This is a genomic window from Streptomyces sp. NPDC029152 (genome assembly GCF_055564355.1).
On sequence record NZ_JBVHWR010000001.1, the window covers coordinates 807851 to 864729 of the forward strand.

A 56879-nucleotide genomic window follows, 5' to 3' on the forward strand; every position below is an offset into this window, starting at 1 on the left:
GATGGGCGTGACCTTCTTCTCCGTCTTCTACACCCAGAGCGTGCTCGGCTACTCCCCGCTGGAGACCGGCCTGCTCATGCTGCCGCTGGCCGTCTCGCAGCTGGTCTTCGCTCCCCGGGCCCGACTCCTCGTCGACCGTTTCGGCAACCGGGTCACGACCACGGCCGGGATGGCGCTCATCGCCGCGATGCTGGCCGCGTTCGCCACGCTGGAGGCGGACACGCCGGTCTGGCTGCTGGAGGTCTACTTCTTCCTCATGGGCACCGGCATGGCGCACATCATGACGCCGACCAGCGTCGTCATCATGCAGGCCCTGCCCCGCGAGAAGGCCGGCTCGGCCTCCGCGCTCAGCAACACCTTCCGCCAGGTCGGCGGCGCCCTCGGCATCGCCGTCCTCGGCTCCGTGCTGTCCACCGCCTACCGCAACGGCATCGAGGGCGACCTCGGCCGCGTCCCGGCCGGCCTGCGCCACACGGCCGGGGAGTCCATCGAGGCCACGCTCGGCGTCGCCGCGAAGCTCGGCCCCGGGGGCGAGGCCCTGGTCGGCCCGGCCAACGACGCCTTCCTGCACGCCATGCACGTCACCGCCCTGTGGGGCGCGGGCGTCGCCGTGCTCGGCGCGGTCGTGGTGGCCCTGTTCCTGCCGGGCCGGACCCCGCGGCCCGGGGCGTCCGAGCGGGAACGGGAGCCGGCGGCCACGATGGAGTAGTACCGCCGCACCAGGGACGATCGGACCCGGCCCAGGGAAAGGACCCGGCACGTGAGCCTCGACAGCCGCCCGCCGCACCACTGGCCCGCGCGGGGGCGCCCCCGCAGCGAGGCCGTCGAGCGCGCCATCATCGAAGGCGTGCTGGAACTCCTGGAACAGGGCGTCCCGCTCGCCGAGCTCTCCGTCGAGCGCATCGCGCGCACGGCCGGCGTCGGCAAGGCCACCATCTACCGCCGCTGGAGGGGCAAGGAGGAACTCTTCGTCGACGTGGTGCGGGCCGCCGAGCCCGAGGACCCGGTCCTGCCCGGCACCTCGATGCGCGACGACCTGATCGTCGTCCTCGAGTCGCTGCGGCAGCGGGGCCTGACCAGCCGGTCGGCGATCCTGCACAGCGTGTACGCCCAGATGAAGTCCAGTCCCAGGGTCTGGGCGGCCTACCACGACACCGTCGTCCTCCCGCGGCGCAGGCTCGGCATCGAGGTGCTGCGCCGCGGCCGCGACAACGGCGAACTGCGCGACGACGTCGACCTGGACCTGCTCCACGACATCGTCGTCGGCCCCATGCTGGTCCGCGCGGTCCTGCGTCCGGAGGGCGACCTCCCCGAGGACCTCGCCGCACAGATCGTCGACACCCTGCTCGCCGGACTGCGCCCCGCCCCACCCGGCTCCTAGGGCCCGTCCGGCGACTCCCGTCCGGGGCGCGAATGTGAGCGTTCCGTCACAGAGGCCCTTGGGCCCAAGCGTGTTCGGAACTCCGGACACCGGCCCGTGCGTCCTCGTGCCCGTACGGTCGTCATGGGACGACAGGAACGGAACCGATCATCCCCTAGGGTGCTGTGACACGGGGGGGCGACGGTGTGCACGGCAGGCAGTGAGGCGGCGGTATGGCGCAGCAGGCGTACATGACGGAGACGGACAACGGCGGCTCGGGGCCCGAGCGTCGGGGCCCCCGGCTCCGGCGCCTGTTCGACCGGATGGCCACCGGCTGGCGCGGGGACCGGCGGATCTGGCGCCGGGGTCTGGTCACGGCGGCGGTGGCCGTGGTCCTGGCCGTCGTCATGGCGGCGCACTCGCACATCCCCAACGCCGTCGGCAACCTCGGCAGCCTCACCGAGACCTTCCTGCCGTGGTTCGGCCTGCTGGTCCCGGTCCTGCTCGTGATCGCCCTCGTCCGCAGGTCGGCGACGGCGCTGATCGCGCTCGTCCTGCCGGTGACGGTGTGGCTGAACCTCTTCGGCGGCCTGCTCTTCGACAAGACCGGCGCCGGCGGCGACCTCACGGTGGCCACGCACAACGTCAACGCCGACAACGCCGACCCGGCCGGCACCGCCCGTGCCGTGGCCGCCGCGGGCGCCGACGTGCTGGCCCTCGAGGAGCTGAAGGCGTCCGCCGTGCCGACGTACGAGAAGACGCTGGAGTCGACGTACCCGCATCACGCGGTCGTCGGCACCGTCGGACTGTGGAGCAGGTATCCGATGAGCGACGTGAAGGCGGTCGACATCCAGCTGGGCTGGAAGCGCGCGATGCGCGCCACCGTGGCCACCCCCTCCGGGCCGGTCGCCGTGTACGTCGCCCACCTTCCCTCCGTCCGGGTGAAGCTGGAGGCCGGTTTCACCGCCCGGCAGCGGGACAAGAGCGCGGGCGCCCTCGGCGAGGCCATCTCCGACGAGAAGCTGCCCCGCAAGATCCTGCTCGGCGACCTCAACGGCACCATGAACGACCGCGCGCTCACCGCGATCACCTCGCAGATGCGCTCCCCGCAGGGTGCCGTGGGCGACGGCTTCGGCTTCAGCTGGCCGGCGTCCTTCCCGATGGCCCGCATCGACCAGATCCTGGTCACCGGTGTCGAGCCGGAGACCAGCTGGACGCTGCCGGAGACCGGCAGCGACCACCTGCCGATCGCCGCGCGTGTGAAGGTCGACACAACGGCTTCCTGAGATTCGCCGCCGGAATACCCGCCCTGAGAGGCTTTGTTCCGTACGGGAACATAAAAACGTCCCCTCCCCGTACGCACACTCCGCTCTCGAAAGGCGAGACCCTTCATGCCCCTGGCCCTGCTAGCCCTCGCCGTGGGCGCCTTCGGCATCGGCACGACCGAGTTCGTGATGATGGGCCTGCTGCCCGATGTCGCCGAGGACCTGCACCTCTCGATCCCCACCGCCGGACACCTCGTCTCGGCGTACGCGCTCGGCGTCGTCGTCGGCGCCCCGCTGCTCGCGGCGGCGACCGCGCGGATGTCCCGCCGCACGGTCCTGATCGCCCTGATGGTCCTCTTCGTCGCGGGCAACGCGCTGTCGGCCGTCGCCCCCGGCGAACTCTCCCTGCTCGCCGCCCGCTTCGTCAGCGGCCTGCCGCACGGCGCCTTCTTCGGCGTCGGCGCGGTGGTCGCCACCGGCATGGTGGCACCGGAACGCAAGGCCCGCTCCGTCTCCCTGATGTTCCTGGGGCTGACGGTCGCCAACATCGTCGGCGTCCCCGCGGCCACCGCCGTGGGCCAGCACCTGGGGTGGCGGGCCACGTTCCTCGGCGTGAGCGCGATCGGCGTCGCGGCGACGGCGGCCCTCGTCGTCCTGATCCCGCGCGACCACGCCCCCGCCCCCACGACGGGCCTGCGCGGCGAACTGGCCGCCCTGCGCTCCCTGCCCGTCTGGCTGGCACTCGGCACCACGGTCGCCGGCTTCGGCGCGCTCTTCGCCGCCTACAGCTACATCACGCCGATGCTCACGGACGCGGCGGGCTTCGCCGACGCGAGCGTGACCCTGCTGCTGGCCCTCTTCGGCGTCGGCGCCACCGCGGGCAACCTGCTGGGCGGACGCCTGGCGGACCACTCCCTGCGCGGCACGCTCTTCGGCGGCCTCGCCTCCCTGGTCGTGGTCCTCGCGCTCTTCCCCCTCCTGATGCGCACGGAGGTCACGGCGGCCGCCGCCGTGGCGCTGCTCGGCATGGCCGCCTTCATCACCGGCTCGCCCCTGCAGCTGATGGTCATGGAGAAGGCCTCGGCGGCCCCCTCCCTCGCCTCCTCGGCCAACCAGGCCGCCTTCAACCTCGCCAACGCCGGCGGCGCCTGGATCGGCGGCCTCGCCCTCGCGGCGGGCTTCGGCGCCACCTCTCCGGCCCTGGCGGGCGCGGCCCTCGCGGTCCTCGGCCTGGCGGTCGCGGGCGCGGCGTGGGCGGTGGACCGGCGCCGCGCCGACGGCGCACGGGCGCACGGCCACGAGCGGGTGGTCGCGGGACACGTGCCGGAGGCGTCGCAGACGGTACGGCGCTGACACCGGGCCGCGCGGCCTCCCCGCCGCGCGGCCGGTCAGAGGCCGTCGGGAAGGACCCGGAAGCAGGTGCACCGCCCGCCCCACGGCCGCGGCCCCGCTCTCGTCCCCGCCCACGGGACCGCCGGGGCCGAAGGTCTCCTCGCCGGACACGAACGGTCCGTCCCGGACGCGGTGCGCCGGGGCGATGCGGTGGACGCCCTCGCGGACGATCTCCGCCTCCGCGGCACCGGGACGTGCGGCGGCCTCCTCGACGAGCGCGAGGCCGCTGTCCTCGGCCTGGACGTCGGTGCGTATCAGAGCCACGCCCTCGGTGGTACGGCTCCTGTACCACCGAGGGCGTGGCGTCGGCGGACGCCGGACGGCGAAAAGGCCGTGCGGACCTGCTCGGCGGCGCTGCATGATGCGGACCATGTCTGTCCGTATCACCGAACCGACCCGCCTCGGCGAGACGCGCCTGCCGGACGGCCGCCTGCTCGGCTGGGCCGAGTGGGGGCCGCCGGACGGTGTGCCCGTCCTGCTGTGCCCCGGGGCGGCCACCAGCAGCCGGCTCGGCTTCGGCGCCGGCGTCGTCGACGCGCTCGGCGTCCGCCTGGTCTCCGTCGACCGCCCCGGACTGGGCGCCTCCACGCCCGCTCCCGGCCGCACCTTCGCCGATTTCGCCGCCGACGTGCACCGGTTGTGCGTCCTGCGGGACCTAGGGCGTCCGGCCGTGGTCGGCAACTCCCAGGGCGCGCCGTTCGCGCTCGCCTGCGCCGAGGCCGGCCTCGTCTCGGCACTGGCCCTCGTCTCGGCCGCCGACGAGGTCGCCGCACCCGAGTTCGCCCCCGCCCTGCCCGCGGACCTGCGCGCCCTGACCGAACTGGCCGTGCGGGACCCGGCCGCCGCCGAGGAGTTCTTCGCGGGCTTCGACGCGGACGCGATGTGGGGCCTGGTGACGGGAGGCGGCCCCGACTGCGACCTCGCCGTCTACCGGGACCCCGGGTTCTCGACCGCGTACCGCCGGGCCCTGACCGAGGGGTTCGCCCGGGGCGCCGCCGCCGGATACGCCCGGGACACCGTCCTCGCCATGGGGCGGTGGGACATCGGGTTCGACCGGATCACCGTCCCGGTCGACATCTGGTACGGCGAACACGACACCACGCACTCGCCCGACCACGGGGCCCTGCTCGCCACCCGCCTGCCCGGAGCCCGCCGCAGGATCGTCCCCGGCATCGGCGGCGCCGTCCTGTGGACCCACGCCGAGGCGATCCTGACGTCGCTGCTGGAGAACGTCCGCCCCTGAGAAGCCCGCCGGTCACCCGTTCGCGTGCTGGAGCCCCGACCACCCCGTCCGCGCGGACCCGCCCGCCTACCGTGAGCGGCGTCGCGATACGACGCGTACGGCGGAGGGGTGCGGATGCCGGTGGACGGCGGGACGGACGAGCCGGGCTGGGAGGTCGACCCGGACGACGAGTGGGGCGTGGCCGTCCTCGCCACCGTCGGGCGGCAGCTGAAGCTGCGGCGCGAGGCGGTGGGGATGCGGGCGGGCGACTTCGGTACGGCGGTGGGGTACGGGGAGGACCTCGTCTACAAGATCGAGGGCGGGAAGCGGATTCCCCGGCGGGAGTACCTGGAACGGGCCGACGAGGTGCTGGAGGCGGGCGGGCTCATCGCCGCGGCCTGGGAAGACGTGAAGAAGGTCCGGTATCCGAAGCATGTGCGGGACCTGGCGAAGATGGAGTCGAGGGCCGTCGAGTTGCTGTCGTACGGTATCCACAACCTGCACGGCCTCGTACAGACCGAGGAGTACGCCCGCGCTCTGCTGGGCACGCGCCGACCGGCGCTTTCGGAGGACGAGTTGGAGCGGGCGGTCGCCGCACGGATGGCACGCAGGGGGATCTTCGATCGAGCCCCCGCCCCGGAACTCAGCTTCGTACAGGAAGAGGTGACCCTGAGGCGTCCGGTCGGAGGCAGGATGGTGTTGCGCAGGCAGCTCGAACACCTGCTGGAGGTGGCGCGGTTGAGGCATGTCGAGGTCCAGGTGATGCCGACGTCTCGCGGCGACCACCCTGGAACGGGAGGACGGATCCAGGTGCTCAAGTTCGCCGACGGAACGGCGGTCGGCCGGGCCGACGACGAGTTCGACAACCGGCCGGTGACCGACCCCCGACACCTGCGGATCCTCGAACTCCGCTATGGCATCATCCGCGCTGAAGCGCTGACCGCCCGAGAATCAGTGGCATTCATCGAACAACTGCTGGGGGAGACATGAGCCGCACGGACGCGTCCGAAGACGTCACCGGCCTGGCCTGGTTCAAGAGCAGCTACAGCGACAGCAGTAATCCCAACGACTGCGTCGAGGTCGCCATAGCCACCGCGACCGCCACCGTCCACATCCGTGATTCCAAGCGCCCCGACGGCCCCCGCCTCGCCGTCGACCGGGCCGCGTGGGAAGGGTTCCTGGCCGGCACCGGCGCGCACTGAGCGGGCCCCGGACCAGGTGGTCCGGGGCCCGGCGTGCTTCGAGGCCGTGGGTCAGACGCTCGTGGTGTGGGCCTGGCCGTACTCCGCGGCGCCGCCGAGTGCCACCGAGGCGCCGAGACCGGCGCAGACGGAGAGCGGGCCGGCCTCGGCGTAGAGACCCGCGCCGGCGAAACCGCCGGACGTGCTGACGGCGGTGCTGACGGCGAGGCCGCCGGACACCTGGTCGAGGTCGGTGTCGGAGAGTTCGGCCGTGTCGACCCGGGGGACGAGGTTCATGGCAGGTCTTCCCTTCGCGCGAAAGAAGTCGGAGCGGTGGAGCGCGCACGCCGGAGCTCCGGATCGGGGGGTCCGGAACCGCTTGCCGGGATGCCGCGCGCTGATCAAAGCACGCTCATGAACGACCCACCATCCGCGCGTTGTCGGGCGTTCACCGGTGTGTGCGTGCGGTCGGGGGAAGAGCCCCCGTCTTCACGTAATCCCCCGGTGGGGGAGCCTTTCCGGAGTCACGATGCCCGCGGCTGCCCCGGCCCGCCACCGCCCCGCCCGCTCCACGTGACCGTGCGATGAACGCTGTGCAGGTCCGCGGCATTTTCGGAGAACGGGCGCCGGACCGAATCCTTTCCGGCCCTTCCCGCCTCTAGTGCGTGTGCCGGCCGAACGGGCCGGCGGAACCGGAAGGAGACACCGATGCTCGTCACTGGCCTCGTAGTGGTCGGAGCCCTGCTCGTGGGCGCGTGCGCGTGGCACCTGACGCGGCGCTACCGGAACGGGAACTGACCGGCGCCCGCGCGTCCGACGACTTCCTGTACGAGGAGCAGATGAACCCACGCTTCCCGTGGCCGGACGAGCGGCTGATCAGGGCCGCTCAGGACGGCGACGTCACGTCGCTCACCACCGTCGTCATGGAATCGCAGCCCCACGTGCGCAGGTTCGCCCTGTCGCTGTGCGCCTCGCCGCAGGACGCGGAGGACGCGGCGCAGGAGGCGCTGATCATCCTCTACCGGAAGATCGGCACCTTGCGGGCCACGGGCGCGCTCGCCTCGTGGATGTTCCGGATCGTGCGCAACGAGTGCCTGCGGCAGGTACGCCTGCTCGTCGCGCGGAGGGAGGACGCGTCCGACGGGCCGGAGGCGCCCGCGGAACCGTCCGCCGAGGACGCGGTGCTGCACCGACTGGAGGCGGAACGGATCGCGGCTGCCGTGAGCGCCCTTCCCCGCGACCAGCGACAGGTCCTGATCATGCGGGACGTCCAGGGCCTGCCCGGCAGGACCGTCGCCCACGCGCTGGGCCTGAGCAACGCCGCGATGAAGTCGCGACTGCACAGGGCACGCGCGGCACTGCGTCACTCACTGGCCATGACCGATGAGACAGTCGGCCGGACCGTCGACCGGCCGGTCGGAGGAGAACCATGACCGTAGAATCCGCCCAGGACACGGGGGCCCCGCCCACCGCACCGTCCGCGGCCCCCGGGAAGAACTTCGCCGGCACGTCCGTCCCGCGCCACCTGGCGCGCGGCGCCGTCGGCTTCGGGCTGATCATCGGCTCGATCGCCCTGGTCCCCGTCGCCGGCCCGGCCGCCCTGCTGGCGGCCCCGCTGGCCCTGATCGCCTTCCGGGGCTGCCCCACCTGCTGGATGGTCGGCCTGGCGCAGACCGTCTCCCGCGGCCGTCTGGAGCGCCGGTGCGCGGACGGCGTCTGCACCCTCACCAAGGCGCGAGGACCCGACGGTCCCTGACCGCCGGACCCGCCCGACCTGCCCCTACAGCACCGGCAACGACTTCCGCAGCTCGAACGCGGTGACCTGGGAGCGGTACTCCTCCCACTCCTGGCGCTTGTTGCGCAGGAAGTGACGCAGCTGAGGAACAGCCTCCACTCTTTGGGGTCTGTCCAGCGCTGACCGATGACTGAACGGTCATCGCTGGTCTTCGTTGGTTGCCGTGGGCCGTCGTCCGACGGCCCACGGACGGCCCAGCCATCCGCCTGGAAGTCCTCGAACGACCCCGACTACGCCGCGAAGAAGGCCCGAATCGAGCACCTCTACGCGATCGCCGACGGCGAGGTCGTCCCCGAGGAAGGCGAGCCCGAAGTCATCCTCTGCATGGACGAGTTCGGCCCGCTCAACCTCCAGCCCCTCCCCGGACGTCAGTGGGCCGAGCGCGGCGGCAAGCACAAGACCCCCGACCGCGAGCCACGGCCCCGGCGCCGTGCGACCTACACCCGCCCGCACGGCGTCCGGCATCTATTCGCCGCCTACGACCTGGGCAAGGACCAGCTCTACGGCCACATCAAGAAGGCGAAGGATCGCTCCGAGTTCCTGGAGTTTTGCCGCTACCCGCGCGGTCTGCACCCTGTCGGGAAGCACATCACGATCGTGTGTGACAACTACTCGCCGCACCTGGCCACGAAGCGGTGCCGCCGGGGGGCGGACTGGGCCGAGGCCAACCATGTCGAGATCGCCTACGCGAGGTCGTGGACAGGGCGAACGTCGCCTGAGGAAGCCGCACCCCGACGGAACAGCGCGGTCCACAGGAAGGTCACGCCGAACAGTGCTGACTCGGGCGGCTCCTCCCGCATGCGGCGCAGTCCGACCTCTGCCAGGTCGGAGAAGATCCAGCGCAGCGATTCGGGCGTGTAGGCGAGGCCGCCCTGCGACCGGCCTTCACGGTAGAGGTCCGCGTCGGTGAGTTCCGACCCCGTTCCCGTCTCTCCGGCGGCGAAGCTGGTGAGCGCGAGATGGCCGCCTGGCGCGAGGACGCGGTCGAGGAGGGCCAGGTAGCTGACGCGTCGGTGCGGCGGCAGATGATGGAAGCACCCTGAGCCGACGACCAGGTCGTACGGTCCGCTCAACTCGGTGGCGGGGAGCGTGAAAGCGTCACCGCACAGGAAACGGACATCGACTCCAGCCTCGTGAGCCCGGTCCTCGCCCCAGGCGACGGCAACGGGAGAGAGGTCGACGGCGTCCACCTCGAAGCCGTGCGCTGAGAGGTGCAGGGCGTTGCGGCCGGGTCCGCATCCCAGGTCCAGGGCCCGGCCGGGAGCGATCAGGCCCTGGTCGAGGTAGGCGGCCAGATTCTCGTCCGGCTTCGCCGCGAGGAACGGGACCGGCCTTGACCGGTCGGCGTAGAAGCGGTCCCAGAAGTCCTTGCCGTCGCCGGTCGCCACGCGGCCGGCCTCGGGTTCAGAGGCGAAGAGCCCGTCCAGGAGCGCGAGAAGGTCCTCGACGGTGCGTACGGTCCGGTCCATCCGGCCCCCCTTTCGACCGAGCTCGACGATAGGAACGACGAGGACGAAAGACCAGATCAGGCGGCGTATGGCGATGGCTGGAGTGGGCTGCTGCGGCCCTCGGAGCAGGCGGTGAAGGGAAACCCCCTCCAGGCCCCGAACCGACATCCGCCCAAGCACCCATCAGGGGCCAGGTAGGGGCCATCCTCGGACACAGGGCGGAGACTGTTTTGACGAGTTTTCCAGCGGTGCTACGGAGCGAGCGTTGTCTGGTGCGGCACTGGTACTCCGAAAGTGAAAAGGTCCACCGATTCTCTCGGCGGACCTTCATGAAGTAGCGGGATCAGCCGCAGTGTCCCCAGTTCGAGTCCGTGCCGACCACCCCTACCTGGCCACCGAACCGCACACAATTTCCAGCAGCGTAAAGTTTCACAGGGCCTGCGTACTGGGTGTAGTAGCCCCAGTCGGACACCTTGGTCCCTCCATTCACCTCAAGCCATGCCCCCATGTACAACTTGACGCCAGGCGTCCGAGATGTAGTGATAACACAGTTGTAACCGTTGGAATAATAAAGATCAATCCATCCGGTGTCGATGCTCATTCTCTCAATTCGAGTGCCGGCGCACGAAGAAGCTGCAGAGGCGGCTTGAGCCGTCCCCCCTCCCGAAATGAGCATCGAACCGGTAAGTGCTGCCATCGCGGCGCCTATTCCGAACCTACGGAGCCCTTTAGGAAATTTCACGATATCCGCCTTCTTGTGACGTTGACCAGAAATAGTCAAATGCAACCAGGGTGATTTTAGGGTTGGGGTTGCCTGCATGTCCACGACACCTGAATATTCGGAGAAGTGATCTTCGGCACTCGCGCACGCCTGCAAGGCCTTTGAGGGGTCGCGAGGCGGGCGGTTCGTCCGCCAGGCCACGGATGTGGCGATATGCCGGCTCACGGTGGCGGGCAGCCCTGAAAGCGGTGCAGGCATGGCCGCCTGGCGAGCATGCGGGTGTCGAATCCGTATGAGGGCCGAGCGAGTTCATGCCTGCCCGCGCATCCTCCCGCATGCCGTCCCGCCTGGAACAACTGAGGGGCGCCTCCGGTCCCGTCCGACCGGAAAGCATCGATGACTTGCGGACGTGCCTGAGCGATGTACCCGATCCGCGCGCCCGTCGCGGGGTCCGCCACCCGTGGACGGCTCTGCCGGCCGCGGCAGCCGCAGCTGTGAAGACCCTGGCCATCGCATGGCGGGCCACATCCAAGACCGCTGGTGCAGGACCGAGGCCGATTCCGGCGGGAAGTCCCGCCGCGTGAGGGCGGAGCGGGCACGGATCGGGCCTGCGCTATCGCGCCCGATGCATCGGCCCGGACGGAACCGGGAAGAGCAAGTCCTTCCGCGACGGACAGAAACGGCTGGCCAATCAGTGGCTCGCCCGCATCGAGGCGGACATGCCGCGGGGCAGTACCTGGACCCTTCTGTCGGCCGCGTGACGTTTCGGCAGTGCGCCGAGAAGCGGCTGACCGCGCAGACCACCGCAATGGCGACGCGCGAGTCGGTCGAGTCTGCTATTCGCGGCCACGCGATCCCTTGTCTCGGACCGCGTCCGCTTGGGTCCTTCAAGCCGGAGCACATCCGGGATTGGCTGAGTCAACTGGAGAGGGCCGTCCCGGCGTCGTCCTACCGGTGCGTGATCTATAACTCGGAGGCGGGTGCGGACTGCGGCAAGGGGAAATCTTCGGGCTGCCAGTCGACGGCATCCGTTTCGATTCCGGCTGGCAGCACGTTGCGAATCAGGTGAAGGTGACAAAGGAGGGGCTCGTGGACGGCCCAGGGCCGGTGAGACGCCATGGGGCCGACGGTCCGCGACCGTCGGCCCCATCCGCTGGATCGGTGGAGAATCTGCTCTGACCAGCCCCTACAGCACCGGCAGCGACTTGCGCAGCTCGAACGCGGTGACCTGCGACCGGTACTCCTCCCACTCCTGCCGCTTGTTGCGCAGGAAGAAGTCGAAGACGTGCTCGCCGAGGGTCTCGGCGACCAGGTCGCTGTGTTCCATCAGGGCCAGGGCCTCGCCCAGGTTCTGGGGGAGCGGCTCGATGCCCAGGGCGCGGCGTTCGGCGTTGGACAGGGCCCACACGTCGTCCTCGGCGCCCGGCGGGAGCTCGTAGCCCTCCTCGATGCCCTTGAGGCCGGCGGCCAGCAGGACCGCGTAGGTCAGGTACGGGTTGGCGCCGGAGTCGATCGAGCGGACCTCGACGCGGGCCGAGCCGGTCTTGCCGGGCTTGTACATCGGGACGCGGACCAGCGCCGAGCGGTTGTTGTGGCCCCAGCAGATGTAGGACGGGGCCTCGCCGCCGGCGCCGGCCGTGCGCTCGCTGCCGCCCCAGATGCGCTTGTACGAGTTCACCCACTGGTTGGTGACCGCCGAGATCTCCGCCGCGTGCCGCAGCAGGCCCGCGATGAAGGAACGGCCGACCTTGGAGAGCTGGTACTCGGCGCCCGACTCGTAGAAGGCGTTGCGGTCGCCCTCGAAGAGCGAGAGGTGCGAGTGCATGCCCGAGCCCGGGTACTCCGAGAACGGCTTCGGCATGAAGGTGGCCTGGAGGCCCTGCTCCAGCGCCACCTGCTTCATGACCAGGCGGAACGTCATGATGTTGTCGGCCGTGGACAGCGCGTCGGCGTAGCGCAGGTCGATCTCCTGCTGGCCGGGGGCGCCCTCGTGGTGGGAGAACTCCACCGAGATGCCCATCGACTCCAGCATCGTGATCGCCTGGCGGCGGAAGTCCATGCCGATGTTCTGCGGGGTGTGGTCGAAGTAGCCGGAGTTGTCGGCGGGGGTGGGGACCGTGCCGTCGACCGGCTTGTCCTTCAGCAGGAAGAACTCGATCTCGGGGTGGGTGTAGAAGGTGAAGCCCTGGTCCGAGGCGCGGGCGAGGGCGCGCTTGAGGACGTAGCGCGGGTCCGCGAAGGACGGGGAGCCGTCCGGCATGAGGATGTCGCAGAACATGCGCGCCGTGCCGGGCGCCTCCGCGCGCCAGGGCAGGATCTGGAAGGTCGACGGGTCCGGCTTGGCGATCATGTCGGACTCGTAGACCCGGGCGAAGCCCTCGATCGCGGAGCCGTCGAAGCCGATGCCCTCGTCGAAGGCCTGCTCCAGCTCGGCCGGGGCCACGGCCACGGACTTGAGGAAGCCCAGCACGTCCGTGAACCACAGGCGTACGAACCGGATGTCGCGCTCCTCGAGCGTCCGGATCACGAACTCCTGCTGCTTGTCCATCTTCCGCTTCCCCATCCTTGCTGGTCAGGCCGCCTGTCTCCGGTACAGCGGAAGGCGGTCGGGCACCTGAGCATCACACCACAGCACCGTTTCGTACGCGTTGCGGACCTCGGCCGGCCGGCCGGTCCCGGCCCGAACACCACCGGACCGCGTGTACCGCTCACCCGCAGCGTAGAGGCCGCGTGTTCGATCGGGCCATTCCTGGGCCCCGCAGCGTCAGATCATGTTTCCTCCCTACGAAAGAGCCCTCCCGCACCATTACGATCAGCGCACTCACCGCCCCCTCCTTCCCAGAAGGGCACACCCCATGGGTTCCGCCAACAAGAGCAGCAGCACGGCGCGGCAGACACGCATAGCGGAGATGCGACGCGCCGAGGAGGCCCGCGACCGCCGGAACCGGATCCTCGCGATCGGGATCAGCGTCGTGGTCGTCGCCGGCCTCGTCGTCGGCGGTGTCGCCCTCGTGCGCTCGCAGTCCGACTCCGACGACACGGCGGCCACCGACTCCAAGACCTCCGGCGCGTTCGCCGCCGGCGAGGACGGCGTGCGGACCTGGCAGGGCACCCTCTCCCGCAACCACGTCGCCGAGAAGGTGACGTACCCGGTCGAGCCCCCGGTCGGCGGCGACCACAACCAGGTCTGGATGAACTGCGACGGCGACGTCTACACCAAGCCGCTGAACAACGAGAACGCCGTGCACTCGCTGGAGCACGGCGCGGTCTGGGTGACGTACACCGACAAGGCGCCGAAGGCCGACGTCGAGAAGCTGGCAGCCAAGGTCAAGAAGACGCCTTACTCGCTGATGAGCCCCGACGACAAGCAGAAGGACCCGATCGTGCTGTCCGCCTGGGGGCACCAGCGCACGGTGACCGGCGCCGACGACCCGAACGTGGACAAGTTCTTCGAGAAGTTCGTCCAGGGCGAGCAGACCCCCGAGCCGGGCGCCGCCTGCACCAACGGGCTGTCGCAGTGACACCGAGGCGGGCCGGCTGGATCGCGGGGGCGGCCGCGGCGGTCCTCGTCGCGGCCGGCGCCATCACCTACGCGGTCGCCGGCGACGACGGCGGGGACGGCGTCCCCTCCGCCGACTCGGCGGACGCCGGGTTCGCGCGGGACATGTCGGTGCACCATCAGCAGGCCGTGGAGATGTCGTACCTCATGCGCGACCGCACCGAGGACGAGGAGGTGCGGCGGCTCGCCTACGACATCGCGCAGACCCAGGCCAACCAGCGGGGAATGATGATCGGCTGGCTCGACCTGTGGGGGCTGCCGAAGGTGTCGTCCGACCCGCCCATGACCTGGATGGGCATGGGGGACGCGCCGTCGGCGGGGGAGGGCTCGCTGATGCCCGGGATGGCCACCGACGCCGAGATGAAGAAGCTCGCCGGCCTGAGCGGCAGGCAGGCCGAGGTCTACTACCTCCGGCTGATGACCGAGCACCACAAGGGCGGCGTCCACATGGCCGAGGGCTGCGCCGCCCGGTGCACGGTCGGCGTGGAGAAGCGGCTGGCCCGGGGGATGGTGGAGTCGCAGGAGTCGGAGATCCGGCTGATGGCGGACCTGCTGGCGGAGCGCGGGGCGAAGCCGGAGGCGTGACGCCGGGAACGGCGACGGTCCCTTGACGCCCGAAAGCGCATCACCCCCCCATAGCGTCGGACTGACGATTAAGCTGGCCGTGTGCCTCAGCTACGACTCGCCCTGAACCAGATCGACTCGAGCGTCGGCGACATCGCCGGGAACGCGGAGTCGGTCGTCCGCTGGACCCGGCACTCCGCCGAGCGGGGAGCCCACCTCGTGGCCTTCCCGGAGATGGTGCTGACCGGGTACCCCGTCGAGGACCTGGCCCTGAGGTCGTCCTTCGTGGAGGCCTCCCGCGCGGGCCTGCGCTCGCTCGCGGCGCGCCTCGCCGACGAGGGCCTCGGCGGGCTGCCCGTGGTCGTCGGTTATCTCGACCGCTCGGCGACCGCCCGGCCGAAGTACGGCCAGCCGGCCGGCGCCCCCCAGAACGCGGCGGCCGTGCTGCACGGCGGCGAGGTGGTGCTGAGCTTCGCCAAGCACCACCTGCCGAACTACGGCGTCTTCGACGAGTTCCGCTACTTCGTCCCCGGTGACACCCTGCCGGTGCTGCGGGTGCGCGGCGTCGACGTCGCCCTCGCCATCTGCGAGGACCTGTGGCAGGACGGCGGCCGGGTGCCGGCCGCGCGCTCGGCGCGGGCCGGGCTGCTGCTCTCCGTCAACGCCTCGCCCTACGAGCGCGACAAGGACGACACCCGGCTGGAACTGGTCCGGGGACGCGCCCGGGAGGCCGGCTGCACCACCGCCTACCTCGCCATGACCGGCGGGCAGGACGAGCTCGTCTTCGACGGCGACTCCATCGTGGTCGGCGCCGACGGCGAGGTCGTGGCGCGGGCCCCGCAGTTCTCCGAGTGCTGCGTGGTGCTCGACCTCGACCTGCCCGCCGCGGCCGCGGACGCGCCGTCCGGCGTGGTGGACGACGGACTGCGCATCGACCGGGTCGTCCTGTCCGAGGACCCCGTACCGGCCTACGAACCCGAGCCGACCGGCGGCTGTGCCGAGCGGCTGGACGACGACGAGGAGGTCTACTCGGCCCTCGTCACCGGCCTGCGCGCGTACGTCACCAAGAACGGCTTCCGCTCGGTGCTGGTCGGCCTGTCCGGCGGCATCGACTCCTCGCTGGTCGCGGCGATCGCCTGCGACGCGCTCGGCGCGGAGAACGTGTACGGGGTGTCGATGCCGTCGAGGTACTCCTCCCAGCACTCCGAGGACGACGCGGCGGAGCTGGCCCGGCGCACCGGCCTGAACCACCGCACCGTGCCGATCGAGCCGATGTTCGACGCGTACCTGGGCGCGCTGGGGCTCACCGGCCTCGCGGAGGAGAACCTCCAGTCGCGCCTGCGCGGCACGACGCTGATGGCGATCTCCAACCAGGAGGGCCACCTCGTCCTGGCGCCCGGCAACAAGTCGGAGCTGGCGGTGGGCTACTCGACGCTGTACGGCGACTCGGTGGGCGCCTACGGCCCGATCAAGGACGTCTACAAGACCTCGGTCTTCCGCCTGGCCGAATGGCGCAACCGGGCGGCGCGGGAGCGCGGGCGGACCCCGCCGGTCCCCGAGAATTCGATCACCAAGCCCCCGAGCGCCGAACTGCGTCCGGGGCAGGTCGACACGGACTCCCTGCCGGACTACCCGGTGCTCGACGCGGTCCTCGAGCTGTACGTCGACCGGGACCGGGGCGCGGACGAGATCGTCGCCGCCGGGTACGACCGGGAGCTGGTGACGAAGACGCTGCGGATGGTGGACGCCGCGGAGTACAAGCGGCGCCAGTACCCGCCGGGCACCAAGATCTCGGCGAAGGGCTTCGGCAAGGACCGCCGCCTGCCGGTCACCAACCGCTGGCGGGAGACGGGCTGACGGGCGGGGGACGGGCTGACGGGGGACCGGGCCCGCCCCGGGGGTGCTACGGCTGCCGCTTCAGGTCCGCCAGCACCCGGTGCAGCGGCTCGGTCCCCCGGCGCCGGTACTCCTGGATCGCCCAGCCGTTGCCGTCGGGGTCCTCGAAGTACATGAACGTGGCGCCGTCGTCCGGGGCGTACCGCACCGGCTCGGAGACGTCCAGGCCGCGCCCCACCAGCTCCGCGCGGGCGGCCTCGATGTCGGCGACGCACAGCTGCAGACCCTGGTACGAACCGGGCTCCGGCCGGGTCTCTCCCCGTGCCATGTCCCAGATGGCGTCGCCGAGTGCGATCGAGCAGCCGGAGCCGGGGGGCGTCAGCTGGACGATCCGCATGCCCGGCATCACCTCCTGGTCGATGTCGACGTGGAAGCCGACCCTGTCCCGGTAGAAGTCCCGGGAGCGGTCGACGTCGGTCACGGGCAGCGGGATCACTTCGAGGGTGAAGTCCATGCCCTCACCGAAGCCGATGGCGGCCCGCCGCGCCACCGAAACGGCGGAATCCCGGCGCGCGACGGCGCCCGGAGCGCGGCCGGCGCCGTCCGCGCCTGCGCCGGTCCGCGGCTCCCCGGTTACCCTCAAGGCCGTACGACCTTGATCCGACGGGGGCCGGTCCCACCGGTCCCGCAGGTCCGACAGGAGGCCGAGATGACGGCGCCGGGGCGCAGGAGCAGTACCTTCACGCGACTGCTGCGGCACGGTTTCACCGATCCCTCGGCCGCCGAGCGGCTGCTGGACGGCGTGGAGCTGGCACCGGTCCGCAACGACCCGGTCCTGCTGGAGGCGCTGGGCGCCACCGCCGACCCGGACCTCGCCCTGCACGGCCTGGTCCGGCTGCTGGAGGCGCAGCCCGACCCCACCGCGCGCCGGGAGCTGCTGGACACCCTGATAGCGGCCAAGCCGCTGCGCGACCGCCTCCTCGGCGTGCTCGGCGCCTCCGAGGCGCTCGCCGACCACCTCGCCCGGCACGCCGGCGACTGGCAGGCCCTCGTCACCTACGAGCCGCGTGACCTGCACCGCGGGGTCGAGGAGTTCGAGCGCGGCCTCGCCGGGGCCGGCGACCCCGTCTCGCTGCGCGTCGCCTACCGGCGCTGCCTGCTGTCCATCGCCGCCCGCGACGTGTGCGGCACCATCGACGTCGCCGAGACCGCCGCCGAGCTGGCCGACCTCGCCACCGCCACCCTGCGCGCCGCCCTCCGGCTCGCCCAGGAGGCCGCGCCCGAGGACGCCGCGCTGTGCCGGCTGGCGGTGATCGCGATGGGCAAGTGCGGCGGACACGAGCTGAACTACGTCTCCGACGTCGACGTCATCTTCGTGGGGGAGGCGGCCGGCGAGGCCGACGAGAGCAAGGCGCTGCGGGCCGCGACCTCCCTCGCCTCGCACATGATGCGGATCTGCTCCGAGACGACCGTCGAGGGCTCCATCTGGCCCGTCGACGCCAACCTGCGCCCCGAGGGCCGCAACGGCCCGCTGGTGCGCACCCTCAGCAGCCACGTCGCCTACTACCAGCGCTGGGCCAAGACCTGGGAGTTCCAGGCGCTGCTCAAGGCCCGCCCGGTCGCCGGCGACCCGGCCCTCGGCGGCGAGTACGTCGCCGCCCTCCAGCCCCTGGTGTGGCAGGCCGCCGAGCGCGAGAACTTCGTCGCCGACGTGCAGAAGATGCGCCGCCGGGTGGTGGAGAACATCCCCGTCGCCGAGGTCGACCGCCAGCTCAAGCTGGGCCCGGGCGGCCTGCGCGACGTCGAGTTCGCCGTGCAGCTGCTCCAGCTCGTGCACGGCAGGGCCGACACGTCCCTGCACAGCGGCACGACGCTGGACGCGCTGACGGCCCTCGCCGCGGGCGGCTACGTCGGCCGGGCGGACGCCGCCCAGCTCGACGAGGCGTACCGCTTCCTGCGCTCCATGGAGCACCGCATCCAGCTCCACCGGCTGCGGCGCACCCACCTCGTGCCCGAGGACGAGGCCGACCTGCGGCGCCTCGGCCGTTCCCTCGGTCTGCGCAACGACCCGGTCACCGGGCTGCTGCGCGAGTGGAAGCGGCACGCCGCCGTCGTACGCCGGCTGCACGAGAAGCTGTTCTACCGGCCGTTGCTCGACGCGGTCGCCCAGCTGACGCCGGGGGAGACCCGGCTGCGCCCCGACGCGGCCCGCGAGCGGCTGGTCGCCCTCGGGTACGCCGACCCGGCCGCCGCCCTGCGGCACCTGGAGGCGCTGGCCTCCGGCGTCACCCGCAAGGCCGCGATCCAGCGGACCCTGCTGCCGGTGCTGCTGGGCTGGTTCGCCGACTCCGCCGACCCCGACGCGGGCCTGCTCAACTTCCGCAAGGTCTCCGACGCGCTCGGCAAGACCCCCTGGTACCTCCGGCTGCTGCGGGACGAGGGCGCGGCGGCCGAGAACCTCGCCCGGGTGCTGTCCGCCGGACGGCTCGCGCCCGACCTGCTGATGCGGGCGCCCGAGGCCGTGGCGCTCCTCGGCGACGGCGACTCCGGGGGACTGGCGCCGCGCGGCCGGGCCCAGCTGGAGCAGGAGGTGCTCGCCGCGGTCCGTCGCGCCGACGGCGCCGTGCAGGCGGTCACCGCGGCGCGCGGGATGCGGCGCCGCGAGCTGTTCCGTACGGCCGCCGCCGACATCGTCGGCTCCTACGGCACCGAGGCGCACCCCGTCGAGGCCGACCAGGGCGCCCTGGTGGACCGGGTCGGCGCCGCGGTGTCGGACCTGACGGCGGCCACGCTGGCCGGCACCCTGCGGGCCGTGGTGCGCGAGGGCTGGGGGGACACCCTGCCCACCCGGTTCGCGATCATCGGCATGGGCCGCTTCGGCGGGCACGAGCTGGGCTACGGCTCGGACGCCGACGTGCTGTTCGTGCACGAACCCCGGGACGAGGTCGACGAGCGGGAGGCCGCGGACGCCGCGAACAAGGTGGTCGCCGAGATGCGCCGCCTGCTCCAGGTGCCCAGCGCCGACCCGCCCCTGATCGTCGACGCCGACCTGCGCCCGGAGGGCAAGTCCGGACCGCTGGTGCGCACGCTCAAGTCGTACGCGGCCTACTACCGGCGCTGGTCGCTGACGTGGGAGTCGCACGCGCTGCTGCGGGCCGAGTTCGTCGCCGGCGACGAGGACCTGGGGCGGCGGTTCACCGAGCTGGTCGATCCGCTGCGGTACCCGGCGCGCGGGCTCTCCGAGGAGGCGGTACGGGAGATCCGCCGGCTCAAGGCCCGCATGGAGTCCGAGCGGCTGCCGCGCGGCGCCGACCCCAAGCTGCACGCCAAGCTGGGGCCGGGCGGCCTGTCCGACGTGGAGTGGACCGTGCAGCTGATGCAGCTGCGGCACGCCCACGCGGAACCGGGCCTGCGCACGACCAGGACCCGGCAGGCCCTCGCGGCGGCGACCGCGGCGGGGCTCGTCTCCGAGGAGAACGCCGCGACCCTCGACGAGGCGTGGGTGCTGGCGACGCGGGTGCGCAACGCGGTGATGCTGGTGCGCGGACGGGCCGGCGACACGTTCCCGACCGACCCGCGCGAACTGGCGGCCGTGGGCCGCTACCTGGGCCACGGCTCCGGCCACGCGGGCGACATGCTCGACGAGTACCGCCGCACGGCCCGCCGCGCCCGCACGGTGGTGGAGGACCTGTTCTACACCTGACCGGCCCGCCCCGGATGGCGTCCCACCGGGTGGTGCAGCCGATCGAGGAGCCGGAATCCGCAGGACGGCAACGGTGGCTCCGCGCGACCCGGCGCTCGACTCGCCTCAGCGGGGCGGCTTGCGGTCCGCCACCTCCACGAAGATCGCCCGGGCCCTGCATCGGAACGCAGGACGCCTGATCCCCTGCACCACGACGTGGGACACGACCCCGCCCCGCCCCCGCCGCGGCTGCGGGCAGTCGTGCCTCCCCCAGTGCCTGAACGGCCTGGGAGGCACCCCCAGGGGCGGCACGGGCGGGCGCTGGGGGCACCCCTCCTCCGGGGGAGGCACCCCGGCAGCGCCGGGCCACGCCTCTCACCCCCGGGCGCCAACGCCCCGCACCCTCAGGCGCGCGTGGGCGCCCACGCCCCCCGTCGCGGCCCGCCGCCCGGCACCACCCGGGGCAACGCGTACGGCAGGCTCCCGCACCAGACCCGGACCACCGCGTAACCGAAGGCCAGGCACAGCACGCCCCCCACCGCTCTCACCCCCGGGCGCCAACGCCCCGCACCCTCAGGCGCGCGTGGGCGCCCACGCCCCCCGCCGCGGCCCGCCCCCCGGCACCACCCGGGGCAACGCGTACGGCAGGCTCCCGCACCAGACCCGGGCCACCGCGTAACCGAAGGCCAGGCACAGCACGCCCCCCACCGCGTCCAGCCAGAAGTGGTTCGCCGTGGCCACGATGACCACCAGCGTGAGCACCGGATACACCAGCCCCAGCACCCGCACCCACGGCACCGAGGCCAGCGCGAAGATCGTCAGCCCGCACCACACCGACCACCCGATGTGCATCGACGGCATCGCGGCGTACTGGTTGGACATGTTCTTCAGGTCCCCGGACGCCATCGACCCCCACGTCTGGTGGACCATCACCGTGTCGACGAAGCGCCCGCCGTTCATCAGCCGGGGCGGGGCGAGCGGATACAGGTAGTAACCGAGCAGGGCCACGCCCGTCGTAGCGAAGAGGACCAGACGGGTCGCCGCGTACCGCCCCGGATGGCTGCGGTACAGCCAGACCAGCACGCCCAGCGTCACCACGAAGTGCAACGTGGCGTAGTAGTAGTTCATGCCGACGACCAGCCAAGTCACCGAGTTGACGGCGTGATTGACCGTTTCCTCCACGGCGATGCCGAGTTGCCGCTCGGTCCGCCAGATCCAGTCGGCGTTGCGCAGCGCCTGTCCCCGCTGCTCCGGCACGGCGTTGCGGACGAGCGAGTACGTCCAGTAACTGAGCGCGATCAGCAGGACCTCGAACCACAGGCGGGGCCGACGCGGTGTGCGCAGCCGGCGCACCAGGCTCCGCCCCGCCCCCTCCGTGACGGGGTGCGGAACGCCCTCTTCCGAGCGCTCCGGAGTCCTCGTGGTCACGTCACCCATAGGCATGAAGTCTGCCAGAAAAGCCCTGTCCCACCGATCATCCCCCCGGAGGATCCGCAGCGCATCCGGCCGCCGCGGGAGGGCTCAGGGGCGGTTCCGCTCGCCCGGTGCCGAGGCGGTCGAACCGCGCACCACCAGCTCCGGCATGAACACGAACTCGCTGTGCGGCGCGGGCGTCCCGCCGATCTCCTCCAGCAGCGTGCGCACCGCCGCCTGCCCCATCGCCGGGACCGGCTTGCGGACGGTCGTCAGCGGCGGGTCGGTGAAGGCGATCAGCGGGGAGTCGTCGAAGCCGACGACCGAGACGTCCTTGGGCACGTCCAGCCCGCGCTGCCGGGCCGCCCGTATGGCGCCCAGCGCCATCATGTCGCTGGCGCAGACCACGGCCGTGCAGTCCCGTTCGATGAGCGCGCCGGCCGCCGCCTGGCCGCCCTCCAGGGTGTAGAGGGAGTGCTGGACGAGTTCCGTCTCCACGGTCCGCGCGTCGAGGTCCAGTTGTTCCTGGACGGTGCGGACGAAGCCCTCGATCTTGCGCTGCACCGGCACGAACCGCTTCGGGCCGAGGGCCAGCCCGATGCGGGTGTGGCCCAGCGAGACGAGGTGGGTGACGGCGAGGCTCATCGCGGCGCGGTCGTCCGGCGAGATGAAGGGCGCCTGCACCTTCGGCGAGAAGCCGTCGACGAGGACGAACGGCACGCCCTGCGCGCGCAGTCGCTCGTAGCGCTCCATGTCGGCGGTGGTGTCGGCGTGCAGTCCGGAGACGTAGATGATGCCGGCGACCCCGCGGTCGACCAGCATCTCCGTCAGCTCGTCCTCCGTGGAGCCGCCCGGGGTCTGGGTGGCGAGGACCGGCGTGTAGCCCTGGCGGGTCAGCGCCTGGCCGATGACCTGGGCCAGGGCCGGGAATATCGGGTTCTCCAGCTCCGGGGTGATCAGCCCCACCAGGCCCTCGCTGCGCTGCCGCAGCCGCACGGGGCGCTCGTAGCCCAGGACGTCGAGGGCGGCGAGCACGGACTGCCGGGTGGTGGCGGCGACGCCGGGCTTCCCGTTGAGGACGCGGCTGACCGTCGCTTCGCTCACGCCCGCCTGGGCGGCGATGTCGGCAAGCCGTGTGGTCACAGAGGTGGACTGTACCTGTCGAACGGCGCCTTGCACACCGACCGGGCGCCGTGACCGGCCTGTCGGACGGCCCAACGCGGGCTGCTGCGTCATCGCGCTCCCTCGAGAAAGTGGTGGCAAGAGCTTGCAGAGTCTTGCACAACCGGCCCGATACCGCTCGCGGCCTGTAAACAAGCGTCTCACGACGGTCGCCAGGAGGTCACGCACGGATAACTTCGGAGATCTCTTGCACTTTTTTGCAGCAAGACCTTTCGCCGCGCTTACATCGCTGTTACGTTCACGTCGCCCGACGGCGGCAACGACGCGGTCGGTGACGGCAGGAGCGGCGGACGGGCCCGCGACCCTGCACCACACGGGCTTTCACCCTCAAGGAGAACTCATGCGGCGTGGCATAGCGGCCACCGCTCTGGTGGCGTCCCTCGCCCTCGCGGCGACGGCGTGCGGCGGGGACGACAGCGACAGCGAGTCCGGCGGACCGGTCACCATCACCTACTGGGACACCTCCAACGCGACCAACGAGGCGCCGACCTACAAGGCCCTGGTCAAGGAGTTCGAGGCCGCCAACAAGGGCATCAAGGTCAACTTCGTCAACGTGCCCTTCGACCAGGCCCAGAACAAGTTCGACACCGCCGCCGGCTCCAAGGGCGCCCCGGACGTGCTGCGCTCCGAGGTCGGCTGGACCCCCGCCTTCGCCAAGAAGGGCTTCTTCCTGCCGCTGGACGGCACCGAGGCCCTCGCCGACCAGGCCGAGTTCCAGCCGAACCTGATCGAGCAGGCCAAGTACGAGGGCAAGACCTACGGCGTGCCGCTGGTCACCGACACCCTCGCCTTCGTCTACAACAAGGCCCTGTTCGAGAAGGCCGGCGTCCAGGCCCCCAAGACCTGGGACGACCTGAAGAAGGCCGCCGCCACCATCAAGGACAAGACCGGCGTCGACGGCTTCTGGGGCTCCACCGCGGGCTACTACGCGCAGCCGTTCCTCTACGGCGAGGGCACCGACACGGTCGACGCCGACGCCAAGAAGATCACCGTCAAGTCGCCCGCGGCCAAGAAGGCCTACGGCACCTGGCTGAGCCTGTTCGACGGCAAGGGCCTGCACAAGGCCGACACCACCGCCGACGCCTACGCGCACATCCAGGACGCCTTCGTCAACGGCAAGGTCGCCTCGACCATCCAGGGCCCGTGGGAGATCACCAACTTCTACAAGGGCTCCGCGTTCAAGGACAAGAACAACCTCGGCATCGTCACCGTCCCGGCCGGCTCCACCGGCAAGGCGGGCGCCCCGACCGGCGGCCACAACCTGTCGGTCTACGCCGGTTCGGACAAGGCGCACCAGGAGGCGGCGCTGAAGTTCGTGAACTTCATGACCTCGGCGAAGGCCCAGGAGACCGTCGCCCTGAAGAACTCCACGCTGCCGACCCGCGACGACGCCTACACCGACAAGGTCAAGGCCGACCCGGGCATCGCCGGCTACCAGACGGTCCTGCCGGCCGCCCAGCCGCGCCCGGCCCTGCCGGAGTACAGCTCCCTGTGGACCCCGCTCGACGACGAGCTGCCCCAGATCGCCGGCGGCAAGAAGTCCCTCGACGAGGGCCTGGGCGACGCCGAGACCGCGATCACCAAGCTGGTGCCGGACTTCGCCAAGTGAGTCCGTGTGGCCGCCGGGTCCCCACACCGGGGGAGGGGACCCGGCGGCCACCGCCCGAGGCCGTCCAGCGGCGTCGTACCCCTTGATCCTCCAGCTGCTCCCGAAGGTGTCGAACCATGACAGTCGCCATCGACCGCGCGACCGGCAAGCGCCGCGGTGACCGCACCCCGCGGCCCGGCCTCGGCCGGCGTCTGAGAGACGGATACCAGAAGCACTGGTACGCCTACGCGATGATCGCGCCGGTGGCCGTCGTGCTCGGCGTCCTCGTGCTGTACCCGCTGGCGTACGGCCTCTACCTCACGCTCACCGACGCCAACAGCCTCAACTCCGCGCGCACCATCGGCGTCAACCACATCGACGCCACCTACAAGTTCATCGGCCTGGACAACTACGCCGACATCCTGTGGGGACCGACGGCGTACGACCGGTTCTGGTCGCACTTCATCTGGACGATCGTGTGGACGGCGCTCTGTGTCGGCCTGCACTACTTCATCGGCCTCGGCCTCGCCCTGCTGCTCAACCAGAAGCTGCGCGGACGCACCTTCTACCGGCTGATCCTGGTCCTGCCGTGGGCCGTGCCGACCTTCGTCACCGTCTTCGGCTGGCGCTTCATGCTCGCCGACAGCGGCATCATCAACTCCGCCCTCGGCGCCCTGCACCTGCCCACGCCGCTGTGGCTGGAGGACGTCTTCTGGCAGCGGTTCGCCGCGATCATGGTCAACACCTGGTGCGGTGTGCCGTTCATGATGGTCTCGCTCCTCGGCGGCCTGCAGTCCATCGACGCCAGCCTGTACGAGGCCGCCGAGATGGACGGGGCCAACGCCTGGCAGCGGTTCCGCTACGTCACCCTGCCGGGGCTCAGGTCCGTCAGCTCCACCGTCGTGCTGCTCGGCATCATCTGGACGTTCAACCAGTTCGCCGTGATCTTCCTGCTCTTCGGCAACACGGCCCCCGACGCCCAGATCCTCGTCACCTGGGCGTACCAGCTCGGCTTCGGACAGCAGCCGCGTGACTTCGCGCAGTCCGCCGCCTACGGCATCCTGCTGCTGGCCATCCTGATCGTCTTCACCTCCTTCTACCGCCGCTGGCTGAACCGCAATGAGCAGCAGCTCGCGAACTGAGGCAGGAGCCACCATGAGTACCACCACCGTGCCGACCAAGGCTCCGGCCGACCAGGCCCCCGCCCCCGCCGCGCCGGAGCGCCGGGTGCGGAGCCGGAGCGAACGCAGCCGTGGCGCGTCCCTCGCCTCCCACGGCATCCTGATCGTGGCGAGCCTCGTCGCGCTCTTCCCGATCGCCTGGCTGGTCTACCTGTCCCTCGGTCCGGACAAGGACGACTACCTGCACCCCGGCGGCATCTGGTCGAAGATGACCTTCGACAACTACGCCTTCGTGCTCCAGCACACCAGCTTCTTCGACTGGCTGAAGAGCTCGCTGATCGTCTCGCTGGGCACCACGGTGATCGGCGTCATGGTCGCCGCCACCACCGGCTACGCGGTCTCCCGGATGCGCTTCCCGGGCTACCGGAAGCTGATGTGGGTCCTGCTGGTCACCCAGATGTTCCCCATCGCGGTGCTGATCGTGCCGATGTACCAGATCCTGTCCGAGCTCCAGCTCATCGACAACTACCTGGGTCTGATCCTCGTCTACTGCTCCACCGCGGTGCCCTACTGCGCGTGGCTGCTCAAGGGCTACTTCGACACCATCCCGTTCGAGATCGACGAGGCCGGCCGGGTCGACGGACTGAACCCCTTCGGCACCTTCTTCCGGCTGATCCTCCCGCTCGCCAAGCCCGGCCTCGCGGTCGCCGGTTTCTACAGCTTCATCACGGCCTTCGGCGAGGTCGCCTTCGCGTCGACGTTCATGCTGAGCGACACGAAGTACACCTTCGCCGTCGGACTCCAGAGCTTCGTCAGCGAGCACGACGCGCAGCGCAACCTGATGGCGGCCACCGCCGTGCTCGTCGCGATACCCGTCTCCGCGTTCTTCTACCTGGTGCAGAAGAACCTGGTGACCGGCCTCACCGCCGGCGGCACGAAGGGCTGACGCCCGCCCCACCGACTCCCGCGCCCCACCGCGCGGGTGGCGGCCGCGGTGCCCATCCGACCCCGCCGGCACCGCGGCCGCCTCGTCCCCCGTCGCCGGACACCACCGCGCATCCATGACCCGAACCGCCCCGTTACGTACAAGGACGCCATGAGCCAGCAGCCTTCCGCCGCACCGGCCCCCACCTCCGTCACCGCCACCGTCACGAGGCGCCGCGACTGGTGGCGCGACGCGGTCATCTACCAGGTGTATCCGCGCAGCTTCGCCGACAGCAACGGCGACGGCATGGGCGACCTGGAGGGTGTCCGCACCCGCCTGCCGTACCTGCGAGACCTGGGCGTGGACGCCGTGTGGCTCAGCCCCTTCTACGCCTCACCGCAGGCCGACGCCGGCTACGACGTCGCCGACTACCGGGCCGTCGACCCCATGTTCGGCACCCTCCTGGACGCGGACGCGCTGATCCGCGACGCCCACGGGCTGGGCCTGCGCATCATCGTCGACCTGGTCCCCAACCACTCCTCCGACCAGCACGAGTGGTTCAAGCGCGCCCTCGCCGAGGGCCCCGGCTCCCCGTCGCGCGACCGCTACCACTTCCGCCCCGGCAAGGGCGAGAACGGCGAGCTGCCGCCCAACGACTGGGAGTCCATCTTCGGCGGCCCCGCCTGGACCCGGGTCACCGAGCCCGACGGCACGCCGGGGGAGTGGTACCTGCACCTGTTCGCCCCCGAGCAGCCCGACTTCAACTGGGAGCACCCGGCCGTCGGCGACGAGTTCCGCTCCATCCTGCGCTTCTGGCTGGACATGGGCGTGGACGGCTTCCGCATCGACGTCGCCCACGGCATGGTGAAGGCCGAGGGCCTGCCCGACCTGGGATCGCACGAGCAGCTGAAGCTGCTGGGCAACGATGTCATGCCGTTCTTCGACCAGGACGGCGTCCACGACATCTACCGCCAGTGGCGGCTCATCCTGGACGAGTACAGCGGCGAGCGCATCTTCGTCGCCGAGGCGTGGACCCCGACCGTCGAGCGCACCGCCAACTACGTCCGCCCCGACGAGCTGCACCAGGCGTTCAACTTCCAGTACCTGGGCACCCACTGGGACGCCGAGGAGCTGCGCGAGGTCATCGACCGCACGCTGGACGCCATGCGCCCGGTCGGCGCCCCGGCCACCTGGGTGCTGTCCAACCACGACGTCACCCGGCACGCCACCCGCTTCGCCAACCCGGCCGGCCTCGGCACCCAGATCCGCCTGGCCGGCGACCGCGAGCTGGGCCTGCGCCGGGCGCGTGCGGCCACCCTGCTGATGCTGGCGCTGCCCGGCTCGGCCTACGTCTACCAGGGCGAGGAGCTGGGCCTGCCGGACGTCGTCGACCTGCCCGACGAGGTCCGCCAGGACCCGGCGTACTTCCGCGGCGCCGGCCAGGACGGCTTCCGCGACGGCTGCCGGGTGCCGATCCCGTGGACGCGCACGGGATCGTCGTACGGCTTCGGCGACGGCGGCAGCTGGCTCCCGCAGCCCGCCGAGTGGGGCGAGCTGAGCGTCGAGGCCCAGACCGGCGAGCCCGGCTCGACCCTGGAGCTGTACCGCGCCGCGCTGGCCGTCCGCCGCGAGCACGCCGACCTGGGGGCGGGCGACGCCGTGGAGTGGCTGCGGGCGCCCGAGGGCGTCCTCGCCTTCCGGCGCGGTGAGTTCGTGTGCGTCGCCAACACCACCGGCGAGTCGGTGACGGTGCCCGCCCACGGCCGCGTGCTGCTGGCCAGCGGCGAGGTGACCGAGGCGAACGGCGAGGCGAAGGTGCCGGCCGACACGACCGTGTGGTGGACGACGGCCTGACGGCCGCCGCCCGACGGAGGTCCGGAAAGAATCTTCGGTCGATCTCGTACGGCCCGCTGCCCTTCGGGGCGGCGGGCCTTTACCATCTGCGTCACCCCAACCTTGCTGAAGCTTTCAGCAAGAACCTTCAACGAAGAAGGAACTCCCCGCATGGCACGCAGAGCCCTCACGGGGGCCGTCGCTCTGGCGGCGGCCGCCCTTGTCATGAGCCCAACGAACGTGCAGGCCTCCCCGCCCGGCACCAAGGACGTCACCGCGGTCCTCTTCGAGTGGGACTTCGCCTCCGTCGCCAAGGAGTGCACCACCACCCTGGGCCCCGCCGGGTACGGCTACGTCCAGGTCTCCCCGCCCGCCGAGCACATACAGGGCGGGCAGTGGTGGACGTCGTACCAGCCCGTCAGCTACAAGATCGCGGGCCGGCTCGGCGACCGCGCGGCCTTCCGGAACATGGTGAACACCTGTCACGCGGCCGGGGTGAAGGTCGTCGCCGACGCCGTGGTCAACCACATGTCCGCGGGCGGCGGCACCGGCACCGGCGGCTCGTCGTACGGCAAGTACGACTACCCCGGGCTGTACTCCTCGTACGACTTCGACGACTGCACCGCGCAGATCGGCAACTACCAGGACCGGTACAACGTCCAGCACTGCGAACTGGTCGGACTCGCCGACCTCGACACCGGCGAGGAGTACGTCCGCGGGAAGATCGCCGGGTACCTGAACGACCTGCTCTCCCTCGGCGTGGACGGCTTCCGCGTCGACGCGGCCAAGCACATCCCGGCCGCCGACCTCGCGAACATCAAGTCCCGGCTGTCCAACCCCTCCGTGTACTGGAAGCAGGAGGTGATCCACGGAGCCGGCGAGGCCGTCCGGCCCACCGAGTACACCGGCAACGGCGACGTGCAGGAGTTCCGGTACGCCTACGACCTCAAGCGCGTCCTCAACGACGAGAAACTCGCCTACCTCAGGAACTACGGCGAGGGCTGGGGCTACCTGAGCAGCGGCGTCTCCGGTGTCTTCGTCGACAACCACGACACCGAGCGCAACGGCTCCACGCTCAGCTACAAGGACGACGCCCGCTACACCCTGGCCAACGTCTTCATGCTGGCCTGGCCCTACGGCGCCCCCGACGTCAACTCCGGCTACGAGTGGTCCAGCGCGGACGCCGGGCCCCCCGACGGCGGCCGGGTGAACGCCTGCTGGCAGGACGGCTGGAAGTGCCAGCACGCCTGGCCGGAGATCAGGTCGATGGTCGCCTTCCGCAACGCCGTGCGCGGCCAGGCGGTCACGAACTGGTGGGACAACGGCGACGACGCCATCGCCTTCGGGCGCGGGAACAAGGGCTACGTCGTCATCAACCACGAGGCGGGCGCGCTGACCCGCACTTACCAGACCTCGCTGCCGGCCGGGACGTACTGCGACGTCCAGGGCGACAGGCCGGTGACCGTGAACGGCTCCGGCCAGTTCACGGCGACGCTGGGGGCCGACACGGCGCTCGCGCTGTACGCGGGCAGGGCCGGCTGCTGACCGGCCGCTGAGCACGGGACGCGAGCAAGGGCCGTGAAATTCCTTTCCGTTACTTTCACGACCCTTGCCGCAAGACTTGCGTCGGCGCTACGGTCACGCCGGGGTCGGACCCGATCGAGCCGTAATCGCAAGGAGTTCACACCGGTGATACCGAGATGGCCGGCGCCTGTGAAGCGCCGCACCGCCGCACCCGGAGGGGCCGCCGCCCCACGGATCGCGGCCGTCACCGTCGCCGCGCTCGCGGCGACACTCCTGACACCCCTCGCCGCGCGGGCCGCCGCCCCGCCCGCACCCCCGTCGGACGCGAAGCTGGCGAAGACCGCCGCCCGCCACGACCTGACCCGCGAGCAGTTCTACTTCGTCCTGCCGGACCGCTTCGCCAACGGTGACCCCCGCAACGACCGGGGCGGCCTGACCGGCACCCGGCTCACCACCGGCTACGACCCCACCGACAAGGGCTTCTACCAGGGCGGCGACCTCAAGGGCCTGACCGACCGGCTCGACTACATCAAGGGCCTGGGCACCACCTCCATCTGGATGGCGCCCCTCTTCAAGAACCAGCCCGTGCAGGGCACCGGCGAGAACGCCTCGGCCGGCTACCACGGCTACTGGATCACCGACTTCACCCAGGTCGACCCGCACTTCGGCACCAACCAGGACCTGAAGAACCTCATCTCCAAGGCGCACGCCAAGGGCATGAAGGTCTTCTTCGACGTCATCACCAACCACACCGCCGACGTCGTCGACTACGAGGAGAAGTCCTACGACTACCTCTCCAAGGGCGCCTTCCCGTACCTGACGAAGGACGGACAGCCCTTCGACGACGCCGACTACGCCGACGGCACCCGCCGCTTCCCCCGCGTGGACGCCGGGACCTTCCCGCGCACGCCGACGGTGCCGGCCGCGAAGAAGAACCTCAAGGTCCCGTCCTGGCTCAACGACCCGGCCATGTACCACAACCGGGGCGACTCGACCTGGGCCGGCGAGTCGGCCACCTACGGAGACTTCAACGGCCTCGACGACCTGTGGACCGAACGGCCCGAGGTCGTCAGCGGCATGGAGAAGATCTACGAGCGGTGGGTGAAGGACTTCGCCATCGACGGCTTCCGGATCGACACCGTGAAGCACGTCAACATGGAGTTCTGGACCCAGTGGGCCACCGCGCTGGACGCCTACGCGGCGAAGCGGGGCCGCGACGACTTCTTCATGTTCGGCGAGGTCTACTCCGCCGACACCTCCGTCACCGCCCCGTACGTCACCCAGGGCCGTCTGGACTCCACGCTGGACTTCCCCTTCCAGGACGCGGCCCGCGCCTACGTCTCCCAGGGCGGCAGCGCCCGGAAGCTCGCCTCCGTCTTCGGTGACGACTGGAAGTACACGACCGACAAGGCCAACGCCTACGAACAGGTCACCTTCCTCGGCAACCACGACATGGGCCGCTTCGGCGCCTTCCTGAAGCAGGACGACCCGAAGGCCGGCGACGCCGAGCTGCTGAAGAAGGACGAACTCGCCAACGAGCTGATGTTCCTCAGCCGCGGCAACCCGGTGATCTACTACGGCGACGAGCAGGGCTTCACCGGCGCCGGCGGCGACAAGGACGCCCGCCAGCCGATGTTCGCCTCCCGCACCGCCGACTACCTCGACGACGACCGGATCGGCACCGACCGCACCCACGCCGAGGCCGCCTACGACACCGACGCGCCGCTGTACCGGCAGATCCGTACCCTCGCCGAGCTCCGCAAGGACAACCCGGCCCTCGCCGACGGCGTCCAGACCGAGCGGTACGCCGCCGACGGCGCCGGCGTCTACGCCTTCTCCCGCACCGACGCCACGAGCGGCACCGAGTACGTCGTCGCCCTCAACAACGCGGACGGGGCGAGGACGGCCACCTTCGCGACCGGCTCCGCGGACATGACCTTCCGCGGCCTCTACGGCACCGACGCCACCGTGCGGTCCGGCGCCGACAGGAAGGTCACCGTCACCGTGCCCGCCGGCTCGGCGATCGTCCTGAAGGCCGCGGGCCGGCTCGCCGCGCCCGCCACGAAGCCGGCGATCACCCTCACCGCACCCGCGCCCGGCGCCACCGGCACCGTCGAGCTGACGGCCGACGTCACCGGCGGACAGCTGAACCGCGTCGTCTTCGCCGCCCAGACCGGCGACGGCAAGTGGCGCACCCTCGGCTCCGCCGACCACGCCCCCTACAAGGTCACCCAGACCATCGGCGAGGACACCCCGGCCGGCACCGCCCTGCGCTACAAGGCGGTCGTCGTCGACTCGGCGGGCCGCACCGCGAGCGCCACGGCCGCCTCGGTCACCGGCACCCCGCCCGTCGAGCAGCCGCCCACCGCCGCCTCCCGCGACCACGCGATCGTCCACTACAAGCGGCAGGACGGGAACTACGGCGACTGGGGCCTGTACGCCTGGGGCGACCTCGCCGACGGCGAGGCCACCGAGTGGCCGAAGAGTCACCCCTTCACCGGCCGCGACGCCTACGGCGCCTTCGCCTACGTCAAGCTGAAGCCGGGCGCCTCGAACGTCGGCTTCCTCGTCATCGACAAGGACGGCGACAAGGACGTCGCCGCCGACCGCACCATCGACGTCACGAAGACGGGCGAGGTGTGGATCGAGCAGGGCGAGGAGAAGGTCGTCACCGAGCGGCCGGAGTACCCGGCCCAGGACACCACCAAGGCCGTGCTGCACTACCACCGCGCCGACGGCGACTACGACGGCTGGGGCCTGCACGTCTGGACGGGCGCAGCGAACCCCACCGACTGGTCGAAGCCGCTCGCGCCGGTGAGGACCGACTCCTACGGCGCGGTCTTCGAGGTGCCCCTCGCCGAGGGTGCCGGCAGCCTCAACTACATCCTCCACAAGGGCGACGAGAAGGACCTGCCCACCGACCAGGTCCTGGACCTCAGGACCAGCGGCCACGAGGTGTGGCTGGTGAGCGGCCAGGAGGAGTACCTGCTGCCGCAGCCCGCGGGCTCGGCCGCCGCCGTCGACCTCACCACCGCCGAGGCGGTCTGGATCGACCGGAACACCGTCGCGTGGAACGGCTCCGAGGGCGCCGCCTCCACCCAGCTGCTCGCCTCCCGCAGCGGCTCGGTCAAGGCCGCGAACGGCACCCTCACCGGCGACGACGTCCGGTGGCTGCGCCTGACGAGGACCACCCTCACCGACGCCCAGAAGGCGAAGTTCCCCCACCTGAAGGCGTACGCCGCCTGGTCCGTCGACCCCCGCGACCGCGACCGGGTCCGCGAGGCCCTGCGCGGCCAGGTCGTCGCCTCCCAGCGCTCCGCCACCGGCGCCGTCCTCGCCGCGACCGGCGTCCAGACCGCCGGCGCCCTGGACGACCTCTACGCCGGGGCCACCGAGGCCGACCTCGGTCCGGTGTTCCGCCACGGCCGGCCCACGCTGTCCGTGTGGGCGCCGACCGCGCAGAGCGTGAAGCTGGAGATCGGGAACCGCACGGTGGGCATGCGGCGCGACGACGCCACCGGCGTCTGGTCCGTCACCGGCCCCGCGTCCTGGAAGGGCGAGCCCTACCGGTACGTCGTCCAGGTCTGGGCGCCCGGTGCCGGCGCGATCGTCACCAACAAGGTCACCGACCCCTACTCGGTGGCCCTGACCACCGACTCCGAGCGCAGCCTCGTCGTCGACCTCGGCGACCGCGCGCTCGCCCCGCGCGGCTGGGACGGCTACACCAAGCCCGAGGCCGTGCCGCTCGGGGACGCCCAGATCCAGGAGCTGCACGTCCGCGACTTCTCCGTCGCGGACCGCACGGCCGACCCGGACCACCGGGGCACCTACCTCGCCTTCACCGACAAGGACAGCGACGGCTCGAAGCACCTGCGCGAGCTGGCGAAGGCCGGCACCTCGTACGTGCACCTGCTGCCCGCCTTCGACATCGCCACCGTCCCCGAGGACGAGGCCGACCGGGCCACCGCGGACTGCGACCTCGCCGCGCTCCCCGCCGACTCCGACAAGCAGCAGGAGTGCGTGGCGAAGACGGCCGCCCAGGACGCCTACAACTGGGGCTACGACCCGTACCACTACACGGTCCCCGAGGGCTCCTACGCCACCGACCCGGACGGCACCGCCCGCACGGTCGAGTTCCGCAGGATGGTCAAGGCCCTGAACGAGGACGGCCTGCGCGTCGTCATGGACGTCGTCTACAACCACACGGCGGCCGGCGGCCAGGCGGACACCTCCGTCCTCGACCGGATCGTGCCCGGCTACTACCAGCGCCTCCTCGCCGACGGCTCGGTCGCGAACAGCACCTGCTGTGCCAACACGGCCACCGAGAACGCCATGATGGGCAAGCTGGTCGTCGACTCGGTCGTCACCTGGGCCAAGGAGTACAAGGTCGACGGCTTCCGCTTCGACCTCATGGGCCACCACCCGAAGGCCAACATCCTCGCCGTCCGCGAGGCCCTCGACGCGCTCACCCCCGAGAAGGACGGCGTCGACGGCAAGAAGATCATCCTGTACGGCGAGGGCTGGAACTTCGGCGAGGTCGCCGACGACGCCCGCTTCGTCCAGGCCACCCAGAAGAACATGGCCGGCACCGGCATCGCGACCTTCTCCGACCGCGCCCGCGACGCCGTGCGCGGCGGCACCCCCTTCGACGCCGACCCCGGCGTCCAGGGCTTCGCCTCCGGCCTCTACACCGACCCCAACACCTCGAAGGCCAACGGCACGGAGGCCGAGCAGAGGGCCCGCCTGCTGCACTACCAGGACCTGATCAAGGTCGGCCTGAGCGGCAACCTCGCCGGGTACCGCTTCACCGACACCGACGGCAAGGAGGTCAAGGGCTCCGAGGTCGACTACAACGGCGCCCCCGCCGGATACGCCGAGGCCCCGGGCGACGCCCTCGCCTACGCCGACGCCCACGACAACGAGTCCCTGTTCGACGCCCTCGCCTACAAGCTGCCCAAGGGCACGTCCGCCGGCGACCGGGCCCGCATGCAGGTCCTCGCCATGGCGACCGCCGCCCTCTCGCAGGGCCCGGCGCTCTCCCAGGCGGGCACCGACCTGCTGCGCTCCAAGTCGCTGGACCGCAACTCCTTCGACAGCGGCGACTGGTTCAACGCCGTCCACTGGAACTGCGCCGACGGCAACGGCTTCGGCCGCGGGCTGCCGCCGGCCGCCGACAACAAGGACAAGTGGCCCTACGCGGCACCCCTGCTGACCTCGGTGAAGGTCGGCTGCCCGCAGATCACCGGCGCCTCGTCCGCGTACCGGGACCTGCTGAGGATCCGTACGAGCGAGAAGGACTTCTCCCTCACCACGGCCGGCCAGGTGCAGTCCCGGCTCTCCTTCCCGCTCTCCGGGAAGGACGAGACCCCCGGCGTGATCACCATGCGCCTCGGTGACCTGGTCGTGGTCTTCAACGCGACCCCGAAGGAGCAGCGGCAGCGGGTGGACGAGGCGGCCGGGGCCGGCTACCGCCTGCACCCGGTGCAGGCGTCCGGGGCGGACCCCGTCGTGAAGGACGCGGCCTACGCGCGGGGCTCGAGCACCTTCACGGTCCCGGCCCGCACGGTGGCGGTCTTCACCCGCGCGGGTTAGCGGAACGCTGCGGCTAGGGTGCTCCTGTCCGTCGTAGAAGAGGAGCACCCATGCCGCAGATCACCGTCGAGCGTTCCGCCCGTCTGGACGACGTCGACTGGGAGGAGTTCGCCCTCGCCCTGCACCCGGTGGTCGTCGGGACGGCGGCCGCCCGGCCGGAGGCGTGCAAGACGCGGGTCCTGCGCACCGAGGACGAGGCCGTCGGCGCCGAGAAGGAGGGGCACGCCATCGTGAACGTGTCGATCGCCCTGCTCGCCGGACGCTCCGAGGAGACGAAGGCGCAGCTCACCGAGGCCGTGGTGGAGCTGCTGCGCAAGTACGTCGAGCCCAGGGACGGGGTCGCCCTGCACCTGTCGGCCGAGGTGCGCGACCTCGACCCGTCCTACCGCAAGGCCGAGGTCTGAGCTACGACGCCAGCTCGGTCAGCCGGCCGACCAGGTCCGTGAACGGGCCGTCGGCCGGCTCGTCCTCCAGGATGCCGCGCAGCAGGGCGCCCATCCCCTCGTCGTGGACGGCGCTCACCGCCATCAGCGCGGCGAAGTCGTGCACGAGCTGGACCTCCAGCTCGGCCCGCGGGACGCGGCGGCCGTCCAGCCAGATCAGGGCCGTCGACTCGGCGAGCGAGATCCAGGAGCGGACGACCAGTTCCAGGCGCGCGGGCGGATCGGTGACGCCCAGGTGCGAAAGGATCTGGACGTACGCGGCCTGCCGTACGGAGTCGACGAGCGCGTTCGCCGCGGACGTCGTGCTCAGCGGGCAGGCCTCGCCCGCGGAGACGGCCGGACCCCCGCGCATCAGGGCCGAGAACCCGGGGCCGTGCTCGTCGACGAAGTCGAAGTAGCGCCCCATCACCCGCAGCAGCCGCGCTCCCAGCGGGCCCTGCCGGGGCTCCGCGAACCGGGCGGCCAGGTCGTCGGAGGCGCGCTGCAACGCGGCCTCGTACAGGCTGAGTTTGCCGGGGAAGTAGTGGTAGACCAGCGGACGCGAGATACCCGCGGCCGACGCTATCTCGTCGATGGAGACCTCGTCGGGCGAGCGGCGGCTGAACAGTTCGAGCGCGACGCCGATCAACTGCTGCCGCCGCTCCTCGACGCCCATTCTGCGGCGTACCCCGGTAGTCATACGAACACCTTACCGACCGGCTCCGGCCCCCTGAACGGGTCGGAGCGCCGTCGGTGTTCACCGGCCTCACAGATCCAGCACGAGCCGTGCACTCCTGGCGCGCGAGACGCAGATGAGCATCGAGTCGCCGCGCTCCGAGTCGGTCAGCAGCTCGTCCCGGTGATCGATCTCGCCCTCCAGCACCCGCTGTTGACAGGTCCCGCACCAGCCCTGCTCGCAGGAGTACGGCGTGTTCGGCAGCTCGGCGCGCACCGCGGCCAGCACGGAGGAGCCGGCGGCCACGGTCAGGGTGCGCCCGCTGCGGTGCAGCTCGACCTCGAACTCCCCGTCGCCGCCCGCCGCCGTGCGCGGCGCGAACCGCTCCAGGTGCAGGGCGGTGCCCTCCGGGAGCCGTTCCCCGACGGCCGCCATCAGCCCCTCGGGGCCGCAGCAGTAGACGGCCGCGCCCTCGGGGAGATCCGCGAGGAAGGCGTCCAGGTCCGGCAGCCCGTCCTCGTCCTCGGCGACCACGGTGACCCTCCCCCGGCCTTCGGCCGGGGGTGCCCCCGTCCCGCTCCGCCCGAGGCCCGCGTCCAGTTTCCCGATGTCCTCCAGGAACGGCATCGAGGCCCGCGTCCGCCCGCAGTACAGCAGCCGCCACTCGGTGCCCTCCGGCAGTGCCCGCAGCATGGGCAGGACCGGGGTGATGCCGATGCCGCCGGCGACGAAGACGTAGGCGGGGGCCTCGACCGGCGGGAAGTGGTTGCGCGGTCCGCGCACCTCCAGCTCCGTCCCCTCCTGCACCTGCTCGTGCACCTCGCGGGAGCCGCCCCGCCCGTCCTCGACCAGCCGCACGGCGACGGTGTACGAGGAGGTGTCCTCCGGGTCGCCGCACAGCGAGTACTGCCGGACCAGCCCCGACGGCAGGACCAGGTCCACGTGGGCCCCCGGCTCCCAGCGCGGCAGGCCGTGCCCCTCCAGACGGATCCCGACCACGCCGTCGGCCAGGCGTTCGTGCGCGGTGACCAGCAGCTTCGGACCGCGGGTCCCGGTCCGCCCGGAGACCGGCGGCCGCGCAGCGGTCGTCGTCCCCGGCGGTGGGGCCGGGGTCCGGCCCCGTACCGCCCGCCGGACGACCAGCGCGGCACCGGCCACCATCACCAGGGTCTTCAGCGTGAGGACATGCTTGTTGGACATGGCGTCAATGTACTGACGAGTAGCTCCGCCGGGAACCCTTGTGCGGCCACTTGTTGACGCCGGCGTCAGCAAGTGTGTCCGGTGCCTAGCGCAGCCCGCCGATCGTCCGTCCGTCCTCCAGGACGCCCTTCAGCTCGGCCCGCGCGCCCCGCTCGGCCCCGGCCGTCAGCAGGTTGCCGTCGGCGGAGCCGCTGACGCCGCCCGACGCCTCGATCGACTCCGTGTCCCGGCTGCCGGCGGCCAGCAGGTACCAGTCCCCGTCCTCCGACTTCCACAGCACCCCGGCCAGCACGTGCGGGTCGCGCTTGCCGCACGCCGGTACGTCCTGGGCCTTCGCGGCCACCGCGCCCCGCGCCCCGCCCGGCGTCCGGAACTGCGCCATCACCCGCGCCCCGTCCCCCCGCCAGGTCTCGGCCCGCGTGCACGTCCACTCGCCCGGACCGGTCTCGTCGGGCAGCGACTGGCTCGCGAACTCCCAGGCGTTCACCGACCGCACCCCCTGCCCGCGCACGGCGCCCAGGGAACAGGCGTACGGCGCCCAGGCGCGCAGCGCCTCGGCACCGGAGACGTCCTTGGCCTTGCCGGGCCGCCCGGTGGTGAGGCGGGCCGGGACCAGCTCGCCGAGGTCGCTCATCAGGCGGGTGTGCGAGCCGTCGGTCACCTGGAGCACGTTCCACGACGTGCAGGCCCCGGTGTGCTGGACCGGAGTGGCCAGCGGCGAGGTCACCCCGTCGGCCAGCGTCAGGTCCATCGCGCCGGAACCCGGCTTCGCCAGGTCCCGCTCGGCCGCCTTCGTCACCCAGGGCGCCGTCAGATAGCGCACGTTGCCGTCGGTCCGGCCCAGCACCACCGCGTTCGCCTCCGCCCGGCCGGCCCCGTCGGCCCGCGCGAAGTCGAGGGCGGCGCCCGCCGTGCCGTCCTTCGGCTCGGCGTAGCGGACGATGCGCAGACCGTCGTAGAGGATCACCACGCGCGCGGTGTCGACGGTCCCGGCGTACAACAGCTGCGGCGGTCCGGCCGGCCCGCCGGTCGCGGTGCCCGCCGTCGCCGAGACCCGCACGTTCCCGCCGGGGCGGGCCCAGACGGCGAGGGCCCGGCGCAGCAGCCCCTTGTCGCGGGCGAGGCCGCCGCGCGCCGGCCACACCGAGAAGTCGGTGCGCGCGGACGTCTTCCAGGCGGCGGGCGCGGCCCGCGTCAGCCTGCCGGGGTCGAGGGCCGCCTCGGCCGCCGGATTGCGTGCGTACGCCGGGGCGGCGGCGCCGTCCGGTCCCCAGCCGTCCCCGGGCAGGCCCAGCAGCGCCCCGCACACCACCAGCGCCGCCCCGGCGACCAGCGCCGCCTTCGTGTGCCGCCGGCGCCGCATCAGGTCGGTGGGCCGGGCCTGCAGCGAGCAGGGGTCGAACTCGGGGGAGCCGAGCAGCGCGTACTGGTCCGCCACCTCGTCGGCCTCACGCAGCGCGGCGTCGGCGTCGGCGACCCCGGCGGCCGTCAGCAGCCGCCGTACGTCGCCGTCGGGGAGCCCGTCGAGACCGCGCAGCGCGTACGCCGCCCGGGCCGGGCCGGACAGGGCGGACAGCCGCTGGTCCAGGGCGAGTTCGTCGGCGCCGCCCGAACGCGGGAACAGCTTGAGCCCCCACACCTGGGGCAGCAGCGGCGGCAGCTGGGAGCGCCTGGGCCACGCCCGGCGCCGAAGCGGAAGCCCCGCCTCCAGCGCCGTGCGCACGACCCGCAGACGCACCAGGGCGTACCCCGGATCGCCCTCGCGGCCGGACGACTGGGCCGGGATGACGGGCGTCGCCGTCCGGGTGCGGGGCAGCGCGCGCTGGGCCAGGGCGTGCGCGGTCAGCACCCGGCGGCTGCGGCCGAGGTCCGGCGGCAGCACCAGGTAGGCGAGCCGGACCAGACCCGGATAGTGCTCGACGAGCGCGGCCTCGGCCTGCTCGACGTCGACGACCGGGTCACCGGCGGACGGTGCGGGGCGCTGGGCGACATCCTGTGACTGCACGTCCAGCGCAACGAGCCAACCGGCCCGTGGTCACCCGGTGAACCTCTGAGCGCTCCGCGCCCCGCCGCCGTATCGATGGCCGGGGGCCCTCGCCGGGGCTCCGTGCGGCATGTCGCCGGAAGGGACCGGAGGAACACATGAGGCTGACCCGACCGATGCTCGCGCTGGCCGGAGCGGCCGCGGTGCTGGCGCTGACGGGCTGCGCGCCCGAGGGGGACGGCGAGGCCGCCGTACCGGAGACGGCGACCGGGAGCCTGGAGCACCTGGCCGCCGGGGCCGGCTGCGAGCCGGACCTGCAGACCGACGCGGACACCGTCCGCCAGGCCCTCTGCGAGAAGGACGGGGAGAAGTACGTCCTCGCCACCTTCGCCACCGACCGCGGACAGCGCGAGTGGATCGACACGGCCAAGGACTACGGCGGTCACTACCTCGTCGGCCGCAAGTGGGTCGCCGTCGGCCATGAGGACGTCGTGGCCGGCCTGCGCGTCCTGCTCGGCGGAACCCTGGAGGAGGGGGCGCGGCACGGGGGCGGCACGCACCCGGCCGGGCACGGCGGCCACGGGAGCTGACCTCACGCGGGCACGGGGAGGACTACGTGCAGTCCTCGCCGTTGTTGATGCAGTCGACCACCTTGTCCATCAGGTCCTCGTCCATGACGTTGATGAAGTCGTTGTGGTCGGTGACCGGCTTGTGCAGCTGCTCCGGGAAGCTGTCCACGGCGTACGGGTTGCGCACCCGGCCGTTCTCGACGGTCGGGGCGGGGACGTCGTACACCAGGCGGACCTGGAGCTGGGGGATGGCCCGGAAGCCGTCCGGGCAGTCGCCGTCCTCGTCGACGAACGCCGTGTGGGTGCGGTGGTTGGCGCTGTCGGTGTTCCGGCCGTCCCAGCAGCTCTGGAAGTTGGCCGTCCGCACCACCTGGCTGCCGTCGGGGCACAGCGGGTACTTGTCCGTGACCTGCCGGTCCTCGAAGCCTGTGCAGCTCCACGAGCTGTTGGCGTTCGCGTCGCCGTTGGTGAAGGACTTGGCGTCACCGGTGATGATGCGCAGGAACTTCGGCATCGCGACCACGTCGCCCCGCCGGTTGCCGACGAACCTCAGCTCGGCCCGGGCGGGCTTGAGGATCCTGCCGACGTTGCCCTCGGCGCCGCCTCCCTGGTCGCCCGCGTCGAACTCCCGCGTGCCGTCCTGGAGCCGCAGCACCGGCCAGTAGTAGGTGGACCTGTCGCCCTGGTTCCGGCACGAGGTGCCGGCGTTCGCCAGGTCGTCGTCGCTGGAGAAGGCGTCGTTGTCCTGGTTGCCGACGTAGTCGTGGGTGTGGTGCGCGCCGTTGTCGACACCGGGGGCGGCGATCAGGTTGTCGCTGTTGAACAGGTTGTCCTCGTTGACGCCGCAGTCGGTGGTGAAGGTGCCGGTGGAGCCGCCGTCGCCGTCGGCGGCGAGGCCGTTGCGGCTGTCGCGGGAGTCCGGCCGGACGTCGCCGATGTCGATGAAGTCGTCGGCCACCGGGCCCGCGGCACCGTTGCCGTTGCCGCCCCCCTGGTCCTGGCCGCCGTCGCCGTCCTGACCACCGCCGTCCTGACCACCGCCGTCCTGCGGCTGGTCCGCGGGGCGGCCCTGGCACGTGGCCAGGTCGTCCAGGCCGTCGTCCGCCCGGCCGCCGGCCCGGTCGATCTCCAGCCGGATCCGGTCGATGATCGCCTTCCGCCGGTCCCTGAGCGGCCCGAGGATGGCGTTGTCGACGAACCGGGGGTCCCCGGCCTGCGCGCGCCGCGTGGTGGCGAGCCGCTGGTAGGCGTCGGTGATCTGGCTGTCCAGCGTGGCCAGTTCGCCGTCCACCTCCCCGCGGGCGCGGTCCGGCACGTCGGAGAGCCGCTGGCCGACGTCGGGACAGCTGATGGTCGCGACCTGCGCCGCGGCCGACGTCGTCCGGTTGTGCGGCGAGCGCTCCTCGTGGGCCGAGGCGTGGAAGTTCGCCCAGACCAGTCCGCCACCGCCGAGCGCCAGGGCCGCCGCCCCGGCAACGGCCTTGCCGGCCAGCGGCATCCGGCGTTTTCTCGTGTTGCGTCCCATGGAACTCCTCTGACTTCCTTGCGGGGCGTCGAGGCGCCCGACAGGAGTGAAGCGGCTCCCCTCCATACGGAAGCCGCCCCACGGGTGTTCACCCGTCTCGGGAATCGCGGGGTCCTGTGGGGCCGGTGCGGCTCGGCGGCCGTGACCGAGGCACGCCGGGACCGCCCCCCACGGCCGCCGGGCCCGCGTTCCGCGCCCGCGTCCCGCCGTCGCCCGCCGTCCCGAAGTCCACGGCCTCGGTCCCGTGGAGCCCGTGGCCCGGGTCACCGGGCCGGGCACCCGGTCAGGGGGCGGTGCCGGGCGCACCCCCGTCCGCCGCGAGCACCTTCGCCTCCGTCTCCGGGTCCAGTCCCACCGGCGGCCGGTCCGGGCGCCGCGGCGCCGCGCCGCCGACGGACCGCAGCCAGGTCCAGGTGTCGGAGACGGTCTCGGCGACCGGCCGGCAGCGCAGCCCCGTCGCCAGCGCCCGGGAGACGTCGGCCGTGTGCAGGGCGTCGTGCAGGTCGCTGCCCGGCGGCACCCACACCGGCAGCTGCGTCCACGGCTCGACGCCGGCGCCGAGGACGGTGCCGGGGTCCGTCCAGCGCAGCTCGGCCGCGCCGCCCGTGACCCGGACGCAGGCGTCGAGCAGGGCGCCCATGGTGGCGTGCCCCGGCGCGGAGACCAGGTTGTACGCCCCGCCCAGCTCCTGTTCCACCGCGCCGAGGGCCCAGGCGGCGAGGTCACGGACGTCGACGTACTGCAACGGCAGGTCCCGGGGTCCGGGTGCGAGCACCGGGCCGCCGCGCGCGACGCGGTCCAGCCACCACGGCAGCCGCCCGATGTTCTCGTACGGGCCGAGGATCAGCCCCGACCGCACGAGCACCGAGCGGTCCGCGCCGAAGGCGTCCAGGACGGCCAGCTCCGCGCCCCGCTTGTCCCGGGCGTAGCCGCTCTGCCCGGCGTCCGCCGCCGCGCCCTCGACCAGCGGGGCGTCCTCGGTGTACCCGGCGGGCGGGGCCCAGGCGTACACCGAGCAGCTCGACACGTACACGTACCGGCCGACGCGGCCGGCCAGCAGCCGTGCCGCGTCCCGCACCGCGCGGGGCGCCGCCGACCAGGTGTCGACGACGGCGTCCCAGGCGCCCTCGGCCAGGGCGGTGAGCCCGTCGGCCGCGGTGCGGTCGCCGTGCAGCGACCGCACCCCGGCCGGCGGCGCGTGCCGCCCCCGGTGGAAGACGGTCACCTCCCAGCCGCGCCCGAGGGCCGCCTCCACCACGGCCCGCCCCACGAACTCCGTACCGCCCAGCACCAGTAGCCTCATGCGGCTCACCCTGCCCGGTGCGGCGCTCCGGGGGAACGGCCCTCTGCCGACAGCAGAGCCTCAGCCTCCGGTGGGCGGCGTGTACTTGTAGCCGACGCGCCGCACGGTCTGGATCGCCCGCCGGTGTTCGGCGCCCAGCTTGCGGCGCAGCCGGGCGACGTGCACGTCCACGGTGCGGCCGTCGCCGACGTGGCCGTAGCCCCACACCGTGGTGACGAGGTGGTCGCGGGTGTGGACGCGGTGCGGGTGTGCGACGAGGTGGGCGAGCAGCTCGAACTCGAGGTAGGTCAGGTCGAGCCGGCGTCCGTCCACGGTGGCGGTCCGGCGCGCGGCGTCGATCCGGACGAGCGGGTCGCCCGGGACGTCGGCCTCCTCGGCGTCCTGCCGCGCCGTGCCGGGCACGGCCGCCGGCGGGAAGGGCGGCTGCCGGTCGGCGGGGACGAGCACCAGGTAGCCGACCATGGGCGGGCGGCCCGGCAGGGTGGGCAGCGTGTGCGGGGGAGCGGGCAGCCAGGTGGCGCCCGGCGGCAGGAGGTCCGCGACGTCCACCACCTCGTCCCGGTCCACGGCCCGCAGCCGGTGGCGGGCCGGGGCGGAGGGGGCGGAGGCGGTGACGGGAGCGGTGGAGAGGGAACGGGTGGTCGCCATGAGAGGTCAGCTCTTTCGCGCGAGGAGTTCGTCGGGAGGGCGACGGCCGCGGCGCGGTGGCCGGGGGCGTCGGGGACGTACGTCGTGCGCGTCGGCGGAAGGCCGGGACTACGGCTTCACAGGGCCGGCGCGATCGTCGCGCGGCAACACACCCGGTCGAAGTCGTGGTGCTGACGGGAAGGCCAGAAGGGCTCGAGGTCGTGGCGACCCGTCGCTGCGTACTTCTGGAAGGCGGACATGGGTCCATTGAAGCAGACGGCCGCGCCGGACAGGAGACTCCTCTCACTGCTTGGACGTCCTCCGGCGCCTCCTGACGCCACGTCGGCCGGAAACCGACGCCGGGAAGGGGCGTCCGCCACGACGGCGGACGCCCCTTCCCGGAACGGCGCGGATCAGACCTGGCCGGCCTTCTCCAGCGCGGAGCAGCAGGTGTCCACCAGCAGGCGGGTCACCACGTACGGGTCGACGTTGGCGTTGGGACGGCGGTCCTCGATGTAGCCCTTGCCGTCCTTCTCGACCTGCCAGGGGATGCGGACGGAGGCGCCGCGGTCGGAGACGCCGTAGGAGTACTCGTTCCACGGGGCGGTCTCGTGCAGGCCGGTCAGGCGGTCGTCGATGCCGGCGCCGTAGTTCTTGACGTGGTCCATCGGCTTGGAGCCCTCGCCGAGCGACTCGCAGGCGGTGATGATCGCGGCGTACCCCTCGGGTCCTTCGCGCATCGCCTTGGTGGAGAAGTTGGTGTGCGCGCCCGCGCCGTTCCAGTCGCCCTTGACCGGCTTGGGGTCGAGGGTGGCGGAGACGCCGAAGTCCTCGGCGGTGCGGTAGAGCAGCCAGCGGGCCACCCACAGCTGGTCGGAGACCTCCAGCGGCGCCAGCGGGCCGACCTGGAACTCCCACTGGCCGGGCATGACCTCGGCGTTGATGCCGGAGATGCCGAGTCCGGCCTTCAGGCAGTTGTCCAGGTGGGCCTCGACGACGTCGCGGCCGAAGATCTCGTCCGAGCCGACGCCGCAGTAGTAGCCGCCCTGCGCGGCCGGGAAGCCGCCCTCGGGGAAGCCGAGCGGGCGGGAGCCCTTGAAGAAGGTGTACTCCTGCTCGATGCCGAAGACCGGCTCCTGCGCGGCGAACCGTTCCGCCGTCCCGGCCAGTTCGGCACGGGTGTTGGTGGGGTGCGGCGTCAGGTCCGTGTCGAGGACCTCGCACAGCACCAGGATGTCGTCGCCGCCGCGGATCGGGTCGGGGCAGGAGAAGACCGGCCGGAGCACGCAGTCCGAGGAGCGGCCCTCGGCCTGGTTGGTGGAGGACCCGTCGAAGCCCCACAGGGGAAGGGCGTCCAGGCCGGCCGGGGAACCCGTGATGATCTTCGTCTTGGAACGGAGCTTGGCCGTCGGCTCGGTGCCGTCGATCCAGATGTACTCAGCCTTGAAGGTCACGGGGCCACATCCTTCGGGGTGGGTCTGGGCGCACTTGCGGGTGCTGCGGCGCTGCGGCACCGGACGCCGCGTCTGCTGCCGTGCAGCGTGCCAACAGGCGATTTCCCGTCCGTTGCCCGTATGTGAACCCCGTGTTACCCGGGGGAGGTGTGGCGCGCCTCACGGCCCCGGCCTCCGCTCGGCGCGGGCCGGGCGGAGGCGTGGGGGGGCGGGGAGGGAGAGGCGGTCAGCCCACCTTCTCGATCAGCGCCCGGCGGATGAGGAACTTGCCCTGCTCCCGGACCTGTTCGAACGCCGCGTCGTTGAGCAGGACGCAACTGCCCGAGACCGAGCCGACCCTCACCGTCGTGGACCTGCCGTTGTCCAGGTTGGTCACCTTGAGCTCGGTGCCCAGCGGGAACCGGTCGCTGGAGGCGGCCGGGGCGCCGCCCTCGCCGGAGAGGGTGACGGTGGAGCCGTCGCACACCTGCTCACCGGCCTGCGCGGCGCCGCCCGCCCGGTCCCCGGCCTGCTGCCCGGCCTCTTCCCGCCCGGCCTCTTCCCGCCCGGCTCCTTCCCGCCCGGCGTCCTGGCCCGTCTCCCGCCCGGCGTCCCGGTCCGCGCCCGGGCCGTCCTGCGGCGGCTGCGCTGCCCGGGAGTCCTGAGCCGGCTCCCCCACCGCACACCCGGACGCCGCCTGCTTGCGCTCGATCTCCGCGACGACCGCCTCGCGGTTGGCGATCCGGGCCCCGGACTGCGCGTCCGGACGGGCCCGCTGACCGTCGATGAACCGCTGGTTGTCGCCGAGCGCGGTGGCCAGGCCCTGGCAGACGGTGGAGTCCTGCGCGGACCTGGTCCGCGCGTCCTGGGTGGTCTGCGCGGCGTTCGAGGCGTTCGCCGTCACGAAGGCCCCGCCGCCCGCCACCGACGCGGCGCCCACCAGCAGTGCGATCTTCTTCTTCGTACCGAGACTTCTCCTGCGCGACATGCGCGCCTCCTGAAGAGGTAGGGGAGCGTACGCCGCTATGTACGAGATATCGAACGGGGTTGCTCAGCGGTCACGGGGAACGGCCGGAGTAACCTGCGTCACATCCGGGCCGGGAGGAGGCCGTGGTCCCGGGGTCCGGCCGCCGGCGACGCGGTGCTCAACGGGACAGCGCGTCCCGGACCGCCTCCTCGGAGCGGCCCACGACGGCCGTTCCGTCCTCCGCCGTGATGATCGGGCGCTGGATCAGCTTCGGGTGCGCGGCGAGCGCGGCGACCCAGCGGTCGCGGGACGCCTCGTCGCGGGGCCAGTCCCTCAGCCCGAGTTCCTCGGCGTCGGCCTCGCCGGTGCGGGTGATGTCCCACGGTTCGAGGCCGAGGCGGGTGAGCACCTCGCGGATCTCGTCCTCGCCGGGGACGTCCTCCAGGTAGCGGCGGACGGTGTAGTCGGCACCCTCGGCGTCGAGCAGGCTGAGGGCGCTGCGGCACTTGGAACAGGCCGGGTTGATCCAGATCTCCATGCCGCACACGGTAGCCCGAGGGGCGCGGAACCCGTTCTCCCCGCACGCCTCAGCAACCCCGAAAACCCTTGTGGCCAGGGGCTTTTGTCAGTGGGGAGCGGTAAAATGGAAGCAGTGTTCGAGGGTGTCGCCGGGGTGTCCGGACGGCGCCCCGACCGCGACAGGAGGATGCCCGTGCCCGCTGCCGCACTGAAGCAGAAGCCCTTGCCCACCCAGTCGACCGCCGAGCGACCCGTCCTGCTCGACCTGCCGTACCAGCCCGTGGAGAAGCGTCCGCTGCCGGCGGGCCGCCCCCGCGAGTGGTACGTCACGCACAACCGCCGGCTCAAGGCGATGCGCCTCGCCATCGCCCTGCTCGACTCCGGCGTCTACCTGCCCGACCAGGCCCGCGACGAGACGATACGCAGCGCCGCGGAGACGATCGGCGTGCACCCGCCGTCGGACACGACGTGCCGCATGGTGCGGGCGCTGATGCGGTACTCGCGGTGACGCGGGCGCCGGGTGCCGTCTCCCTTCCCGGTGCCCGGCGTCGTGGTCGCCGTCGGCTGGGGGGCGCCGCCCCCCAGACCCCCGCTTCGGCCTGAACGGCCTCGTCCTCGAACGCCGGACGGGCTGGATGTCCCGGCCGGCGTCGAGAGGTGACCTGTGCCGGCGGCTCCCGCTCCGGTGGCGTCCAAAAGCCCGGGGTGATCCGGGTGGTCCCCACCCGGCCCCGCCGGCCGCTGTCGCAGCGCGAGCCTCGCCCGCCGCCCCACCGCCCCGATGTGCCGCCTTCCCTCACCCGTACCGGCCTGCGCCCGCCCGCCGTGCCTCGGTACGGCCGTCCTGCCCGAGCCCACTGACAGCCGGCGGGGCCCGCGCCGGTCACAGTCCGGGCGCGCCCCACACCGGGAACCACCGGCCCAGGTCGCCCTCGACCGGCAGCTCCCCGTCGAGCACCGCCCGCACCCGCAGCTCCAGCGCGTTGTCCCGCCGCTGCCGGTCGCCGGGCAGGGGCGCGAACGGGTAGAAGGTGCCCCGCTTGTAGAGGTAGACGAGCGCGAGCCGCCGCCCGTCGTCGTCGCGGAAACCGGCCAGCGAGCACAGCAGCTGCGGACCGAAGCCGTTGACCTCCATGGAGCTGTTCACCGCGTGCAGGTCGTTCACGAGCAGCGGCAGCTCGTCGGGGGAGCGGTGCGATACGAGCCAGGAGTAGCCGTAGGAGTCGTGGCTCAGCTCCACCGGGATCCGGCCGGCGTCCGCGTCCAGCAGGGCCCGGACCTCGCGGTGGGTCTGCTCGAAGGCGGCGCCCTCGACCGTCGCGAAGCACACCGCGCCCTGCCCGGTCGGTGTGAAACCGGCCGCCGCCTGAAGGCTCACCGCCGCCGAGGGCAGCGCGAAGAGCCGGTCCAGGTCGGGCGTGACGGGCTTGGTGCGGCCGAGCAGGATGTCCAGCAGGCCCATGGCCCTCAGGCCTTTCCGGGCGCCGCCGCCTCACCCAGTTCGGCGGAGATCCGGCCCAGCTGGTCGAGCCGCTGCTCCAGGCTGGGGTGCGTGGCGAAGAGCCGGCCGAGGCCGGGCTCGGCGCCGAAGGCGGGCGTGAAGTAGAAGGCGTTGAAGGCCTGGGCCGTGCGCAGGTCCTTCGTCGGGATGCGGGCGATGTCGCCGGTCACCTTGGTGAGCGCCGCCGCCAGCGCCGAGGGACGGCCGGTGAGCAGGGCGGCGGCCCGGTCCGCGGCCAGCTCCCGGTACCGGGACAGGGACCGGATCAGCAGGAAACTGAGCGCGTACACCGCCGCCGAGACGCCCATCACGGCCGCGAACACGACCAGGGTGTTCTGGTCCCGCCGTCCGCCGCCGAACAGCTGCGAGTAGAAGGCGAACCGCACGATCAGCCCCGCGATCACCCCGAGGAAGGACGCGACCGTGATCACGGCGACGTCCTTGTGCGCCACGTGCGACAGCTCGTGCGCGAGCACGCCCTCCAGCTCGGCCGGCTCCAGCCGGCGCAGCAGCCCGGTGGTCACGCAGACCACCGCGTTGTCCGGGTTCCGCCCGGTCGCGAACGCGTTCGGCATGTCCATCGCCGACACGGCGACCACCGGCTTCGGCATGCCGGCCATGGCCGACAGCCGGTCGACCACGCCGTGCAGCTCCGGATACTCCTCCCGCTCCACGACCCGGCCCCGCATCGCGAACAGCGCGATCCGGTCGGAGAACCAGTACTGCGCGCCGAAGACCAGGGCCACGATCACCACGACCAGGACCCAGGACTTCAGCAGCACGATCAGCGCGGCGAAGAAGCCGACGTACAGCAGCCCGAGGAGGAAGAGCGTGGTCCCCATGCGCACGGTCAGCCGCCGGTCGCTCCGGAAGCGGCTCTGCATCTGTATCACCCCGCAGTCGCGCACTCGTCCCGCTGTCCAGTGTGCACCCTTTGCACCCCATGGGCGGGTCGCGGTCGCCACCAGGGGCGGCACAGAAGAGGCCTAGTAGGGCGACCGGAATTCGGCGTACCCGAGCAGGACGATCACGGCGGCCACGCAGCCGAGCACCACGGCGGTGGACACCCACGACGACCGGCGGCCGGGTCCCCCGCGGTCGGGGCCGGCGCGGAAGGGGACCGGTCCGGGCGGGTTCTCCTTCCAGCGGGCGGCGAGCATCCGGGCGCGCGCGGAGGGTTCCTTGTGCTCGGCGCGGTCGGCCCACGTGAGGTCGAACTCGCGCTCCTCGTCGTCCCGGTCGGACATGTCCGGTCCCTCTCCCGTCCCCTGACTCGAACAACCGTGTCGGTGACATGATCCCGGGCCGGGACGCCCCGGAGAAGCTTTCCGGCCGACGACGGCGCCCCCGCCCCCTGGCGCACAGGGGGCGGGGGCGCCGTCGTCGGCCGGGCCGGGGGCCCGGGTGCCGGTCACACGTCGAAGTACATCTCGAACTCGTGCGGGTGCGGACGCAGCTGCAGCGGGGCGATCTCGTTCGCGCGCTTGAAGTCGATCCACGTCTCGATCAGGTCCGGCGTGAAGACGTCGCCCTGGAGCAGGAACTCGTGGTCGGCCTCCAGGCGGTCGAGGACGGCGCCGAGGGAGGTCGGGACCTGCGCCACGTTGGCGTGCTCCTCGGGGGCCAGCTCGTAGAGGTCCTTGTCGATCGGCTCGGCCGGCTCGATCTTGTTCTTGATGCCGTCGAGGCCGGCCAGCAGCAGCGCAGAGAAGGCCAGGTACGGGTTGCCGGAGGCGTCCGGGGCGCGGAACTCGACGCGCTTGGCCTTCGGGTTCGAGCCCGTGATCGGGATGCGCATCGCGGCGGAGCGGTTGCGCTGCGAGTACACCAGGTTCACCGGCGCCTCGAAGCCCGGCACCAGGCGGTGGTAGGAGTTCACCGTCGGGTTGGTGAAGGCCAGCAGCGACGGGGCGTGCTTGAGGATGCCGCCGATGTAGTAGCGGGCGGTGTCCGACAGGCCGGCGTAGCCCTGCTCGTCGTAGAACAGCGGCTCGCCGTTGGTCCACAGCGACTGGTGGACGTGCATGCCCGAGCCGTTGTCACCGAAGATCGGCTTCGGCATGAAGGTCGCCGTCTTGCCGTTCCGCCAGGCCACGTTCTTCACGATGTACTTGAAGAGCATGAGGTCGTCGGCGGCGGCCAGCAGCGTGTTGAACTTGTAGTTGATCTCGGCCTGGCCGGCGGTGCCCACCTCGTGGTGCAGGCGCTCCAGCTGGAGACCGGACCGCTGCAGTTCCAGGGACATCTCGGCGCGCAGGTCGGCGAAGTGGTCGACCGGCGGGACCGGGAAGTAGCCGCCCTTGTAACGGACCTTGTAGCCGCGGTTGTCCTCCAGGGCGCCGGTGTTCCAGGCGCCGGCCTCGGAGTCGATGTGGTAGAAGGCCTCGTTCTCCCGGGTGGCGAAGCGCACCGAGTCGAAGACGTAGAACTCCGCCTCGGGGCCGAAGTACGCCGTGTCGGCGATGCCGGTGGAGGCGAGGTAGGCCTCGGCCTTCTTCGCCACGTTGCGCGGGTCACGGGAGTACTGCTCGCCCGTGATCGGGTCGTGGATGAAGAAGTTGATGTTGAGGGTCTTGTCCCGGCGGAACGGGTCGATGCGCGCGGTGGACAGGTCGGGGCGCAGGGACATGTCCGACTCGTGGATGGCCTGGAAGCCGCGGATCGAGGATCCGTCGAAGGCCTGCTCGTCATCGGGGTCGAACGCCTCGGCGGGCAACGTGAAGTGCTGCATGACGCCCGGCAGGTCGCAGAACCGGACGTCGACGAACTTGACGTCCTCGTCCGCGATGAACTTCTTGGCCTCGTCGGCGTTCTGGAACATCCAGCTCCTCCTACTCCCGACCGTCCCGCCGGGGTGGTAGATCGTTCGTGCGCCAGTGCGGGTGGCACACGCTGCCTCGACCCTAGGGACGGGTGATTTCTCGGGCGTGACCCGTTTGTTTCGCAGAAGTTAACCGGCCCTCCTCCAGCCTAGGCTCCATCCGGCCCCGGCACACCCCGCCGGGCGCCTCGCCGTGCCCCGCCCTGTCTGGGGCGCGGGCGCGCACAGTACCGTGGACGGGTGGACAACAGGCAAGCAATCGGATCGTGGCTCTCCGGACCGCGCGCGGCCATCGAAGGGGCCGGCGCCGATCTCGGGTACCGGGGCGAGCAGCTCGGGCTGCCGGAGGAGGGGCCGGGCTCCATCGCCCGTCCGGGCCGCAGGCTCGGCGCCCTCGCCGTCGACTGGGCGCTGTGCTCCCTGATCGCATACGGCCTGATCACGGGCAGCTACGGCCAGACCGCGAGCAACTGGGCGCTGCTGATCTTCTTCGTGCTCAGCGTCCTGACCGTCGGCACGGTCGGCTTCACCCCGGGCAAGCGCCTCTTCGGCCTGCGCGTGGTGGAGCTGAGCACGGGCCGCGTCAGCCCGGTGCGCGCGCTGCTGCGGTCGGTCCTGCTGTGCGTCGCGGTCCCCGCGCTGATCTGGGACCGGGACGGCCGGGGACTGCACGACCGGTTGGCGCGCACCGTGGAGGTCCGGATCTAGCGCCCCTGCGGCTGCGGCTGCACGGACGACGGGTACGGCGACGGGGCGCCCGGAGCCGCGCGGCGGCGGCCGCGCACTGGCTGGGTCGGACGCCCCGTCGCCGTACCGCGTCCAGGGGCCGGACGCCGGGTCCTGCCGGGCTCAGCGCCTGGGGTTGCCGCCCTTCGGCATGCGCATGCCCTTGGGCATCGGACCCTTGGGCAGGGGCATGTTGCTCATCAGGTCGCCCAGGGCGCGCAGCCGGTCGTTGGTCGTGGTGACCTGCGGGCCGGTCAGGACGCGCGGGAGCTTGAGCATGGTCGTGCGCAGCTTCTTCAGCTCGACCTGGCCCTCGCCGGTGCCCACGATCAGGTCGTGGACGGGCACGTCGGCGACGATCCGGTTCATCTTCTTCTTCTCGGCCGCCAGCAGGGACTTCACCCGGTTCGGGTTGCCCTCGGCGACCAGCACGATGCCGGCCTTGCCGACCGCGCGGTGCACCACGTCCTGGTTGCGGTTCATCGCCACCGCGGGGGTCGTCGTCCAGCCCCGGCCGATGTTGTCCAGCACGGCCGCGGCGGCGCCCGGCTGGCCCTCCATCTGCCCGAAGGCCGCCCGCTCGGCCCGGCGCCCGAAGACGATCGCCGTCGCGAGGAAGGCGAGCAGCAGGCCCAGGATGCCGAGATAGATGGGGTGACCGATCAAGAAACCGATCGCGAGGAGGACACCGAAGACGACGATGCCGACACCCGCGAGCACAAGACCGATCTTCTTGTCGGCCTTGCGGGTCATCTTGTAGGTCAGAGCGATCTGCTTCAGTCGCCCGGGGTTCGCAGCGTCCGCTGCAGGTTCCTTCCTCGCCATGCCGTGAAGTCTACGTGTCCCGGGAGGCGCCGACGACGGCAGTGCCCGGCACCGCCGAACGGGGGAGGTCAGAGACTGCGGGTGACGACCTGCTGCTGCAGGACCCGCTCGGTCTCGATCCGCTCCTTGGCCCGGCGGCGGTCCTCCAGCACGGAGGTCCAGGCGTTGCGCCGGGCGGTGCGCTGGCCGCTGCTCATCAGCAGCGACTCGACGGCCCGCAGGGCGTCGGTGAGCGACGGGATGGCGGTGGCGCGGACGGGCGCGGCCTGCATCGTGGAGGTCCCCCCTCGGTACGGGTCCGGGTGCGGGTGTACGTGCTGTGATTCCAGGGTCACTGATTGGTGTTACCAGGGCGTGACCCGCCGGTCAAACGCACGTGAAGCGGTGGTGCCGGGCCCCGGAACGACACCGCGGCCCCGACCGGTGCCCTCATCTGCGAGGACGGTCGGGGCCGCGGCATATCGGCCACTACCGTTGAGTAGCTTCTTGTGCGTGAATTCACACGGAGTGTGCCCCGCCGGGCGGGGAGAGGCCGGCGTCCGGTCAGACGGCCTGGCCGGCGACGACGGTGTCGCGCTTCTCGACCGCCATCCGGTACAGCCGCCCGGCGCGGTAGGAGGAGCGCACCAGCGGGCCGGACATCACGCCGGAGAAGCCGATCTGCTCGGCCTCCTCCTTCAGCTCCACGAACTCCTGCGGCTTGACCCAGCGCTCCACGGGGTGGTGGCGCACGGACGGGCGCAGGTACTGCGTGATGGTGATCAGCTCGCAGCCCGCCTCGTGGAGCTGCTTCAGGGCCTCGCTGACCTCCTCGCGGGTCTCGCCCATGCCGAGGATCAGGTTCGACTTGGTGACCAGGCCGTAGTCGCGGGCGTCGGTGATGACCTTCAGGGAGCGCTCGTAGCGGAAGCCGGGGCGGATCCGCTTGAAGATCCGCGGGACCGTCTCGACGTTGTGCGCGAAGACCTCGGGGCGGGAGTCGAAGACCTCGCGCAGCAGCTCCGGCACCGCGTTGAAGTCGGGGGCCAGCAGCTCGACCTTGGTGCGGCCGTCCGGGCGGCCGGCCGTCTGCTGGTGGATCTGGCGCACCGTCTCGGCGTACAGCCAGGCGCCGCCGTCCGGCAGGTCGTCGCGGGCCACGCCGGTGATGGTGGCGTAGTTCAGGTCCATGGTGACCACGGACTCGCCCACCCGGCGCGGCTCGTCGCGGTCGAGCGCCTCGGGCTTGCCGGTGTCGATCTGGCAGAAGTCGCAGCGCCGCGTGCACTGGTCGCCGCCGATGAGGAAGGTCGCCTCGCGGTCCTCCCAGCACTCGTAGATGTTGGGGCAGCCGGCTTCCTGGCACACCGTGTGCAGGCCCTCGCTCTTCACGAGGTTCTGCATCTTCGTGTACTCGGGGCCCATTTTCGCCCGGGTCTTGATCCACTCGGGCTTGCGCTCGATGGGGGTCTGGCTGTTGCGGACCTCCAGGCGCAGCATCTTGCGTCCGTCGGGTGCGACTGCGGACACGACCGGCTCCCTAGCGATTGATTCTTCGGCGTGCCCCAGGGTACGCCCGTTGATTTGGTGGTCGGCGGCGGTGGCGGCCTGGACGGGGCCGCCCCGGGGCCTGCGGACAGACCTGCCCGGCCACGACGTCGAACGCCGGCCGGGCCGGATTTATGCCGCGGGCGTCTTCTCGATCACCCTCGGCCTCAGCTCCGCGTTCTCCAGGACGTCCCGCAGGTGGCGCTCCACCACCGGCAGCACCTCCTCGATCGTGACGTCGCGGCCGAGTTCGTTCGCCAGGGAGGCGACGCCCGCGTCGCGGATGCCGCACGGGATGATCCTGTCGAACCACGTGTTGTCCGGGTTCACGTTGAACGAGAAGCCGTGCATGGTGACGCCCTTCGCCACCCGGATGCCGATCGCGGCGATCTTGCGGTCCTCGCGGCGCTGGCCCGCGTTGGACGGGGCGTACTCCGGCCCGTTGAGGCGGGGGTCGAACTCCTCGTCGGTCAGACGCGGGTCGAAGTCCAGGGAGAGGCCGCCGAGCGCCGGGCGCTTCTCCACCGGGTCGCCGAGGACCCAGACCCCGCTGCGGCCCTCGACCCGGGTGGTCTCGACGCCGAACTCCGCGCAGGTGCGGATCAGGGCCTCCTCCAGCCGCCGCACGTGCGCGACGACGTCGACCGGGCGCGGGAGCTTCTGGATCGGGTAGCCGACCAGCTGGCCCGGCCCGTGCCAGGTGATCTTGCCGCCGCGGTCCACGTCGATGACCGGCGTGCCGTCGAGAGGCCGCTCCTCGTCCGCGGTGCGCCGGCCGGCGGTGTAGACCGGCGGGTGTTCGAGGAGCAGCACGGTGTCGGGGACCTCGTCGGCGAACCGCGCGGCGTGCACCCGGCGCTGCTCGTCCCACGCCTCCTGGTACTCGACGCGGTCGGCACCGAACCCCATGCGGATGAACCGGAGCTCACTCACGGCAAGAGCCTCCCTGGAAGGTCGTAAGGCACGAACCGTGCCCACGCCACTGTACGACCGGCCGCCGGACCTCCGTCGGGGGGCCGTCGCCCGTCAGCTCGGCAGGGATTCCTCACACGATCGGATGAAAGGCCGGGGAAGTGTGCGACCAGGCGCTCACTCTCCGCTACATTCGCGCCGTTCACGAGGCCATATGGGCTGCTCACAGGCGCTCCGGGCACATCGAGGGGCCCGGAAGGCAGGAGACCGCACCGCACCATGACGGAACGACCCGCGCAGCGCACCCCCAACCGTCAGCTCGCCGCGCTCATCGCCGAAGCGGGGTTCTCCAACGCGGGTCTCGCGCGTCGCGTCGACCAGCTCGGACTCGAACACGGCCTGGACCTGAGATACGACAAGACCTCCGTCACCCGGTGGCTGCGCGGCCAGCAGCCGCGCGGCACCACCCCCGCCCTGATCGCCGAGGTCTTCACCCGGCGCCTGGGCCGCCGCCTCACCGCCCAGGACCTCGGCCTGGACGCCTGCGCCCCCGTCTACGCGGGCCTGGAGTTCGCCGCCACCCCGGAGGAGGCGGTCGACATCGTCGGCGGGCTGTGGCGCAAGGACTCCGGCAGCCACGCCGAGCTGCGCAAGATCGCCTTCACCCCGGCCGGCCTGGTCGTGCCCAGCCGGGACTGGCTGATCGGCCGCGCCGACGAGAAGGTGGCCCGCTCCGAGGTGCCCGTCCGCATCCCCGCGCAGGGCCGTCCGGCGTTCCCCGGCGGTCCGGTGCCGCCCGCCCCCTCGCGCCGGCGGGCACCGGCCGACCGCGGGCCCGGCCAGAAGGTCACCGGCGGCGACCTCGCCGCGCTGCGCTCGGTGGGCGAGCTGTTCCGCAGCCTGGACGACCGGTACGGCGGCGGCCACGCCCGCCAGGCCCTCGTGCGCTACCTGGAGCACGAGCTGGAGCCGATGCTGCGCGGCACCTACAACGAGCAGACCGGCCGCCGGCTGTTCGCCGCCGCCGCCGACCTGACCCGGCTCGCGGGCTGGACGTCGTACGACATCGCCGCGCACGGCCTCGCCCAGCGGTACTTCGTGCAGGCGCTGCGGCTGGCCCAGGCGGCCGGCGACCGGGCGTTCGGCTCGTACGTGCTGGTCACCATGAGCCGCCAGGCCGTCTACCTCGGCCACGGCCGCGAGGCCGTGCAGCTCGCGCGCGTCGCCCAGCAGGGCATCGGCACCTCCGCGCCGCCGGTCGTGCAGACGCTGCTGCACGCCGCCGAGGCGCGGGCGCACGGCGTCCTCGGCGAGGTGCGGGCCTGCACCGCCTCCCTGGCGCGGGCCGAGCGCGCCCTGGAGGCCGCCCGGCCCGGGGACGAGGTGCCGCACTGGGCGCGCTTCTTCGACGAGGCCCAGCTCGCCGACGAGTTCGGGCACTGCCACCGCGACCTCCAGCAGTACCGCGCCGCCGCCCAGCACGCGGAACGCTCCCTCCAGCTGCGCGCCCCCGCCTACGCCCGCAGCCGGCTGTTCTGCCGGGTCGTCCTCGCCACCGCCCGCCTCGGCCTGGGCGAGCTCGACCAGGCCTGCCGGCTGGCCGCCGAGGCGGCCGGGCAGGCGGCCGAGATGCGGTCGGTGCGGGCGACGGAGTACGTGCGCGACTTCGAGCGGCGCCTGGAGCCGTACCGGGACGCGGCACCCGTGCGGGGCTACCGGGACAAGGTGGCGGCCCTGGGGTGACGGGTCCTAGGCGGCCCGCGCCGTGGGCAGGGGCTCGGCCGTGTGCATCGGCCGGCCCGCGCCCAGATCCGTCAGGATCGCCGCCGACGCCCGGTGGGCCGAGTACAGCGCGCCCTGGACGGTACTGGTGTCGCGGTGGTCGCCGCACACGTACAGGCCCGCCAGCAGCCGCACCGGCCGGTGCGGGTCGTGCGGCGGGCGCATGGCGGGCACCGCCTCGGCCGTGTGGTGCACGGCCAGGGTCTCCCAGCGGCCGGTCGACGTGCCGTAGAGGCGGGCCAGGTGGATGCGCACGGCGGTGTCGACGTCGGACGGGACGGGACCGAGGACCGTCGACGAGACCAGGGCGCGGCCGGCCGGCGCGCGCGACGGGTCCACGTGGCTGACCACCGCCGT

Annotated in this window: 49 protein-coding genes and 2 pseudogenes (2 of these 51 running past the window's edge); 25 read left to right on the forward strand and 26 right to left on the reverse strand. The window is 72.1% G+C overall.

Going from position 1 to position 56879, the window contains the following annotated elements:
- From ACZ4V6_RS03560 to ACZ4V6_RS03590, 7 genes are all read left to right on the forward strand, one after another.
- Nucleotides 1-709 carry the final stretch of an MFS transporter gene (locus tag ACZ4V6_RS03560; RefSeq protein ID WP_467822112.1) on the forward strand. It extends 884 nt beyond the left edge of the window, so 709 of the gene's 1593 nt are visible here — the last part of the coding sequence; its start codon lies off the left edge, out of view; its stop codon occupies nt 707-709.
- A 51-nt stretch (nt 710-760) separates the two neighbouring features.
- Complete coding sequence (locus ACZ4V6_RS03565) at nt 761-1381, forward strand: TetR/AcrR family transcriptional regulator (RefSeq protein WP_467822114.1); 621 nt, start codon at nt 761-763, stop codon at nt 1379-1381.
- 302 nt (nt 1382-1683) lie between these two features.
- Nucleotides 1684-2646: an endonuclease/exonuclease/phosphatase family protein gene (locus ACZ4V6_RS03570; protein WP_467822240.1), complete on the forward strand. Its 963-nt coding sequence runs from the start codon at nt 1684-1686 to the stop codon at nt 2644-2646.
- Between the two features lie 105 nt (nt 2647-2751).
- Entirely contained in the window at nt 2752-3978 is a 1227-nt protein-coding gene (locus ACZ4V6_RS03575; RefSeq protein ID WP_467822115.1) for an MFS transporter, read from the forward strand.
- Nucleotides 3979-4387: 409 nt separating this feature from the next.
- The gene (locus ACZ4V6_RS03580; protein WP_467822117.1) at nt 4388-5260 is read left to right on the forward strand and encodes an alpha/beta fold hydrolase; all 873 of its coding nucleotides are present in this window, start codon (nt 4388-4390) and stop codon (nt 5258-5260) included.
- 114 nt (nt 5261-5374) lie between these two features.
- Entirely contained in the window at nt 5375-6229 is an 855-nt protein-coding gene (locus ACZ4V6_RS03585) for a helix-turn-helix domain-containing protein (RefSeq protein ID WP_467822118.1), read from the forward strand.
- Nucleotides 6226-6441: a DUF397 domain-containing protein gene (locus tag ACZ4V6_RS03590; protein WP_467822120.1), complete on the forward strand. Its 216-nt coding sequence runs from the start codon at nt 6226-6228 to the stop codon at nt 6439-6441. The genes ACZ4V6_RS03585 and ACZ4V6_RS03590 overlap by 4 nt, the downstream gene beginning before the upstream one ends.
- A 51-nt stretch (nt 6442-6492) precedes the next feature.
- Here ACZ4V6_RS03590 and ACZ4V6_RS03595 read toward each other — a convergent pair whose 3' ends face one another.
- Nucleotides 6493-6717 (reverse strand): hypothetical protein, encoded by a 225-nt coding sequence (locus tag ACZ4V6_RS03595; RefSeq protein WP_467822121.1) that lies wholly within the window; start codon nt 6715-6717, stop codon nt 6493-6495.
- A 542-nt stretch (nt 6718-7259) separates the two neighbouring features.
- Here ACZ4V6_RS03595 and ACZ4V6_RS03600 point away from each other — a divergent pair.
- Nucleotides 7260-7853, forward strand: coding sequence for an RNA polymerase sigma factor (locus ACZ4V6_RS03600; RefSeq protein ID WP_467822241.1), 594 nt, complete (start codon nt 7260-7262; stop codon nt 7851-7853).
- Nucleotides 7850-8176, forward strand: a complete 327-nt coding sequence (locus ACZ4V6_RS03605) for a hypothetical protein (protein ID WP_467822123.1) — start codon at nt 7850-7852, stop codon at nt 8174-8176. Before ACZ4V6_RS03600 ends, ACZ4V6_RS03605 begins: the two co-directional genes overlap by 4 nt.
- A 24-nt stretch (nt 8177-8200) precedes the next feature.
- On the opposite strand, the pseudogene ACZ4V6_RS03610 reads toward ACZ4V6_RS03605, so the two are convergent.
- A pseudogene (locus tag ACZ4V6_RS03610) lies at nt 8201-8287 on the reverse strand (glutamine synthetase); the annotation flags it as partial.
- A gap of 105 nt (nt 8288-8392) precedes the next feature.
- On the opposite strand from ACZ4V6_RS03610, the pseudogene ACZ4V6_RS03615 reads away from it, so the two are divergent.
- A pseudogene (locus ACZ4V6_RS03615) lies at nt 8393-8950 on the forward strand (transposase); the annotation flags it as partial.
- On the opposite strand, the gene ACZ4V6_RS03620 reads toward ACZ4V6_RS03615, so the two are convergent.
- Nucleotides 8899-9684 (reverse strand): SAM-dependent methyltransferase, encoded by a 786-nt coding sequence (locus tag ACZ4V6_RS03620; protein WP_467822125.1) that lies wholly within the window; start codon nt 9682-9684, stop codon nt 8899-8901. The pseudogene ACZ4V6_RS03615 and the gene ACZ4V6_RS03620 overlap by 52 nt on opposite strands.
- A 1886-nt stretch (nt 9685-11570) precedes the next feature.
- On the reverse strand, nt 11571-12932 hold the full coding sequence (locus ACZ4V6_RS03625; RefSeq protein WP_403517900.1) for a glutamine synthetase family protein: 1362 nt from the start codon (nt 12930-12932) through the stop codon (nt 11571-11573).
- A 307-nt stretch (nt 12933-13239) separates the two neighbouring features.
- On the opposite strand from ACZ4V6_RS03625, the gene ACZ4V6_RS03630 reads away from it, so the two are divergent.
- From ACZ4V6_RS03630 to ACZ4V6_RS03640, 3 genes are all read left to right on the forward strand, one after another.
- Nucleotides 13240-13905, forward strand: coding sequence for a DUF3105 domain-containing protein (locus ACZ4V6_RS03630; RefSeq protein WP_467822127.1), 666 nt, complete (start codon nt 13240-13242; stop codon nt 13903-13905).
- Entirely contained in the window at nt 13902-14528 is a 627-nt protein-coding gene (locus tag ACZ4V6_RS03635; RefSeq protein WP_467822129.1) for a DUF305 domain-containing protein, read from the forward strand. Before ACZ4V6_RS03630 ends, ACZ4V6_RS03635 begins: the two co-directional genes overlap by 4 nt.
- A gap of 81 nt (nt 14529-14609) precedes the next feature.
- On the forward strand, nt 14610-16364 hold the full coding sequence (locus ACZ4V6_RS03640) for an NAD+ synthase (protein ID WP_467822131.1): 1755 nt from the start codon (nt 14610-14612) through the stop codon (nt 16362-16364).
- Nucleotides 16365-16410: 46 nt separating this feature from the next.
- Here ACZ4V6_RS03640 and ACZ4V6_RS03645 read toward each other — a convergent pair whose 3' ends face one another.
- Nucleotides 16411-16857, reverse strand: a complete 447-nt coding sequence (locus tag ACZ4V6_RS03645) for a VOC family protein (protein ID WP_467822133.1) — start codon at nt 16855-16857, stop codon at nt 16411-16413.
- Nucleotides 16858-17052: 195 nt separating this feature from the next.
- Here ACZ4V6_RS03645 and ACZ4V6_RS03650 point away from each other — a divergent pair, with 195 nt between their 5' ends.
- Nucleotides 17053-20046 carry a bifunctional [glutamine synthetase] adenylyltransferase/[glutamine synthetase]-adenylyl-L-tyrosine phosphorylase gene (locus ACZ4V6_RS03650; RefSeq protein WP_467822135.1) on the forward strand — a complete coding sequence of 998 codons (2994 nt, stop codon included), beginning with the start codon at nt 17053-17055 and terminating at the stop codon, nt 20044-20046.
- 552 nt (nt 20047-20598) lie between these two features.
- On the opposite strand, the gene ACZ4V6_RS03655 is transcribed toward ACZ4V6_RS03650, so the two are convergent.
- Both ACZ4V6_RS03655 and ACZ4V6_RS03660 read right to left on the reverse strand, forming a co-directional pair.
- The gene (locus ACZ4V6_RS03655; RefSeq protein WP_467822137.1) at nt 20599-21462 is read right to left on the reverse strand and encodes a phosphatase PAP2 family protein; all 864 of its coding nucleotides are present in this window, start codon (nt 21460-21462) and stop codon (nt 20599-20601) included.
- Between the two features lie 84 nt (nt 21463-21546).
- Nucleotides 21547-22581 (reverse strand): LacI family DNA-binding transcriptional regulator, encoded by a 1035-nt coding sequence (locus ACZ4V6_RS03660; RefSeq protein ID WP_467822138.1) that lies wholly within the window; start codon nt 22579-22581, stop codon nt 21547-21549.
- A gap of 379 nt (nt 22582-22960) precedes the next feature.
- Between ACZ4V6_RS03660 and ACZ4V6_RS03665 the strand changes: the two genes are divergently transcribed.
- The 7 genes from ACZ4V6_RS03665 to ACZ4V6_RS03695 all read left to right on the forward strand — a co-directional run bounded on the left by ACZ4V6_RS03665 (nt 22961) and on the right by ACZ4V6_RS03695 (nt 35607).
- Nucleotides 22961-24229: an extracellular solute-binding protein gene (locus ACZ4V6_RS03665; RefSeq protein ID WP_467822140.1), complete on the forward strand. Its 1269-nt coding sequence runs from the start codon at nt 22961-22963 to the stop codon at nt 24227-24229.
- Between the two features lie 116 nt (nt 24230-24345).
- The gene (locus ACZ4V6_RS03670; protein WP_467822141.1) at nt 24346-25350 is read left to right on the forward strand and encodes a carbohydrate ABC transporter permease; all 1005 of its coding nucleotides are present in this window, start codon (nt 24346-24348) and stop codon (nt 25348-25350) included.
- A 13-nt stretch (nt 25351-25363) separates the two neighbouring features.
- Nucleotides 25364-26275 carry a sugar ABC transporter permease gene (locus ACZ4V6_RS03675; RefSeq protein ID WP_467822143.1) on the forward strand — a complete coding sequence of 304 codons (912 nt, stop codon included), beginning with the start codon at nt 25364-25366 and terminating at the stop codon, nt 26273-26275.
- A 150-nt stretch (nt 26276-26425) separates the two neighbouring features.
- Complete coding sequence (locus ACZ4V6_RS03680; RefSeq protein ID WP_467822144.1) at nt 26426-28108, forward strand: glycoside hydrolase family 13 protein; 1683 nt, start codon at nt 26426-26428, stop codon at nt 28106-28108.
- A 150-nt stretch (nt 28109-28258) separates the two neighbouring features.
- Entirely contained in the window at nt 28259-29632 is a 1374-nt protein-coding gene (locus ACZ4V6_RS03685; protein WP_467822146.1) for an alpha-amylase, read from the forward strand.
- A gap of 144 nt (nt 29633-29776) precedes the next feature.
- Nucleotides 29777-35203, forward strand: a complete 5427-nt coding sequence (gene pulA, locus ACZ4V6_RS03690; RefSeq protein WP_467822148.1) for a pullulanase-type alpha-1,6-glucosidase — start codon at nt 29777-29779, stop codon at nt 35201-35203.
- A 50-nt stretch (nt 35204-35253) separates the two neighbouring features.
- The gene (locus tag ACZ4V6_RS03695) at nt 35254-35607 is read left to right on the forward strand and encodes a 5-carboxymethyl-2-hydroxymuconate Delta-isomerase (protein WP_467822150.1); all 354 of its coding nucleotides are present in this window, start codon (nt 35254-35256) and stop codon (nt 35605-35607) included.
- A 1-nt stretch (nt 35608) separates the two neighbouring features.
- Here ACZ4V6_RS03695 and ACZ4V6_RS03700 read toward each other — a convergent pair whose 3' ends face one another.
- From ACZ4V6_RS03700 to ACZ4V6_RS03710, 3 genes are all read right to left on the reverse strand, one after another.
- A complete protein-coding gene (locus tag ACZ4V6_RS03700; protein WP_467822151.1) occupies nt 35609-36325 on the reverse strand; it encodes a TetR/AcrR family transcriptional regulator in 717 nt (238 codons plus the stop codon).
- Between the two features lie 66 nt (nt 36326-36391).
- Nucleotides 36392-37501 carry a PDR/VanB family oxidoreductase gene (locus tag ACZ4V6_RS03705; RefSeq protein ID WP_467822153.1) on the reverse strand — a complete coding sequence of 370 codons (1110 nt, stop codon included), beginning with the start codon at nt 37499-37501 and terminating at the stop codon, nt 36392-36394.
- Between the two features lie 85 nt (nt 37502-37586).
- On the reverse strand, nt 37587-39506 hold the full coding sequence (locus ACZ4V6_RS03710) for a hypothetical protein (RefSeq protein ID WP_467822155.1): 1920 nt from the start codon (nt 39504-39506) through the stop codon (nt 37587-37589).
- A gap of 137 nt (nt 39507-39643) precedes the next feature.
- On the opposite strand from ACZ4V6_RS03710, the gene ACZ4V6_RS03715 reads away from it, so the two are divergent.
- Nucleotides 39644-40075 carry a hypothetical protein gene (locus ACZ4V6_RS03715; RefSeq protein WP_467822157.1) on the forward strand — a complete coding sequence of 144 codons (432 nt, stop codon included), beginning with the start codon at nt 39644-39646 and terminating at the stop codon, nt 40073-40075.
- A 22-nt stretch (nt 40076-40097) separates the two neighbouring features.
- Here the strand turns inward: ACZ4V6_RS03715 and ACZ4V6_RS03720 are convergent, their stop codons facing one another.
- The 7 genes from ACZ4V6_RS03720 to ACZ4V6_RS03750 form a co-directional block, all read right to left on the reverse strand.
- The gene (locus ACZ4V6_RS03720) at nt 40098-41579 is read right to left on the reverse strand and encodes a DUF1996 domain-containing protein (protein ID WP_467822159.1); all 1482 of its coding nucleotides are present in this window, start codon (nt 41577-41579) and stop codon (nt 40098-40100) included.
- Nucleotides 41580-41862: 283 nt separating this feature from the next.
- The gene (locus ACZ4V6_RS03725; protein ID WP_467822161.1) at nt 41863-42882 is read right to left on the reverse strand and encodes an SDR family oxidoreductase; all 1020 of its coding nucleotides are present in this window, start codon (nt 42880-42882) and stop codon (nt 41863-41865) included.
- Between the two features lie 60 nt (nt 42883-42942).
- Nucleotides 42943-43530 (reverse strand): winged helix-turn-helix domain-containing protein, encoded by a 588-nt coding sequence (locus ACZ4V6_RS03730; RefSeq protein WP_467822162.1) that lies wholly within the window; start codon nt 43528-43530, stop codon nt 42943-42945.
- A 116-nt stretch (nt 43531-43646) separates the two neighbouring features.
- Nucleotides 43647-43769, reverse strand: coding sequence for a hypothetical protein (locus ACZ4V6_RS03735; RefSeq protein ID WP_467822164.1), 123 nt, complete (start codon nt 43767-43769; stop codon nt 43647-43649).
- 153 nt (nt 43770-43922) lie between these two features.
- Nucleotides 43923-44963 carry a glutamine synthetase gene (glnII, locus tag ACZ4V6_RS03740; RefSeq protein WP_467822166.1) on the reverse strand — a complete coding sequence of 347 codons (1041 nt, stop codon included), beginning with the start codon at nt 44961-44963 and terminating at the stop codon, nt 43923-43925.
- Nucleotides 44964-45189: 226 nt separating this feature from the next.
- The gene (locus ACZ4V6_RS03745) at nt 45190-45930 is read right to left on the reverse strand and encodes a hypothetical protein (protein WP_467822168.1); all 741 of its coding nucleotides are present in this window, start codon (nt 45928-45930) and stop codon (nt 45190-45192) included.
- A gap of 157 nt (nt 45931-46087) precedes the next feature.
- Nucleotides 46088-46447, reverse strand: coding sequence for an arsenate reductase family protein (locus ACZ4V6_RS03750; RefSeq protein WP_467822170.1), 360 nt, complete (start codon nt 46445-46447; stop codon nt 46088-46090).
- 174 nt (nt 46448-46621) lie between these two features.
- On the opposite strand from ACZ4V6_RS03750, the gene ACZ4V6_RS03755 reads away from it, so the two are divergent.
- On the forward strand, nt 46622-46936 hold the full coding sequence (locus ACZ4V6_RS03755) for a hypothetical protein (protein WP_467822243.1): 315 nt from the start codon (nt 46622-46624) through the stop codon (nt 46934-46936).
- A 375-nt stretch (nt 46937-47311) separates the two neighbouring features.
- Here ACZ4V6_RS03755 and pspAB read toward each other — a convergent pair whose 3' ends face one another.
- The 4 genes from pspAB to glnA form a co-directional block, all read right to left on the reverse strand.
- Nucleotides 47312-47890 carry a PspA-associated protein PspAB gene (gene pspAB, locus ACZ4V6_RS03760; RefSeq protein ID WP_467822172.1) on the reverse strand — a complete coding sequence of 193 codons (579 nt, stop codon included), beginning with the start codon at nt 47888-47890 and terminating at the stop codon, nt 47312-47314.
- A gap of 5 nt (nt 47891-47895) precedes the next feature.
- The gene (gene htpX / locus ACZ4V6_RS03765) at nt 47896-48813 is read right to left on the reverse strand and encodes a zinc metalloprotease HtpX (protein WP_467822173.1); all 918 of its coding nucleotides are present in this window, start codon (nt 48811-48813) and stop codon (nt 47896-47898) included.
- Between the two features lie 102 nt (nt 48814-48915).
- On the reverse strand, nt 48916-49176 hold the full coding sequence (locus ACZ4V6_RS03770; protein ID WP_467822175.1) for an SCO2583/SCO2584 N-terminal domain-containing protein: 261 nt from the start codon (nt 49174-49176) through the stop codon (nt 48916-48918).
- A 164-nt stretch (nt 49177-49340) separates the two neighbouring features.
- A complete protein-coding gene (glnA, locus tag ACZ4V6_RS03775) occupies nt 49341-50750 on the reverse strand; it encodes a type I glutamate--ammonia ligase (RefSeq protein ID WP_467822176.1) in 1410 nt (469 codons plus the stop codon).
- A 240-nt stretch (nt 50751-50990) separates the two neighbouring features.
- Here glnA and ACZ4V6_RS03780 point away from each other — a divergent pair, with 240 nt between their 5' ends.
- Nucleotides 50991-51458, forward strand: coding sequence for an RDD family protein (locus ACZ4V6_RS03780; protein WP_467822178.1), 468 nt, complete (start codon nt 50991-50993; stop codon nt 51456-51458).
- 141 nt (nt 51459-51599) lie between these two features.
- On the opposite strand, the gene ACZ4V6_RS03785 is transcribed toward ACZ4V6_RS03780, so the two are convergent.
- The 4 genes from ACZ4V6_RS03785 to lipB form a co-directional block, all read right to left on the reverse strand.
- Nucleotides 51600-52301, reverse strand: coding sequence for a DUF4191 domain-containing protein (locus tag ACZ4V6_RS03785; RefSeq protein WP_077796111.1), 702 nt, complete (start codon nt 52299-52301; stop codon nt 51600-51602).
- Nucleotides 52302-52369: 68 nt separating this feature from the next.
- Nucleotides 52370-52573, reverse strand: a complete 204-nt coding sequence (locus ACZ4V6_RS03790) for an SCO2195 family GlnR-regulated protein (protein ID WP_467822180.1) — start codon at nt 52571-52573, stop codon at nt 52370-52372.
- Nucleotides 52574-52844: 271 nt separating this feature from the next.
- Nucleotides 52845-53810: a lipoyl synthase gene (gene lipA / locus ACZ4V6_RS03795; RefSeq protein ID WP_467822182.1), complete on the reverse strand. Its 966-nt coding sequence runs from the start codon at nt 53808-53810 to the stop codon at nt 52845-52847.
- A 150-nt stretch (nt 53811-53960) separates the two neighbouring features.
- Nucleotides 53961-54761 (reverse strand): lipoyl(octanoyl) transferase LipB, encoded by an 801-nt coding sequence (gene lipB / locus ACZ4V6_RS03800; RefSeq protein ID WP_467822183.1) that lies wholly within the window; start codon nt 54759-54761, stop codon nt 53961-53963.
- Between the two features lie 258 nt (nt 54762-55019).
- Between lipB and ACZ4V6_RS03805 the strand changes: the two genes are divergently transcribed.
- Nucleotides 55020-56483 carry a regulator gene (locus ACZ4V6_RS03805; RefSeq protein ID WP_467822185.1) on the forward strand — a complete coding sequence of 488 codons (1464 nt, stop codon included), beginning with the start codon at nt 55020-55022 and terminating at the stop codon, nt 56481-56483.
- 6 nt (nt 56484-56489) lie between these two features.
- Here the strand turns inward: ACZ4V6_RS03805 and ACZ4V6_RS03810 are convergent, their stop codons facing one another.
- A protein-coding gene (locus ACZ4V6_RS03810) for an NAD(P)/FAD-dependent oxidoreductase (RefSeq protein WP_467822187.1) crosses the window boundary here: on the reverse strand, nt 56490-56879 show its final stretch. Its footprint extends 993 nt past the window's final position; 390 of the gene's 1383 nt are visible here — the last part of the coding sequence; its start codon lies off the right edge, out of view; it ends in the stop codon at nt 56490-56492.

Excerpts from the sequence above, each read along its gene's own strand:
- ACZ4V6_RS03625 (WP_403517900.1), bottom strand. The coding sequence starts at position 12,932 with ATGGACAAGCAGCAGGAGTTCGTGATCCGGACGCTCGAGGAGCGCGAC.
- ACZ4V6_RS03770 (WP_467822175.1), bottom strand. The coding sequence starts at position 49,176 with ATGTCCGACCGGGACGACGAGGAGCGCGAGTTCGACCTCACGTGGGCC.
- ACZ4V6_RS03785 (WP_077796111.1), bottom strand. The coding sequence starts at position 52,301 with ATGGCGAGGAAGGAACCTGCAGCGGACGCTGCGAACCCCGGGCGACTG.
- ACZ4V6_RS03805 (WP_467822185.1), top strand. The coding sequence starts at position 55,020 with ATGACGGAACGACCCGCGCAGCGCACCCCCAACCGTCAGCTCGCCGCG.
- ACZ4V6_RS03655 (WP_467822137.1), bottom strand. The coding sequence starts at position 21,462 with ATGGGTGACGTGACCACGAGGACTCCGGAGCGCTCGGAAGAGGGCGTT.
- ACZ4V6_RS03670 (WP_467822141.1), top strand. The coding sequence starts at position 24,346 with ATGACAGTCGCCATCGACCGCGCGACCGGCAAGCGCCGCGGTGACCGC.
- ACZ4V6_RS03675 (WP_467822143.1), top strand. The coding sequence starts at position 25,364 with ATGAGTACCACCACCGTGCCGACCAAGGCTCCGGCCGACCAGGCCCCC.
- ACZ4V6_RS03735 (WP_467822164.1), bottom strand. The coding sequence starts at position 43,769 with ATGTCCGCCTTCCAGAAGTACGCAGCGACGGGTCGCCACGACCTCGAG.
- ACZ4V6_RS03585 (WP_467822118.1), top strand. The coding sequence starts at position 5,375 with ATGCCGGTGGACGGCGGGACGGACGAGCCGGGCTGGGAGGTCGACCCG.
- ACZ4V6_RS03605 (WP_467822123.1), top strand. The coding sequence starts at position 7,850 with ATGACCGTAGAATCCGCCCAGGACACGGGGGCCCCGCCCACCGCACCG.
- ACZ4V6_RS03650 (WP_467822135.1), top strand. The coding sequence starts at position 17,053 with ATGACGGCGCCGGGGCGCAGGAGCAGTACCTTCACGCGACTGCTGCGG.
- ACZ4V6_RS03685 (WP_467822146.1), top strand. The coding sequence starts at position 28,259 with ATGGCACGCAGAGCCCTCACGGGGGCCGTCGCTCTGGCGGCGGCCGCC.
- ACZ4V6_RS03630 (WP_467822127.1), top strand. The coding sequence starts at position 13,240 with ATGGGTTCCGCCAACAAGAGCAGCAGCACGGCGCGGCAGACACGCATA.
- ACZ4V6_RS03705 (WP_467822153.1), bottom strand. The coding sequence starts at position 37,501 with ATGTCCAACAAGCATGTCCTCACGCTGAAGACCCTGGTGATGGTGGCC.
- ACZ4V6_RS03720 (WP_467822159.1), bottom strand. The coding sequence starts at position 41,579 with ATGGGACGCAACACGAGAAAACGCCGGATGCCGCTGGCCGGCAAGGCC.
- ACZ4V6_RS03665 (WP_467822140.1), top strand. The coding sequence starts at position 22,961 with ATGCGGCGTGGCATAGCGGCCACCGCTCTGGTGGCGTCCCTCGCCCTC.
- ACZ4V6_RS03745 (WP_467822168.1), bottom strand. The coding sequence starts at position 45,930 with ATGTCGCGCAGGAGAAGTCTCGGTACGAAGAAGAAGATCGCACTGCTG.
- ACZ4V6_RS03645 (WP_467822133.1), bottom strand. The coding sequence starts at position 16,857 with ATGGACTTCACCCTCGAAGTGATCCCGCTGCCCGTGACCGACGTCGAC.
- ACZ4V6_RS03575 (WP_467822115.1), top strand. The coding sequence starts at position 2,752 with ATGCCCCTGGCCCTGCTAGCCCTCGCCGTGGGCGCCTTCGGCATCGGC.
- ACZ4V6_RS03790 (WP_467822180.1), bottom strand. The coding sequence starts at position 52,573 with ATGCAGGCCGCGCCCGTCCGCGCCACCGCCATCCCGTCGCTCACCGAC.
- ACZ4V6_RS03570 (WP_467822240.1), top strand. The coding sequence starts at position 1,684 with ATGGCCACCGGCTGGCGCGGGGACCGGCGGATCTGGCGCCGGGGTCTG.
- ACZ4V6_RS03750 (WP_467822170.1), bottom strand. The coding sequence starts at position 46,447 with ATGGAGATCTGGATCAACCCGGCCTGTTCCAAGTGCCGCAGCGCCCTC.
- ACZ4V6_RS03700 (WP_467822151.1), bottom strand. The coding sequence starts at position 36,325 with ATGACTACCGGGGTACGCCGCAGAATGGGCGTCGAGGAGCGGCGGCAG.
- htpX (WP_467822173.1), bottom strand. The coding sequence starts at position 48,813 with ATGCAGAGCCGCTTCCGGAGCGACCGGCGGCTGACCGTGCGCATGGGG.
- ACZ4V6_RS03620 (WP_467822125.1), bottom strand. The coding sequence starts at position 9,684 with ATGGACCGGACCGTACGCACCGTCGAGGACCTTCTCGCGCTCCTGGAC.
- ACZ4V6_RS03730 (WP_467822162.1), bottom strand. The coding sequence starts at position 43,530 with ATGGCGACCACCCGTTCCCTCTCCACCGCTCCCGTCACCGCCTCCGCC.
- glnA (WP_467822176.1), bottom strand. The coding sequence starts at position 50,750 with ATGTTCCAGAACGCCGACGAGGCCAAGAAGTTCATCGCGGACGAGGAC.
- ACZ4V6_RS03695 (WP_467822150.1), top strand. The coding sequence starts at position 35,254 with ATGCCGCAGATCACCGTCGAGCGTTCCGCCCGTCTGGACGACGTCGAC.
- ACZ4V6_RS03595 (WP_467822121.1), bottom strand. The coding sequence starts at position 6,717 with ATGAACCTCGTCCCCCGGGTCGACACGGCCGAACTCTCCGACACCGAC.
- ACZ4V6_RS03580 (WP_467822117.1), top strand. The coding sequence starts at position 4,388 with ATGTCTGTCCGTATCACCGAACCGACCCGCCTCGGCGAGACGCGCCTG.
- ACZ4V6_RS03590 (WP_467822120.1), top strand. The coding sequence starts at position 6,226 with ATGAGCCGCACGGACGCGTCCGAAGACGTCACCGGCCTGGCCTGGTTC.
- ACZ4V6_RS03725 (WP_467822161.1), bottom strand. The coding sequence starts at position 42,882 with ATGAGGCTACTGGTGCTGGGCGGTACGGAGTTCGTGGGGCGGGCCGTG.
- pspAB (WP_467822172.1), bottom strand. The coding sequence starts at position 47,890 with ATGGGCCTGCTGGACATCCTGCTCGGCCGCACCAAGCCCGTCACGCCC.
- ACZ4V6_RS03600 (WP_467822241.1), top strand. The coding sequence starts at position 7,260 with ATGAACCCACGCTTCCCGTGGCCGGACGAGCGGCTGATCAGGGCCGCT.
- ACZ4V6_RS03680 (WP_467822144.1), top strand. The coding sequence starts at position 26,426 with ATGAGCCAGCAGCCTTCCGCCGCACCGGCCCCCACCTCCGTCACCGCC.
- ACZ4V6_RS03715 (WP_467822157.1), top strand. The coding sequence starts at position 39,644 with ATGAGGCTGACCCGACCGATGCTCGCGCTGGCCGGAGCGGCCGCGGTG.